This window comes from Actinoplanes sp. NPDC026670, assembly GCF_040638175.1.
Lineage (GTDB): Bacteria > Actinomycetota > Actinomycetes > Mycobacteriales > Micromonosporaceae > Actinoplanes.
On record NZ_JBEZXU010000027.1, the window covers coordinates 1 to 57,314 of the forward strand.

General features: G+C 69.9%; 49 protein-coding genes, 6 tRNA genes and 2 pseudogenes. 26 read left to right on the forward strand and 31 right to left on the reverse strand.

The annotated features are described in order from the left end of the window. Positions 1-91: 91 nt before the first annotated feature. Positions 92-1,444 carry an FAD-dependent oxidoreductase gene (locus AB0E94_RS25395; protein ID WP_360330283.1) on the reverse strand — a complete coding sequence of 451 codons (1,353 nt, stop codon included), beginning with the start codon at positions 1,442-1,444 and terminating at the stop codon, positions 92-94. A gap of 288 nt (positions 1,445-1,732) precedes the next feature. Between AB0E94_RS25395 and AB0E94_RS25400 the strand changes: the two genes are divergently transcribed. From AB0E94_RS25400 to AB0E94_RS25425, 6 genes are all read left to right on the forward strand, one after another. Next, a complete protein-coding gene (locus tag AB0E94_RS25400; protein ID WP_360330286.1) occupies positions 1,733-2,134 on the forward strand; it encodes a YbaB/EbfC family nucleoid-associated protein in 402 nt (133 codons plus the stop codon). Beyond that, the gene (locus AB0E94_RS25405; protein WP_360330289.1) at positions 2,127-2,438 is read left to right on the forward strand and encodes a hypothetical protein; all 312 of its coding nucleotides are present in this window, start codon (positions 2,127-2,129) and stop codon (positions 2,436-2,438) included. The genes AB0E94_RS25400 and AB0E94_RS25405 overlap by 8 nt, the downstream gene beginning before the upstream one ends. Before the next feature lie 52 nt (positions 2,439-2,490). Beyond that, positions 2,491-3,183: a hypothetical protein gene (locus tag AB0E94_RS25410; RefSeq protein WP_360330292.1), complete on the forward strand. Its 693-nt coding sequence runs from the start codon at positions 2,491-2,493 to the stop codon at positions 3,181-3,183. Between the two features lie 248 nt (positions 3,184-3,431). Further along, positions 3,432-3,875 carry a hypothetical protein gene (locus AB0E94_RS25415; RefSeq protein WP_360330638.1) on the forward strand — a complete coding sequence of 148 codons (444 nt, stop codon included), beginning with the start codon at positions 3,432-3,434 and terminating at the stop codon, positions 3,873-3,875. A gap of 11 nt (positions 3,876-3,886) precedes the next feature. Beyond that, the gene (locus tag AB0E94_RS25420; RefSeq protein ID WP_360330295.1) at positions 3,887-4,339 is read left to right on the forward strand and encodes a SitI3 family protein; all 453 of its coding nucleotides are present in this window, start codon (positions 3,887-3,889) and stop codon (positions 4,337-4,339) included. Between the two features lie 155 nt (positions 4,340-4,494). After that, positions 4,495-5,052: a phospholipase gene (locus AB0E94_RS25425; protein ID WP_360330298.1), complete on the forward strand. Its 558-nt coding sequence runs from the start codon at positions 4,495-4,497 to the stop codon at positions 5,050-5,052. 323 nt (positions 5,053-5,375) lie between these two features. Here the strand turns inward: AB0E94_RS25425 and ppk2 are convergent, their stop codons facing one another. After that, positions 5,376-6,203 carry a polyphosphate kinase 2 gene (ppk2, locus tag AB0E94_RS25430; RefSeq protein WP_360330301.1) on the reverse strand — a complete coding sequence of 276 codons (828 nt, stop codon included), beginning with the start codon at positions 6,201-6,203 and terminating at the stop codon, positions 5,376-5,378. A gap of 142 nt (positions 6,204-6,345) precedes the next feature. Here ppk2 and AB0E94_RS25435 point away from each other — a divergent pair, with 142 nt between their 5' ends. From AB0E94_RS25435 to AB0E94_RS25445, 3 genes are all read left to right on the forward strand, one after another. Further along, a complete protein-coding gene (locus tag AB0E94_RS25435; protein ID WP_360330304.1) occupies positions 6,346-7,209 on the forward strand; it encodes a hypothetical protein in 864 nt (287 codons plus the stop codon). A gap of 32 nt (positions 7,210-7,241) precedes the next feature. After that, the gene (locus AB0E94_RS25440; RefSeq protein WP_360330307.1) at positions 7,242-8,087 is read left to right on the forward strand and encodes an FkbM family methyltransferase; all 846 of its coding nucleotides are present in this window, start codon (positions 7,242-7,244) and stop codon (positions 8,085-8,087) included. 68 nt (positions 8,088-8,155) lie between these two features. After that, entirely contained in the window at positions 8,156-9,256 is a 1,101-nt protein-coding gene (locus tag AB0E94_RS25445; protein WP_360330310.1) for a cellulose binding domain-containing protein, read from the forward strand. 128 nt (positions 9,257-9,384) lie between these two features. Here the strand turns inward: AB0E94_RS25445 and AB0E94_RS25450 are convergent, their stop codons facing one another. After that, complete coding sequence (locus tag AB0E94_RS25450; RefSeq protein WP_360330313.1) at positions 9,385-9,720, reverse strand: XRE family transcriptional regulator; 336 nt, start codon at positions 9,718-9,720, stop codon at positions 9,385-9,387. 1 nt (position 9,721) lies between these two features. Continuing rightward, positions 9,722-10,153 (reverse strand): hypothetical protein, encoded by a 432-nt coding sequence (locus AB0E94_RS25455; protein WP_360330316.1) that lies wholly within the window; start codon positions 10,151-10,153, stop codon positions 9,722-9,724. 246 nt (positions 10,154-10,399) lie between these two features. On the opposite strand from AB0E94_RS25455, the gene AB0E94_RS25460 reads away from it, so the two are divergent. From AB0E94_RS25460 to AB0E94_RS25470, 3 genes and pseudogenes are all read left to right on the forward strand, one after another. Beyond that, positions 10,400-10,774, forward strand: coding sequence for a hypothetical protein (locus tag AB0E94_RS25460; RefSeq protein ID WP_360330319.1), 375 nt, complete (start codon positions 10,400-10,402; stop codon positions 10,772-10,774). Beyond that, a complete protein-coding gene (locus AB0E94_RS25465) occupies positions 10,774-14,328 on the forward strand; it encodes an AAA domain-containing protein (protein ID WP_360330322.1) in 3,555 nt (1,184 codons plus the stop codon). The genes AB0E94_RS25460 and AB0E94_RS25465 overlap by 1 nt, the downstream gene beginning before the upstream one ends. Before the next feature lie 581 nt (positions 14,329-14,909). Then, positions 14,910-15,356: pseudogene (locus AB0E94_RS25470) on the forward strand (tyrosine-type recombinase/integrase); the annotation flags it as partial. A gap of 77 nt (positions 15,357-15,433) precedes the next feature. On the opposite strand, the gene AB0E94_RS25475 reads toward AB0E94_RS25470, so the two are convergent. The 5 genes from AB0E94_RS25475 to AB0E94_RS25495 form a co-directional block, all read right to left on the reverse strand. Then, positions 15,434-15,508 (reverse strand) — tRNA-Val (locus tag AB0E94_RS25475). A 13-nt stretch (positions 15,509-15,521) separates the two neighbouring features. After that, a tRNA-Cys gene (locus AB0E94_RS25480) sits at positions 15,522-15,592 on the reverse strand. A gap of 38 nt (positions 15,593-15,630) precedes the next feature. Next, a tRNA-Gly gene (locus tag AB0E94_RS25485) sits at positions 15,631-15,702 on the reverse strand. A 94-nt stretch (positions 15,703-15,796) separates the two neighbouring features. Then, positions 15,797-15,991: a hypothetical protein gene (locus AB0E94_RS25490; RefSeq protein WP_360330325.1), complete on the reverse strand. Its 195-nt coding sequence runs from the start codon at positions 15,989-15,991 to the stop codon at positions 15,797-15,799. 100 nt (positions 15,992-16,091) lie between these two features. Further along, a complete protein-coding gene (locus AB0E94_RS25495) occupies positions 16,092-16,214 on the reverse strand; it encodes a hypothetical protein (RefSeq protein ID WP_360330328.1) in 123 nt (40 codons plus the stop codon). 59 nt (positions 16,215-16,273) lie between these two features. On the opposite strand from AB0E94_RS25495, the gene AB0E94_RS25500 reads away from it, so the two are divergent. The 4 genes and pseudogenes from AB0E94_RS25500 to AB0E94_RS25515 form a co-directional block, all read left to right on the forward strand. Beyond that, the gene (locus AB0E94_RS25500; protein ID WP_360330331.1) at positions 16,274-16,792 is read left to right on the forward strand and encodes a hypothetical protein; all 519 of its coding nucleotides are present in this window, start codon (positions 16,274-16,276) and stop codon (positions 16,790-16,792) included. A 78-nt stretch (positions 16,793-16,870) separates the two neighbouring features. After that, a complete protein-coding gene (locus tag AB0E94_RS25505; protein WP_360330334.1) occupies positions 16,871-19,162 on the forward strand; it encodes an EAL domain-containing protein in 2,292 nt (763 codons plus the stop codon). A gap of 67 nt (positions 19,163-19,229) precedes the next feature. Further along, positions 19,230-21,290, forward strand: a complete 2,061-nt coding sequence (locus tag AB0E94_RS25510) for a methyl-accepting chemotaxis protein (RefSeq protein ID WP_360330337.1) — start codon at positions 19,230-19,232, stop codon at positions 21,288-21,290. A 62-nt stretch (positions 21,291-21,352) separates the two neighbouring features. Next, positions 21,353-24,241 (forward strand): annotated as a pseudogene (locus AB0E94_RS25515) (BTAD domain-containing putative transcriptional regulator); the annotation flags it as partial. Positions 24,242-24,279: 38 nt separating this feature from the next. Here the strand turns inward: AB0E94_RS25515 and AB0E94_RS25520 are convergent. After that, complete coding sequence (locus tag AB0E94_RS25520; protein ID WP_360330340.1) at positions 24,280-25,428, reverse strand: dipeptidase; 1,149 nt, start codon at positions 25,426-25,428, stop codon at positions 24,280-24,282. A 199-nt stretch (positions 25,429-25,627) separates the two neighbouring features. After that, positions 25,628-26,779: an oxygenase MpaB family protein gene (locus AB0E94_RS25525; protein WP_360330343.1), complete on the reverse strand. Its 1,152-nt coding sequence runs from the start codon at positions 26,777-26,779 to the stop codon at positions 25,628-25,630. 80 nt (positions 26,780-26,859) lie between these two features. Here AB0E94_RS25525 and AB0E94_RS25530 point away from each other — a divergent pair, with 80 nt between their 5' ends. Beyond that, positions 26,860-27,534, forward strand: coding sequence for a TetR/AcrR family transcriptional regulator (locus AB0E94_RS25530; RefSeq protein ID WP_360330346.1), 675 nt, complete (start codon positions 26,860-26,862; stop codon positions 27,532-27,534). A gap of 28 nt (positions 27,535-27,562) precedes the next feature. Here the strand turns inward: AB0E94_RS25530 and AB0E94_RS25535 are convergent, their stop codons facing one another. The 5 genes from AB0E94_RS25535 to AB0E94_RS25555 form a co-directional block, all read right to left on the reverse strand. Further along, a complete protein-coding gene (locus AB0E94_RS25535) occupies positions 27,563-29,200 on the reverse strand; it encodes a carbohydrate-binding domain-containing protein (RefSeq protein WP_360330349.1) in 1,638 nt (545 codons plus the stop codon). A gap of 44 nt (positions 29,201-29,244) precedes the next feature. Next, positions 29,245-29,979, reverse strand: a complete 735-nt coding sequence (locus AB0E94_RS25540) for a polyphosphate polymerase domain-containing protein (protein WP_360330352.1) — start codon at positions 29,977-29,979, stop codon at positions 29,245-29,247. After that, positions 29,976-30,521: a DUF4956 domain-containing protein gene (locus tag AB0E94_RS25545; protein WP_360330355.1), complete on the reverse strand. Its 546-nt coding sequence runs from the start codon at positions 30,519-30,521 to the stop codon at positions 29,976-29,978. The genes AB0E94_RS25540 and AB0E94_RS25545 overlap by 4 nt, the downstream gene beginning before the upstream one ends. A gap of 231 nt (positions 30,522-30,752) precedes the next feature. Continuing rightward, on the reverse strand, positions 30,753-31,424 hold the full coding sequence (locus AB0E94_RS25550; RefSeq protein WP_360330358.1) for a response regulator transcription factor: 672 nt from the start codon (positions 31,422-31,424) through the stop codon (positions 30,753-30,755). Between the two features lie 24 nt (positions 31,425-31,448). Further along, positions 31,449-32,867 (reverse strand): histidine kinase, encoded by a 1,419-nt coding sequence (locus tag AB0E94_RS25555; RefSeq protein ID WP_360330361.1) that lies wholly within the window; start codon positions 32,865-32,867, stop codon positions 31,449-31,451. A 183-nt stretch (positions 32,868-33,050) separates the two neighbouring features. On the opposite strand from AB0E94_RS25555, the gene AB0E94_RS25560 reads away from it, so the two are divergent. The 3 genes from AB0E94_RS25560 to AB0E94_RS25570 are packed head-to-tail and all read left to right on the forward strand — an operon-like array spanning position 33,051 to position 36,036. Next, positions 33,051-34,994: a hypothetical protein gene (locus AB0E94_RS25560; protein WP_360330364.1), complete on the forward strand. Its 1,944-nt coding sequence runs from the start codon at positions 33,051-33,053 to the stop codon at positions 34,992-34,994. A 32-nt stretch (positions 34,995-35,026) separates the two neighbouring features. Continuing rightward, on the forward strand, positions 35,027-35,671 hold the full coding sequence (locus AB0E94_RS25565; RefSeq protein ID WP_360330367.1) for an ATP-binding cassette domain-containing protein: 645 nt from the start codon (positions 35,027-35,029) through the stop codon (positions 35,669-35,671). An 8-nt stretch (positions 35,672-35,679) separates the two neighbouring features. Further along, the gene (locus tag AB0E94_RS25570) at positions 35,680-36,036 is read left to right on the forward strand and encodes a hypothetical protein (protein WP_360330370.1); all 357 of its coding nucleotides are present in this window, start codon (positions 35,680-35,682) and stop codon (positions 36,034-36,036) included. Between the two features lie 1,540 nt (positions 36,037-37,576). Here the strand turns inward: AB0E94_RS25570 and AB0E94_RS25575 are convergent. The 8 genes from AB0E94_RS25575 to AB0E94_RS25610 form a co-directional block, all read right to left on the reverse strand. Next, positions 37,577-37,915: a lactococcin 972 family bacteriocin gene (locus AB0E94_RS25575; RefSeq protein WP_360330373.1), complete on the reverse strand. Its 339-nt coding sequence runs from the start codon at positions 37,913-37,915 to the stop codon at positions 37,577-37,579. A gap of 129 nt (positions 37,916-38,044) precedes the next feature. Further along, entirely contained in the window at positions 38,045-38,734 is a 690-nt protein-coding gene (locus AB0E94_RS25580) for a response regulator transcription factor (RefSeq protein WP_360330376.1), read from the reverse strand. A 966-nt stretch (positions 38,735-39,700) separates the two neighbouring features. Beyond that, a tRNA-Val gene (locus tag AB0E94_RS25585) sits at positions 39,701-39,775 on the reverse strand. Positions 39,776-39,786: 11 nt separating this feature from the next. Further along, positions 39,787-39,857, reverse strand: a tRNA-Cys gene (locus AB0E94_RS25590). Between the two features lie 26 nt (positions 39,858-39,883). Continuing rightward, positions 39,884-39,955 (reverse strand) — tRNA-Gly (locus AB0E94_RS25595). A 266-nt stretch (positions 39,956-40,221) separates the two neighbouring features. After that, positions 40,222-40,947 carry an FAD:protein FMN transferase gene (locus AB0E94_RS25600; protein WP_360330641.1) on the reverse strand — a complete coding sequence of 242 codons (726 nt, stop codon included), beginning with the start codon at positions 40,945-40,947 and terminating at the stop codon, positions 40,222-40,224. Positions 40,948-40,979: 32 nt separating this feature from the next. Next, positions 40,980-41,486: an FMN-binding protein gene (locus tag AB0E94_RS25605; protein WP_360330379.1), complete on the reverse strand. Its 507-nt coding sequence runs from the start codon at positions 41,484-41,486 to the stop codon at positions 40,980-40,982. Positions 41,487-41,512: 26 nt separating this feature from the next. After that, entirely contained in the window at positions 41,513-43,006 is a 1,494-nt protein-coding gene (locus AB0E94_RS25610; RefSeq protein WP_360330382.1) for a ferric reductase-like transmembrane domain-containing protein, read from the reverse strand. Positions 43,007-43,263: 257 nt separating this feature from the next. Here AB0E94_RS25610 and cbiE point away from each other — a divergent pair, with 257 nt between their 5' ends. The 6 genes from cbiE (at position 43,264) to AB0E94_RS25640 (ending at position 48,641) form a co-directional block, all read left to right on the forward strand. Further along, positions 43,264-44,469 carry a precorrin-6y C5,15-methyltransferase (decarboxylating) subunit CbiE gene (cbiE, locus tag AB0E94_RS25615; RefSeq protein WP_360330385.1) on the forward strand — a complete coding sequence of 402 codons (1,206 nt, stop codon included), beginning with the start codon at positions 43,264-43,266 and terminating at the stop codon, positions 44,467-44,469. Continuing rightward, positions 44,466-45,209: a precorrin-4 C(11)-methyltransferase gene (gene cobM / locus AB0E94_RS25620; protein ID WP_360330388.1), complete on the forward strand. Its 744-nt coding sequence runs from the start codon at positions 44,466-44,468 to the stop codon at positions 45,207-45,209. Before cbiE ends, cobM begins: the two co-directional genes overlap by 4 nt. Then, entirely contained in the window at positions 45,206-45,931 is a 726-nt protein-coding gene (locus AB0E94_RS25625) for a cobalt-precorrin-6A reductase (RefSeq protein ID WP_360330391.1), read from the forward strand. Before cobM ends, AB0E94_RS25625 begins: the two co-directional genes overlap by 4 nt. Before the next feature lie 53 nt (positions 45,932-45,984). Beyond that, a complete protein-coding gene (locus AB0E94_RS25630; RefSeq protein WP_360330394.1) occupies positions 45,985-46,692 on the forward strand; it encodes a hypothetical protein in 708 nt (235 codons plus the stop codon). Beyond that, positions 46,689-47,300 carry a hypothetical protein gene (locus AB0E94_RS25635; protein WP_360330397.1) on the forward strand — a complete coding sequence of 204 codons (612 nt, stop codon included), beginning with the start codon at positions 46,689-46,691 and terminating at the stop codon, positions 47,298-47,300. Before AB0E94_RS25630 ends, AB0E94_RS25635 begins: the two co-directional genes overlap by 4 nt. Before the next feature lie 186 nt (positions 47,301-47,486). Continuing rightward, positions 47,487-48,641 carry a hypothetical protein gene (locus AB0E94_RS25640; RefSeq protein ID WP_360330400.1) on the forward strand — a complete coding sequence of 385 codons (1,155 nt, stop codon included), beginning with the start codon at positions 47,487-47,489 and terminating at the stop codon, positions 48,639-48,641. Positions 48,642-48,646: 5 nt separating this feature from the next. On the opposite strand, the gene AB0E94_RS25645 is transcribed toward AB0E94_RS25640, so the two are convergent. From AB0E94_RS25645 to AB0E94_RS25675, 7 genes are all read right to left on the reverse strand, one after another. Then, on the reverse strand, positions 48,647-49,096 hold the full coding sequence (locus tag AB0E94_RS25645; RefSeq protein ID WP_360330402.1) for a YdeI/OmpD-associated family protein: 450 nt from the start codon (positions 49,094-49,096) through the stop codon (positions 48,647-48,649). Between the two features lie 32 nt (positions 49,097-49,128). Continuing rightward, the gene (locus AB0E94_RS25650) at positions 49,129-49,308 is read right to left on the reverse strand and encodes a hypothetical protein (RefSeq protein WP_360330405.1); all 180 of its coding nucleotides are present in this window, start codon (positions 49,306-49,308) and stop codon (positions 49,129-49,131) included. Positions 49,309-49,538: 230 nt separating this feature from the next. After that, the gene (locus tag AB0E94_RS25655) at positions 49,539-49,772 is read right to left on the reverse strand and encodes a hypothetical protein (RefSeq protein ID WP_360330408.1); all 234 of its coding nucleotides are present in this window, start codon (positions 49,770-49,772) and stop codon (positions 49,539-49,541) included. Positions 49,773-49,850: 78 nt separating this feature from the next. Continuing rightward, positions 49,851-52,250, reverse strand: a complete 2,400-nt coding sequence (locus AB0E94_RS25660; RefSeq protein ID WP_360330411.1) for a GNAT family N-acetyltransferase — start codon at positions 52,248-52,250, stop codon at positions 49,851-49,853. Beyond that, positions 52,247-54,445: a GNAT family N-acetyltransferase gene (locus tag AB0E94_RS25665; RefSeq protein ID WP_360330414.1), complete on the reverse strand. Its 2,199-nt coding sequence runs from the start codon at positions 54,443-54,445 to the stop codon at positions 52,247-52,249. Before AB0E94_RS25665 ends, AB0E94_RS25660 begins: the two co-directional genes overlap by 4 nt. Beyond that, a complete protein-coding gene (locus AB0E94_RS25670; RefSeq protein ID WP_360330417.1) occupies positions 54,442-55,722 on the reverse strand; it encodes a SidA/IucD/PvdA family monooxygenase in 1,281 nt (426 codons plus the stop codon). The genes AB0E94_RS25665 and AB0E94_RS25670 overlap by 4 nt, the downstream gene beginning before the upstream one ends. Next, positions 55,722-57,188, reverse strand: a complete 1,467-nt coding sequence (locus AB0E94_RS25675; RefSeq protein ID WP_360330420.1) for an aspartate aminotransferase family protein — start codon at positions 57,186-57,188, stop codon at positions 55,722-55,724. The genes AB0E94_RS25670 and AB0E94_RS25675 overlap by 1 nt, the downstream gene beginning before the upstream one ends. Positions 57,189-57,314 lie beyond the last annotated feature (126 nt).

The window sequence follows — 57,314 nt, forward strand, 5'->3', positions numbered from 1 at the left end:
GACGAGGCGACCTTCCCCACACAAATCCTCCCCGGCACCCTCACCGACCGTCAAGCAGACCCGCACTTGACAACAAATCCCCGATAGGGAATCAGCCGCGGGAGATGGCGGTCATCTCGTCGCGGTCGACGACCTTGATCCGCTTGCGGCCGTGCGGCTCGCCGAGCGCGATCTCGAAGGCGTCCAGCAGCTGCCAGCCGGCCCAGGTGGTGATCGGCAGGCCGCGCTGCTCCAGGTACGCGATCGGGGCGGCCGGGTCACCCTCGGGCGCCTCCGGCAGCCGGCCGGCCGCCTGGTCCTCCAGGAGGCTGGCGACCGTCTCGCCGGAGCAGCCCTTGGTGTGACCGATCAGGCCGACCGGGCCGCGCTTGATCCAGCCGGCCACGTAGGTGCCCGGGACGTGCTCGCCGTCCAGGTCGATGACCCGGCCCGCGGCGTGCGGGATGGTGCCGGTCTTGGTGTCGAACGGCAGGTCGGGCAGCGCGCTGCTGAGGTAGCCGACAGCCCGGTAGACGGCCTGCACGTCCCAGTCGGTGAACTCGCCGGTGCCGCGGACCCAGCCGTCGCCGGTGAGCTCCTGGGTCTCGGTGCGCAGGCCGACCACCTTGCCGTCCTCGCCGAGCACCTCGATCGGCGCCTGCAGGAAGTACAGGTGCAGGCGGCGCGGCCGGTCCCGCGGGTCACGGACCGCCCAGTTCTGCAGGATGTCGACACACATCTTGATGTGCCGGGTCTGGCGCATCGCCTCCAGGCTGGCCTCGTCGAACTCGATGCCCTCCGGGTGGACGATCACCTCGACGTTCGGCGAGTGGTCCAGCTCGCGCAGCTCCTGCGGGGTGAACTTGACCTGCCCCGGGCCACGCCGGGAGAACAGGTGCACGTCGGTCACCGGGCTCGACTTGAGCGCCTGGTACACGTTGTCCGGGATCTCGGTGACCAGCAGCTCGTCGGCGGTCTTGGCGAGGATCCGGGCCACGTCGATCGCGACGTTGCCGGCGCCGATCACGGCGACCTCGCGGGCCTCGAGGGGCCAGTCGCGCGGCACGTCCGGGTGGCCGTTGAACCAGGAGGCGAAGTCGGCGCCGCCGAAGCTGCCCTGCAGGTCGATGCCCGGGATGTCCAGCGAGCGGTCCTTCTCGGCGCCGGTGGAGATCACCGTGGCATCGTAGAAGCGGCTCAGCTCCTCCGGCTTCACGTCGACGCCGTAGGAGACGTTGCCGACGAACCGGATGCGCGGGTTGTCGAGGATCCGGAAGAGGGCGTTGACGATCTCCTTGATCCGCGGGTGGTCGGGCGCCACGCCGTACCGGATCAGGCCGTAGGGGGTGGGCAGCTTGTCGAAGATGTCGACGGTGACCGTCTCCGATGCCTTGATCAGATGGTCGGCGGCGTAGATGCCGGCCGGGCCGGCTCCGATGACGGCAACTCGCAGGGGGCGGTTCATGGTCGCTTCCTAACTCGCGCGCTTCGATTCCGTCAGCCAAGATCGACGGCAGGCTCTGGCGACTCTAAAACCTCAACCTAGGTTCAGATCAAAGCGACCCCGTTCCACAAAGCCACCAAAACGGACTTAGGGCACCCTTACGCAGGTCTCTGACCAGGGGAAACAGCAATTTCTGTGTAACCGGTCTCCCCCGGCGCCGCCGTCCCGACCAGCAGGAACGGGTCTTCGGCGTTGCTAGACTTGCCGCCGTTTCGGTGCATCCGCCGGAGATCTCACCACGGGGAGACGATGGACGAGCTGCTGGACCCCGACGCCTCACTGGCCTACCTGCGTGACTGGCAGCAACGCGTCGACCGCAACGCCGTGAACGCCCGCGACGCCGCCGACCGGATCGCCGCGGTCCGCGCCACCGCCCACGACGGCAACGACCTGACCGCGGTGACCGTCGACTCCACCGGCGCCCTCCTCGACATCCGGTTCACCGACCGCATCCACCGGGTCCCACCGGACGCCGTCGCCCGCGCCGTGCTCGCCGCGTCCGCCGCCGCCCGCCGGACCGCCGCCGAAGAGTCCCGCACGATCGTCACCGAGACGCTCGGCCCGGACTCGGCGGCCGCCCGCGCCATCACCGCCCAGATCGACGCCCGCGCCGCATCCGCAGACCCCTTCCAGGAGGGTGATCGTGGCTGACGGTTTCTCCGCAGATGTGGATCAGATCCGCGAGCATGCGGCGAAGATCGCGGCGGTCCGCGACCGGTTCGCCGCGATCTCGGCCGCGAGCGCGGCCATCACCCGGAACGACGCGGCCTACGGCCTGCTGTGCGGCTGGATGTCCGGAATCCTGCAAGAACGGCAAGAGGCACAAAAGACCATCTATTCGTACGTGGAGGAGAACCTCCGCCTGGCCGAGGAGGCACTGATCCGAACCGGTCAGGACTATGCCGCCACCGACGAGGCCGCCGCGGACCGCATCCGCCGAGCCGGAAACCTCTGAGGCGCACGATGACTCACCCCGCCGCCGCCGTCACCGACCGGGGGACACCGCGATGACCCTGATCGCCGCAACCACCTCCACCACCACCGGCACGACCGGGCTGTCGCTGGCGGAGAGTTTCCAAGGCGCGTTGCAGGCCGTCGACAGCGGCAGCTGGGCCGACCGGGTGCTGGCCGGCGGCGCGTTGGCGGCCGAGACGGTGGCCACGGTCATCGACCCGTTCAGCGCCCTGCTGGCCAACGGCCTCGGCTGGGCGATGGAACATTTCGACCCGTTACGCGAGATCCTCGACAAACTCGCCGGCCTGCCCGACCTGGTCGCCGCCCACGCCGCCACCTGGCAGAACATCGCCGGCGAACTGCACGTGATGGCCGCCGACCTGCAGGGCTGCCTGTCCACCGGCCTGCCCGGCTGGCAGGGTGAGGCGGCCGCCACCTACCAGAGCCTGATGGCCAACAACGTCAACGTCCTGGACGGGCTGGGGGTACTGGCCACCACCATGTCCTCGGCCACGCAGGCCGCCGGCAACCTGGTGACGTTCACCCGAGACCTGGTCCGCGACCTGATAGCCGACCTGGTGGCCCGGGTGATCGTCTGGGCCGGCGAGGCCTTGCTGATCGTCACCATCCCGGTGGTGGCCGCCCAAATCGCCTCCGCGGTCGCGAAGTGGGCCGGCCGGATCGCCTCGTACACGAGCGCCCTGATCACCAGCCTGACCAACCTGACCCGTCTCCTCAACGGCTGACCATGCCCCCGAAACCAAGAGGCAACAGCGGCGACGACACCCCGGACGGCACTCCCCGCCCGCACGGCGGCACTTCCTCCGGAGGCGGCGGAGTCCGCTCCAACGAGGCCGCCGCCATGTCCACCGCCCAACAGGGCCGAGCAGCTCCCGCCAGCACACCGTCGGATACCGCCCGCGGCCAGCCCGATCACCTGTTCACCCGAGCAACCGGTACCCCCGGCAGCAAGCCGACCGGCCACCCCGTCAGGATCAGCCGGAAGCTCAAGCCTGACGACAAAACGGACAACCGGCGTTCGGTCGAACGCGAGAACGCAACCGCGGTCCACCTAGCCGACAAGGGTTTTCACCTGCATCAGCGGCCCACGAAACCTCAGGTTGCCGAGGCCCGCACGGACACCGGAGATGTGGGCAACCCCTTGTCTGACCCGGACTACCTGCTCGAAGGCCGCGTGTTCGACTGCTACTCACCTACTCCCGACAAGCCGATACGCGGAGTCTGGTGGCAAACCCAGGACAAGGCTGTCAAGGAGCAGACCCAACGCGTGGTACTGGATCTGATGTTCTGGCGCGGAGATTTCGGGGCCCTTCAGAAACAGTTCGACGATTGGCCGATCAAGGACCTGAAAGAGGTCAAGGCGATCCTGCCCAGTGGTGAAGTTGTTCAGATCCGCCTACCCCGGCCGAGCGATTGAGAGCATGACACGTGGCACTTGTTTACGACCTGATCCTCATCGGCGACAACAGCGTCGAGCAGGTTGCGGAACGGGCACTACCGAATCCGGATGAGCGGCCGACCGGAACTCCTCCCCTCCTGCGCTCAGCTGACCTCCACGAACGCTATGGATTCAACGTTTCGGTCCTGAGCAGGGACATCGGTTACGTCGCCGCCGAATCAGACAACGGGATGTGGGAGTTCGAGCCCGACGCCCATATCGCTGTCACCTTTTATCTGGACAAATCAGCCGAATTGGACTGGAGCATAACCAACATGCTGACGGTCATACGGCGTCTGCTGGACAGCGGTGATGAGGATGCGCTGCTCATCCTTGACGGCGACTTCCTGCTCCTCACCCGGTTCGGCGGCACGCTCACCAAGCATCGGCGCGCCACATGGTGGGACCACTTTCCGACGGCGGACGAGACGATCACCGGGTAGCGCCTGTTTGCGCGGGGGACGGGAAACGGCAATCTTCTGCTGGGCTTGTGCCCGGCTTCTGGCTCCAGACTTAGTGATCGTTCGGGTTACCGATCGGTAGCCCGGGCGCCCACCGGCAGCCCGCCTCTCGGGGCGGGCCGTTCGAAGGAGCCCCGATGTCCGCGACAACACCGGTTGCGACTACCGCCGCTCACCACTCCCCCGTCCGCGTACGACCGATCCGGATCATTCTGGCCGCCGCCCTCTCGCTCGCTGTGGTCCTCGGCCTGGCCGGCCCCGCCCACGCTGCCACCGCCGCCGAGAAGATGGCGGTGCTCACCTCGTTCACCCAGACGTCCGCCTCGTCCTACAACTCCTGGAACAACGCCCGCACGCATCAGGGCGACTGGGCCGCCTACGGGTTCGACTGGAGCACCGACTTCTGTTCGGCCAGCCCGGACCGTCCGCTCGGCTTCGATTTCACACTGTCCTGTCACCGGCATGACTTCGGCTACCGCAACTACAAGGCGGCGGGCGCGTTCACCGACGCGAACAAGAATCTCGTCGACTCGGCCTTCTACGCCGACCTGAAACGTAAGTGCGCCGGCTACTCGGCGGTGGTCCGCCCGGCCTGTCTCAGCCTGGCCTGGACCTACTATCAGGCGGTCTCGATCTTCGGCTCGCTCGCCTCGGTGGACGAGTCCGACGTGGACGCCGCCGCCGAACTGATCTGACCGCAAACCGGCGGCTCGCGGTCCGCAGAGACCGCGAGCCGTCGCTCAGCCCGGTAAAGACCGACCCAAAACCACCGTGAGCGACGGCTGGCGGTCTGGACCCGGCGACGAAACGGCGGCGGCGGCAACGGAACAGCGGCGGCGGAACGGCGGCGGAACGGCGGCGGAACGGCGGCGGAACGGCGGCGGAACGGCGGCGGCGGAACGGCGGCGGCGCACCGGCGGCGGCGGCAAAGCAGGCGGCGGCGATCCATGGCGAGGGCGCCCTGCGGACGCCGCGACCACGTCCGGTCCGGCCCGGGTGGGACCAGGTGGGCGTACCGTCAGAGCTCTCCGAAGGGTGTGGGGATGCGGCGCAGAGGCAGGCCCGGATCGCGGTAGCCCTTCGGTCCCTGCCGTTTCGGCAGGTTGATGGTCCGCGGTTTGAGCGGCTCGTACGGAACCTGGCTCAACAGATGCGTGATGATGTTGAGCCGGGCGCGTTTCTTGTCGTCCGCGCCGGCGATGAACCACGGCGCCCACGCGGTGTCGGTGGCGGCGAGCATCGCGTCCCGTGCCCGCGAGTAGTCGTACCAGTGGCTGTACGACTTGAGGTCCATGTCGGTGAGTTTCCAGACCTTGCGCGGATCGTCGATGCGGCTCTGGAGCCGCCGGGTCTGCTCGTCGGGGCTGACCTCGAGCCAGTATTTGAGCAGCAGGATCCCGGAGTCGGTCATCGCCTTCTCCCAGGCGGGAACCGTTTCGAGGAACCGTTCGGTCTCCTCCGGCTTGCAGAAGCCCATCACGTGTTCGACGCCGGCGCGGTTGTACCAGGACCGGTCGAAGATCACCACCTCGCCGGCGGCCGGGTAGTGCGCCATGTACCGCTGGGCGTACATCTGGCTCTTCTCCCGCTCGGTGGGCGTGGGCAGCGCGACCACCCGGAAGACGCGCGGGCTGACCCGCTCGGTGATCCGCTTGATGGTGCCGCCCTTGCCGGCGGTGTCCCGGCCCTCGAAGACGACGCAGATCTTGGCGCCGGTGGTCTTCACCCACTCCTGCATCGCCACCAGCTCGCCGTGCAGACGCCGCATCTCGTCCTCGTACACCTGCCGCTTCATCCGGGTCTTCGGCCCGTCGTCGCCGGCGTGGTGCTTCGCTTTCTTCGACATCTCCGCAGTGTGATCCGGCCCGGCCCGGCGCACCTCACCCGCACATGATGAGCCCGCCCATGTTGGACCCTCCGCTGACCTGGTCCGATATCGATCATCCAGCGTAAGATCCACCGTGTGGGTAGACGAGGTTTTCCCCGGAATGATCTCCGCCTGGCTCGTATCGATACTGACGATCGTCTCCTGGTATGTGTGGTACACACCGGACCGCCGCCGTCGTGACCGTTTCTTCGGGATCACCCGCCGGCAGCGCAATCTCCACATTCTCTGCTCGTTCCTCCGGATCGGCTCCGGCGGCGCCAGCGGCACCGAACGGCTCCGTGTCGGGTTCACCGGCCCGGCCATCATCCGCAGCGAGTACCTGGGCGCCCATCTCCTCCGGGTGACTCTGGAGAACGCACCGCGCCGCAGCCGCGTCGCGAACGTGCTGAACCGTTTCCGCCCGCTCACCATCGACATCGACGCCGCCTCGCAGGCGCTGGAGGCGACACGCGGCGGCGAGGGCACGCTCGTCCTGATGGGCAGCCGGGTCTACAACAGCCTGACCCGCAAGTACTTCGACGACAACGACCGCTCCTTCTTCCAGTGGGTGCGAAGCGCCAACGGGGAGCGCACTCTTCAGCCGCGTCGCGGCCAGGACCAGAATCTTCCGGTACGCCGTGCGCCGCTCGCCGACGAGGATCCGAGCAGCGTCCGGTCGACCCAGCTGGCCGTGCTGGAACGGCTCTGGGACAGCGAGCACGAGCGGTACGTGTTTCTGCTGGTCGGGGTGGGCGCGCTCGCGACGACCGGCGCCGCGAAGTACCTGGCCGAGAACTGGCGCATGCTGGACCGGAAGATCCGCAAGGGCCGGCTGGGCCGTGAGTTCGCGATCCTCCTGAACTTCGCCGAGTGCCTGGCCGACCTGACTCTCGAGGAGGACATCAGCGACATCCCGAAACCGACGGTGCTGTGCATCACCGATCGCACGACCTACACCGTGCCGGTCGGCGGCATACTCACGTGAAAGGCACCGGCGCGCAAGGAGATGATCCCTCGATGTTGCTCGCGGCCCTCCGCCTCATCCTGTCCTGGGTTCTGCGCCTGACCGCGGAGACCAGCGACGACATGCAGAGCCACGCCGCGCGGCGGGCCCGGCGGCTGCCGAAGGCGGTGTGGGCGACCGATCCGGTGGTGCAGGCCCAGCGGCACGGCAACCGGTACACACTGGATCTTCGGGACAACGTCCAGCGTGCCTTCTACTTCACCGGATGGTACGAGAAGCGGTACACCCGGACGCTCATCCGCGCCCTGCGTGCGGGTGACGTCTTCCTGGACGTGGGCGCCCACGTGGGCACCATCTCGCTGCCGGTGGCCCGTCACCTGACCGCGATCGGCGGGGGCCGGGTGATCGCCGTCGAACCGGCCGCCGACACCGCGAAGGCCCTCCAGGGCAACGTGGACCTGAGCGGCGTCCACAACATCGACGTGGTCCAGGTGGCGCTCGGCGCCCGGCCCGGCAGCGCCGCCCTGCACAGCGATCCGGTCCGGTTCGACGCGGCCGACGTGGCGGTGCGCTCGTTCTACGGTCCGGGTGGCAGCGATCAGCAGGTCGACGTGATCACCTTCGACTCGTGGGCCGAGGCCAGCAACCTGAAACGCCTGGACGTCATCAAGATCGACGTGGAGGGCGCGGAACTGGCGGTGCTGGAGGGCATGGCCGAGAGCATCCGCCGGCACCGGCCCCGCCTGATCGGCGTGGAGATCCGCGACTATCTGCTGCGCCAGGCCGAGGTCTCCGAGCAGGCGCTCCGCGAGTGGCTGGACCGGGCCGGTTACCGCCCGGTCGAGGCCGGCAACCTGGAGGGGAACTTTCTTTTTGAATTGATGCATGTTGATATGTGAGTCCCCGCTGCCATCCCCCATGGCATCCCCACGGCGATCCCCGAAATCGCCGGCGAAAGAGGTCTCACATGCACATGCCCCGACACGGATTCTGGGCGGCACTGCTCGCCGCCCTGCTCGCGGCCGCCGCCGTCGTCATCGTGGCGCCCGTGGCGCACGCCGCCGCCACTGTCCGGATCATGGCGCTCGGCGACTCGATCACCGCCGGGCCCGGCTGCTGGCGGGCCAAACTCTGGAACAGCCTCCAGAACGGCGGCCACACCGGCGTCGACTTCGTCGGCACCCAGTCCGACGGCGGAGGCTGCAACCCCGGGTACTCGTACGACTTCGACCACGAGGGCCACGGCGGTTTCTCGGCCACCGGGATAGCGGCCAACAATCAACTCCCGCCGTGGCTGGCCGCCGCCCGCCCGGACCTCGTCCTGATGCACCTGGGCACCAACGACATGTGGGGTGGATACATCCCGCTGGCCGACAAACTGAACGCCTTCACCAAACTGGTCGGCCAGATGCGCGCCCAGAACCCGGCCATGAAGATCATCGTCGCGCAGATCATCCCGATGAGCGCGGCCGCCTGCGCCACCTGCCCGGCCGACGTGGCAGCGCTCAACCGGGCACTGCCGTCCTGGGCGTCCGGCCTGAGCACGGCCCAGTCACCGATCGTCCTGGCCGACCTGTGGACCGGATACGACGCGGTCGCCGACAACGTCGACGGCGTCCACCCGAACGACAACGGCTTCCGGAAGATGGCCGCCGCCTGGTATCCGGTGCTGGCGGGCGTGCTCGGCGGCACCACGACACCACCGACCACTCCGCCGACCTCTCCGCCAACCTCGGACCCCACGACACCGCCGCCGGCCGGCGTCTGCACGGCGACGTACCGGGTGACCTCGCAGTGGTCGGGCGGATTCCAGGGTGAGGTGACGGTCAGCAACGGCTCCTCGTCGGCATCCACCGGCTGGACCGCGACGTTCACCTACACCAATGGCCAGACCGTCAGCCAGGCGTGGAACGCCACGGTCACCCAGTCCGGCGCCACGGTCACCGCCCGCAACGTCGACTGGAACGGCCGCCTCACCGCCGGCGGCACCGCGTCCTTCGGCTTCCTCGCCACATCGACAGGCGTAAACACAAACCCGACAGTGTCCTGCACCCTGACGACAAGCTGACCGAAGCGCCAACACCGCGCAGGGCATCCCATCCGGTACGGACGCCCTGCGCGGCGGCGTGGTCGGAGGATACGCAGGCACCCGCTCGCCACGGCCGCCCGCAAGATTGCCGGCCCCAGGGTGCGTCTCTAGGTGAGCCGGTATTCCTGGTCGCCGAAGTCAGCGACGACCCGCAGCTTGCCGCCGAGCGCCTGGACGTAGGCACGCAGGGTCGAAAGCGTGACGGTGTCCAGTTCGCCGCGTTCGATCGCCGACACACGTGGTTGGGTGACGCCCATTGCCTGCGCTACATCGTCCTGAGTGCGGTCCTGTTCAGTACGGACCATGGCGAGATGCCAGGCGCGGATATGGTCATCGGTGGCCTCCTTCGCCCGGGCCATGTCCTCGCCGGTGAGATCGAGTTCAGTGAGCAGCTCGCCCACCTCGGAATACGCATGCCAGCCAGCGGGTACCTTCTCGGTCATCTCAATCACTCTCATCACTTAGCGCCGCCAGATACTCGGCGTAGCGTGCCTCAGCGAGCGGTATCGCCGCATCGTCAACCGCGGCACGGGCCCGAGACGACAGTTGGACAGGAACCGTCTGCACGCTTCGCGTTTCCGCGGTCAGGCAGAGGATGCGCTCACCCAGACCCCGCACGAAGCTGTTGTGCCCGAACGCGTTGCAGTAGCGAAGCAGCGCCCATAGGCGCTGATAGTCATGAAGTTCCACGCGATTCTCGAAGACCGTAGCTCTACCGACCTCGTGCAGTAGCTCGAACGGGGTCACGTCAACGGTTTGCCCATGCATCTCGGGGATTTCGATGATGGGCTTGCTCGTCCCGTACTTCGGGTGCTCGTCAGCGAGCTCCTTGGCTTTGATCCGTACTCGCTCAGCGAGCTGCGCGTCGGATTTCACCACGACCTTGCCGGGTTTCGACCAGCAGCGCGAGCGCCGGACTCACATCCATAACAACATCACGATGAGTTGCTTATAGCCACTTGCGGTTACACACAACATAGAGACTTGTCACTGCATGACCTCACATGACCCAAAGAGCCGACGATCATCACGCCTGTCGGGAACCCGACATATTTACCTCCGCCGCTCTAACAATCCGTAGCGTTTCGGATGCTTTCGGGTTGGGGTCTGCGGGAGGCATGGGTGTCCGAGGTCGTCATCAAGGTCAGTTTTACGCCGCTGCCGGAGGACGATGACTTCGTTCTCGACCAACTGACCGAGGAACTCGAAGAGGATCTCCGCGACATAGGCGAGGCGAGCCGGCTCGAAGCTCCCACCGGCCCCGACGACAAGGGGGTCGGCGAAGTCGTGCTTGCCGCCGTCGCCGTGGTCGCCGGCACTGACCCCGGCTACGTACAGGCGCTCGTCGACCTGGTGGTGGGCTTCCTCAACCGCAATCAGGGTCGCAGGGCTCAACTGAAGATCGGGGACGTCGAACTCACGATCGATCAGGCCACCAAGGCGGAGACCGCCAAGATGATCGACCTGGTTCGTGCTGCGATCGAACGTTCCCGCTGATGGGTCGGCACGCCCTGATCCTGGGAACTGCGACCTACAACGCTGATCGGAAGCTCACCGCACTGCCCGGTGTCCGGCAAGATGTCGAACAGCTGCGAACAGTGCTGGAAACCGATGGCGACTTCGACAACGTCACGGCCCGTACCGACCTTCCCTCGGTGCAGATGAAGCAGCTCGTGGAGGAGTTCTACGGATCACGGAGCACCGGGGACCTTGCCCTGTTTTACTACTCCGGCCATGGCGTCCCGCACGACGACCGGCAATCCCTGTTCCTAGGGACGATCGACACCGACACGGCGATTCCCCACACGACCGCGTTCGATGTCGAAGGCGTCCTGCGGCACATGTTGAACCACACCAAGGCCAGCCAGAAGGTGGTCCTGCTGGACTGCTGCTTCTCCGGCTCGTTCACGGCGCGGCATCGGTTCAACGGCGGCGTACGACAGGAGCCTCGCCGTCTCAAGCGGGAACGTGGCACATTCATGCTGCAGTCGAGCGGCCATCTGAAGGCATCGAAGGCCCAGGGCCCGGACCGGCCGTCACTTTTCACCGAAGTGCTGCTTGCGGGGCTCCGCGGTGCGGCCCAAGGCACCGCCGAGGATGGCTGGATCACGGCGAGCGACATCTCCCGGTACGCGATGACAGAGATGTCACGCCGCCGGGAGGAGAAACCGGTCGAGTCGAGTGAGGGCGTCACCGAACCGATCCCTCTGGTCAGCGGACCCGTCGAGCGCCGACAACACGTACCTGGCAAACCTGCTGAGGAGCCGGACGAAGCACCGTTCGACACCGAGCGCTGGCGGCGCCTACTCGGCTACTACGTCAACTGCCTGCAACGTTCCGCCATCCTGCAGTTCTTCGTGAATCCGGCAGTCGGGGACTCGTACGTTCACGCCCCCGCGGGACGTGAGGTCGTGTTCTCGGCCAGCGAGCCGGTCCGCTTCGGAGAACGAGGACAGCAGCTCGCCAAGTCGGCGGAGACCGGTGGCCGATCCCTGCAGTACGGCTACCCGGTGGTGACGCTGCCCCAGAAGGGACGACAGCAGATCAGTTGGGTGCCGCTGCTCGTCTGTGATCTGACCGTAGGCGCCGACGGGTTGGCTCATCCCGCACCGCCGCAGCCCAGTCCCGCCCTCATCGATCACTTCCAGTTGTCCGTGGTCGAGGCCGACGAGTTGCGCGAGGCCGTAGCGGAACGCCTCGTTCCCGGCGATCACCGATCCCTCGCCGACGCCGTGAACCTGGTCGCGAACGCGTTCGGCCTCAAACCGACCTCCCCACTCGATCCGCAGAACCTGGCCGGGAAGGTCGAACGAGGACCGCTCAACCGTGTTCAGAACGCCGGGATGCTGTTCGCCGCCGGAAGCACGGAGTCGCCCGATCGACAGCTGATCGAGGACCTGCAGGAGATCATCAAGAACGCCGGAAAAATCGCGTCGACCGCTCTCGGCTCGCTGTCGAGTGCGAACGACGATGAGGAAACTGCACCGGACACCAGAGTCCTGACAGTGGCGCCGAGTTCGGTGAACGAGACTCAGGAAGAGATCATCCGAGCCGCGATGAGCCGGCCACTGACGGTTGCTCAGGGACCGCCCGGTACCGGTAAGAGCCAGCTGGTCACCGCACTGCTGGCCACCGCCACCGCGCATGGGCAAAGCGTGCTGATCGGCTCGACGAACAACCGGGCCGTCGACGAGGTGGTCGAGCGAGTCACCGCCATGGTCGGCCCCGGCCTGATCTTGCGCACCGGGAACAAGGATTACCGGCAGCAGGAACCGCAGTACCTCGCCGAAGTGATGCAGGCTTGGCCGCCACCAGCCGCGGACACGCGCGGCCCATTCCACGAGGTTCGCCTCGTGGCACACGAGATCGACCATCTGCTGGAAGAACTCGATCAGCATCGCCGGCTCGAACGAGATCTCGTCGACCTTGCCTTCGAACGCGACGCGACACTCACCGACACGGACGAGCGCACGCTGTCCAGGTTGGTCGACCTCACCGAACGGGCACTACGGAGTCGCTGGTTCGGATGGTGGTACCGCAGACGGCTACGGTCATACGGGGCCTTTGACCGCGAGGCGATCACCGTCCTCGGCGAGAGTGCGGTCATCGAGCAATGCTGGCGTGAACGACAGCGGCAACTGGCGGCGCTGCCACACACCGTTGAGGACGCATGGCAGCGCCTACGGACCCTGCAACAAGACACCAGAGCCCGGCACAGCAATGAGCTTCTGCGCGCCCAGATCGCCACACGGGTCACCGGAAATACGACCCTGCTCCGCAATCGCGCTGACGAGATGGCCAAGCCGAACGGGAGCAGCTGGACCTACATGTCGGCCCTCGTCAAGGTGCTCCCCGGGTGGGCGGTCACCGCGAAGTCGGCCCGCCGGCTGCAACCTCGGCCCGGCCTGTTCGACCTGGTGATCATCGACGAGGCCGCCCAGTGCACCGTCGCGGACATCCTGCCGATGCTCTACAGAGCAAAACGTGCCCTGATCATCGGCGACCCACGGCAGCTGACCCCGGTTGTCGAACTCTCCGCCGACGACGACCGCAAGGAGCAGGCTCGTGCGGGACTCGGGCACGGCTGGCTGACGAGTCGGCGACTCACCTACCGCGATCATTCAGCTTACGAGGCATTCGCAGCCGCGGCGGGAAGCACCATCCTGCTCGACGAGCACTACCGCTGCCACCCGGAGATCATCGACGCTCCGAACCGGGTCGTCTACCAGAACCGGCTGACCGTGCTGACCGACCCGGCCCGGCTCGCCGCACCGGCCGAACCCGCCACCCGCTGGGTCGACGTGCCCGGCCACTTCACCAAAGGCGCCACCGGATCCGGCCGGAACGCCGACGAGGTCCAGGCCGTGGTCACCGAGGTGCAGCGGGTGCGCAAGGAGTACCCGGAAGCCTCGATCGGCGTCGTGACCCCGCTGGCCGAACAGCAGCGCCATCTCCATCGTGCCCTCCAGGACCAGGGTCTCGCCGACAACCTGCTGTGCGCGACCATCCACAAGTTCCAGGGCAGCGAGAAGGACATCATGGTCGTCTCGCCGGTCGGCGCCCAGGGCATCAGCGAAAACACCCGCGGCTGGCTCGTCAACCAGACCAACCTGTGGAACGTGGCGATCACCCGCGCCCGCTCCCAACTGATCGTCGTCGGCGACCGATCATGGTGGTCCGGGCAACGCGGCCTGCTGGCCGATCTCGCCAGTCCTACCCCCACGACAGCAGCAAGCACCGATGCCGGCCCGCGACCGGCCGACCGGCTGATCGCCGACCTTCGCGAGAGCGGCCTGACAGTAGGTTGGGAAACGCCGCTGCCGGGTTACCCAGTCGACTTCACGATCAGCCTCGGCGACAAGCGGCTGGCCCTGCTGGTCGACGACCCCGAAGGTGATCCGGACGGCCACTCGCTACGAAGAGTGCTGAGCCGCCTGGACATAATCGCCTCCGTCGCGACAGTCAAGCGGGTTCCGGCATGGCGCTGCCTCGCCGAGCCAGAACAGGTTATGGCCGAGCTACGCAACGCGATCGAGATAGAGCTCAACTGACCGGGCTGTCGAGGTCGTAACTTCAGCCGGACCAGCGGCTGTCTGGTCGAGCTGATGCCGTTCCCGTCAATCTGACGGCGTTCCCTCAGAAGCCGACAATACGGATTACGAGGCAGCGAACGGCCGCGGTGGCGTGGGGATCTTCGACGTGCTTGCCGTTCCGGCTTGTTGGCCAGGCAGGCTCAGCCAGCCTGCGCAACCTGTGAGCCACGGCCGTTCTGCCTCAAGGTCACCGATTTGGATAGCCGAGTACGTCGGCACCGGGATTCACGCTAATGGTGGCCGAGCCGACGGAACGGGGCCGGCGGCGCGGATCCGAGGCTGTCCGAATGATGGCAACTAACAGGATCGCCGCATAGCCGCAGGAGCTCATTGACAGCATCCGCGGCCGCTGGACGGTCCGCCGGGTGCCTGATTTTCAGCCCTCCGGGCCCCCGCGATGACCGCGGCACCGGCCCGACGCTCCGTCGTCTCCAGCCTGTTGACACCAGTGACCCATGGTGGACGGCGTGGTGTGATCCTATGCCACAGCGCTCGATCCGCGTCGACCGGCAGCGCGATCATTCCTACGACTCCGCAAGAAGCTCGAGATGACCCACAAGAGCTGTAGCGTCGACTACACCGTCCACGAGCTCCGGCACATCGCCGCGTCGATTCTGATCTCATCCGGAGCCAGCGGCTATCAAATTCAGCAGCAGATGGGGCACGCCTCCGTGGAAGTGACCAGAAAGATCTCCGGACACTTCTTCAAGATCGACCGCTCCGAACTGGCCCGGCGAGTCTCGGAGAGGATCGACATATTGACCGAGGCAAAGCTGGCTGAAGCCGAGAAGGCCGGCAACGGCGAGGCCGACGAGGCCCGCGACAAATGGCGCTTACTTGAGCCCACCCAACAGCAGCGACGGCGAGATGGCGGTCACCCCGGTGGTCGCCATCTCGCGTATCCGGGAGTCGGCACGTGGGCACCACTATCAACTTCCGTCACGTTAGGGACGGATCCACCGAAGCGGATACGACCGCATCACTGAGGGAATCTTGAGGCAACGAAAGCGCGCTTATCTTCCTAGCGAGATACCAAGAAGGGCATCCCATCAGGGGAAATACATGGTGGGCGATACTGGGATCGAACCAGTGACCTCTTCCGTGTCAAGGAAGCGCGCTCCCGCTGCGCCAATCGCCCGCACACCAAAGCGAGGTGGAGACGGGATTTGAACCCGTGTACACGGCTTTGCAGGCCGTTGCCTCGCCTCTCGGCCACTCCACCGAGGCGGCCGATGCAAGGATCAGCAACAGCCCTCTCCGAGCGGAAGACGGGATTCGAACCCGCGACCCTCACCTTGGCAAGGTGATGCGCTACCACTGCGCCACTTCCGCTTGACCCCCAGGTTTCCCTGGCGACGGAAGAAACCTTAGCCGAGCCCGGTACCGGATGCCAAAGCGCCCCCCGCTTTATCCGTCGCGCCGCAGGTCAAACCCCCTCTGGTGAGTCCAGCAGCCGGCGGACCTCGGCGACCAGCTCGGCCTGGAACGCCGCGACGCTGCCGTCGACGACCCCGATCCGGTAGTCGGTGCCGGTCTCCGGATGGTTCGCCTGCATCCCGTCGCGGACGCCGGCACTGCCGTCGTTGTGGCCGGCGGTGTACGCCGCGAATGCTTCTTCCATGGGGGCCTCCTCCAACACGCGCGACAATCTCGCACGTCAGCCGGTTTCCGCAATACCGGCCACCGGTCGGACGAGATCCACCCGATCCGGCAGCGGCGCGTCAGCCGGTCGCCGCCGGCCGGCAGCGGCACGTCAGCCAGTCGCCGACGGCCCGGATCGGGGTGACCACGATCAGCAGCGCCCCGGCCACTCCGGGTTGACAGAGGTTTCCTGCTCGGCGCACAGAGTCCCCACAAACCGGCTCTGCACGATGGTCTTCGCCGACCTCCCGAGGAGCAACCGATGACAGTGAACGACCAGCTGGCCCCCACCGCCCCGCGCGACCCGTGGGCCGCCGGCGCCGACGAGCCCACCACCGCCACCGAGATGATCACCGTCCCGGAGAAGGCCGAAGCCGTGACCCCGGCCGGGCCGCCCCCGCCGGCCGGCCCGCCGACCGCCTCGTGGGAGGCCCCGCCGCCCGCGCCGAGCCGCCCGAAGCGCAGCCCGAAGACGGTCCTGATCGCCGCCGTCCTGGTGACCGCGATCGCCAGCTCCGGGATCACCGCCGGCATCATGACGGCGATCGGCGGCGGCACTCCGGCGGTCGCCACCCAGGACGGCTCCACCGGCCAGCAGGGTGGCCCGGGCGGCTTCGGCGGCGGTGGCGGCCCGGGCGGCGGGATGCCGGGCGGCGGCATGCCCGGCCAGCAGGACTCCGGTACCCAACAGGACTCCGGCACCCAGCAGCAGGGCACCACCCAGCAGGATCCGGGGACCACCCAGCAGGGCGCCACCACCCAGGAGGGCACCGGCACCTGATCCGTGGGATGACCCGGCTCACCGAGGTGAGCCGGGTCGGATCGATAAGGCGTGTCCCGGCCCGGCCGATAGAGGGGCATGACCCACGTCCAGGCCACCGGCCAAGCGCCCGCCACTCGGGCCGTTCTCGAGTTCCGGCTGCACCTGGCGGTCGGGCTGGTGTTGCTCGCCGTCCTGCTGGCCGGCCCGGAGCAGTTGTCGTCACCGGTCATGGCCCTGCTGCTGGCCCAGGGCATGTTCGCTCTCTACCGCGGGCCACGCCTGAACCGGCCGGACGACGAGACACCCTGGCGGCACGTCCGCAACGCGTCGTGGTTCTTCCTGGCCAGCAGTGTGATGCGGGTGGTCCGTGAGGCGGGTGGGCTGCCGGACTCGCTGGTGCTGCTGCCGGACCTGCTGACGATTCCGGCGTACCTGCTGGTCGGGCTCTGTTTCATGGTCATGCTGCGGCAGCGGCGGGCGGACGACGACGATTCGGCGCGGATCGACGCGCTGATGATGGGCCTCAGCATCGCCTTCCTCATCTGGATCTTCCTGATCGCCCCGAACCTGGCCTCCGGGCTGAGCGGCCCACGCCTGGTCAATGCGATGTTCCCGGTGTTCGACGTGACGATCCTGGTGCTGGCGGCCCGGTTGATGCTGTCCCGGGGCGTACGGCAGCCGGCGCTGTGGATGATGGTGCTGGCGTGCGGCGCGCTGTTCACCGGCGACATGCTCTACTGCATGCGGGAGGCGCTGGGGGTCAGCGGGATCCCGCAGCAGCTGGTCGACACGTCCCTGCTGCTGATGTTCGTCCTGCTGACCGGGGCGGCGCTGCATCCGTCGATGCGCACGCTCACCGAGCCCCAGCAGGGTGTGACGAGCGCCCTGAGCCGGGGCCGGACGGTGCTGATCGGCGCGATGGTGATCTTCCCGGTCGGGCTGACCGCGCTGATGCCGCCGGTCAGCACGGTGGGCAACGTGGTCCGGGCCGTGCTGTGCCTGTCGGTGGTGCTGACCGTGCTGTACCGGGTGATCCGCTCGAACGACTCGCGGGCCCGGGCCGAGCGGATCAGCCGGCGGCGGATCACCCATGACACGCTTACCGACCTGCCGAACCGGGAACTGCTCATCGAGACGGTGACGAAGTGGGCGGAGCGTTCCGCCGCGGAGCGCCTGGAGATCAGCCTGCTCTTCCTGGACCTCGACCGGTTCAAGATGATCAACGACAACTGGGGTCACCGGGTCGGCGACGAGTTGCTCCAGGCGGTGGCCGCCCGGCTCACCCAGCAGGTCCGCGCCGAGGACGTGGTCAGCCGGATCGGCGGGGACGAGTTCGTGGTCGCGCTGGCCGGACCGCCGAGCGAGCGGCTCGGCGAGCAGCTGGCCGAGCGGCTGATCGCCGAGTTCAACAGGCCGTTCTCGCTCTCCATCGGTGACGTGGTGACGTCGGTGTCGATCGGGGTGGCGAAGAGCTCCGGCGACGTGCGCGCGCACGATCTGATCCGGGACGCGGACACCTCCATGTACAAGGCCAAGAGCAACGGCCGCAACATGTACGCGCTGTTCGACGCCTCGATGCGCGACCAGGTGCAGGACCGGGTCAAGCTGGAGCAGGCGCTGCGGGGCGCGGTCGGGCGTGGCGAGCTGGCCGCGCACTTCCAGCCGATCATCGACCTGGCCTCCGGCGAGCTGGACGGTTTCGAGGCGCTGATGCGGTGGCACTCGCCGGAGCTGGGTTTCGTGTCGCCGGTGCAGTTCATCCCGATCGCCGAGGAGACCGGCATGATCGAGGAGATGGGCTCGTGGCTGCTGCGCGAGTCGGTCCGGCAGCTGGCCGAGTGGACCGCCCGGCGTGGGCCGGACGCCCGTCCGCTGCACGTGTCGGTGAACGTCGCGGTGCGCCAGCTGCGCGACGGCTCGCTGGTCCGGCTGGTCGACGAGGCGTTGCGGGAGAACGGGCTGGCCCCGTCCGCCCTGTGGCTGGAGATCACCGAGTCGGGTGTGATGGAGGACCTGGAGACGGCCATGCTGACTCTGGACGCGCTGCGGGCGATGGGTGTCACCCTGTGCGTCGACGACTTCGGCACCGGCTACTCGTCGCTGAGCTACCTGGACCGGCTCCCGGTCGGCATCGTCAAGATCGACAGGTCGTTCATCTCGGGTGTCGGCGACAACGGTGTCAAGGAGCCGATCGTGCGCGCGGTCCTGGCGATGACCCGGGCCATGGGGCACCGGGTGGTGGCCGAGGGCGTGGAGACCGAGGCGCAGCGCGACTGGCTGCGGGAACAGGGCTGCGACCTGGTGCAGGGGTGGCTCTACAGCAAGGCCGACCTGCCGGCCAACCTGACCGCGTGGATCGACCGGGCGCCGGCCCTGTCGGAGGCCTGAGCGAACCCGGGACAGGCCCCTGCTTCTGCCGTATAAAAACCCTTAAAGGGTCATACGGAGGTGGGGGATGACACCGAGCACCTCGCCGCCGCTGCTGCGCCCGGTCCTGAGGATCACCGACCGGATCCGCACGGCGACCCGCCTCGGTGTGGTGGTGCTGGCGCTGCTCGTCCCGGGCGCGCTGGCCACCGGCATGTACACGTCGGTGACCACGACGAACATCGCCTTCAGCAGCCGTGAGCAGGAGGGCGCCGACGTCCTGCGCACGGTGCTGGCGGCGCTCACCGAGACGGCCGCCGGCCGTACCCCCGATCTCGCCGCCGTCCGCGCCGCGGCGGAGGACACCGACCTGGCGATCGCCGACGCCGTGGCGGCCGTCCCGGAGGGCGGCGACGGGTCGGTGGCGGCCCGGATCGCCACCGCTGAGGCGCTGGCCGCCCTGGTGGCCGTGCTCGGCAACGACTCCAACCTGATCCTCGACCCGGATCTGGACTCGTTCTACGTGATGGACGCCCAGGTGGTGCAGCTGCCGCAGGCCATGCTGACGGCGCTCCAGGCGGCCCTGCCGGTGCCAGCGGGCACCGCGACCCGGGCCGCGGTGGCCGCCCAGGCGGTGCTGGCCGGGCGGCTGTCCGGCGCGGCCGCGGCACTGCGCAACGACGCCGCCACCGCGATCGCGAACACCGACGACCCCGAACTGACCGGCAAGATCGATGCTCCGGTACGGGCCCTCGCCGACCGCATCGACGAACTCGGCCGCCAGCTCACCGAGACCCTCAGCACCCCGGGCCCGGCCGACCCGTCCGCGGTGGCCGAGGCCGCGGCCGCCGTGGTGCAGCCACTGCACGACGCGCTGACCGCGCTGCTGGCGGACCGGATCGGCACCCTGTCGGTGGAGCGGGCCGTGGTGCTGACCGTGTCGATCGGCGGTTTCCTGCTCGCGTTGTGGTTCGCGCTGGCGGTGCTCTGGCGGACCAACCACGACGTACGGCAGACGGTCGCCGCGGTGACCGCCATCGCCGCGTCCGATCTGGAGCCCCGGCCGGTGCCGGCGGGCCGGGACGAGATGGGCGACATCGGCCGGGCGCTGACCGTGGCCCGGACCCGGCTGGTCGAGCAGGAGGCCGCGCTGGCCAGCGCCGACGTCGCCCGGGAACAGCAGCTGCGGGCCGGGTTCATGCATCAGCGGCAGGCCGAGACCCAGTTCCGCCGCCGGACGCAGGAGATCATCGACGAGTCGACCGGGGTGATCGCCGAGGAGCTGCGCCAGGTGACCGAGAAGGTCGGCGAGGTCCGCGGCTCGTCCGAGGTGATCGACGAGCGGATCACCGTGGCCGACGTCGCGGCCAACGCGATCGTCAGCCAGGCCCACGAGGCCGAGCAGGTGATCACCTCGCTGGAGTCGAGCCTGCGCCGGGTGGCGACGGGCGCGGCGCTGGTCACCGACATCGCCCGGCAGACCCGGTTGCTCGCGCTGAACGCGACGATCGAGGCGGCCCGGGCCGGTGACCTGGGGTACGGCTTCACGGTCGTCGCCGACGAGGTCAAACAGCTGGCCACCCACACCACCGAGTCGACCGACCAGATCATCGAGACGATCCACGACCTGGAGCGGGACACCACCGCGATGGCCCGCACGATCACCACGATGACCGAGGGCATCTCGGCCGTGAGCGACGCCGCCGTCTCGCTGCGGGCGGTGGCGGCCGACCAGTCCACCCTGATGGGCCGGCTGACCGACCAGATGACGAACACCCTGGGCCGGGTCGAGGAGATGAGCGACCTGGCCGCCCGTCTGGAGCGCCGCGAGCACGACCGGATCAGCACGGCCGGGAAGGTGGGGCTGCGCCAGGCCGGAAAGCCGGATCTGGAGGCCCCGCTGGTCAACATCAGCGCCGGTGGGCTGCGCTGCCTGGTGCCCGACACCGAGCGCTTGGCCGAGGGCACCAACCTCGACGTCGACCTGCACAGCGGCGACGACGCGATGACCGTGCACGCCCGGGTGGTGAACTCGGCCGAGTCGCGCGGCGGCCTGGAGATCGGCCTCCAGTTCCTGATCACCGACGACGTTCAGGCGAGCCGGCTGGCCGACATGGCGGACCGCCTGATCAACGCCGCTGTGGACTGACTCCCCGCTGATGGGATCGACATAGACGGTGACTGCTCTCACCCCTAGGCTGGGCCGGCGCGATGTCGTGTCCGAAGGGGAGAGTGGTGCGGTTCCGGCTTCTGGGTCCGGTCGAGGCGGCCGAGGAGGAGCGGGTCGTCGCGCTGGGCGCTCTCAAACAGCGGCATCTGCTGGCCGCCCTGCTGTTCGACGGCGGGCATCCGGTCACCTTCGAGACCCTGATCGACCGGCTCTGGGGCGATGAGCCGCCGCACGACGCGCGCGGCGCCCTCTACGGCTACGTGGCCCGCCTGCGCCGGGTGGTCAAGGACAGCACCGGGGTCACCCTGGTCCGCTGGTCGGGCGGCTACACGTTGCAGGTCCCGGACGGCTCGGTCGATCTGTTCCGGTTCCGGCACCTGCTGGAGGCGGCCCGGACGGCCGGCCCGGAGGAGCGGCTGGGCGTGCTGGAGGAGGCGCTCGGGCTGTGGCGGGGCGACGCGCTGGCCGGCCTGCCCGGCGAGTGGGCGCAACGCACCCGGGAGAGCCTGGACCAGCACCGGCTCGGGGCGCTGGCCGACTGGGCGCTGACCGCGGTGGCCCGGGGGCGGCACGCCGAGGCGGCCGACCGGCTGGCCGTGGCGCTGGCCCGGGACCCGCTCTGTGAGCCGCTGATCGCGGCGATGATGCGGGCGCTGCACGCCTCCGGCCGTACCGTAGAAGCTCTTGATCTCTTCGCCCGGTCCCGCAACCGGATCGTCGATGATCTCGGCGCCGAGCCGGGTCCGTTGTTGCGCGAAGCGCACACGAGCGTGCTGCGCGCGCCGGCCGAGATGACGCGCGCGGCGCGGCCGTTCCTGCTGCCCCCAGACCTGCCCGACTACACGGGTTTCGAACACCCGATGGCCGGCGCCGTGGCGGCTCTGGAGACCGCCGCGGCGAGCCCGGTGGTGGTCGTCTCCGGGCAGGGCGGCGCCGGGAAGACGGCGTTCGCGGTGCACGTGGCGCACGCCGTCCGGGAGTACTACCCGGACGGGCTGCTCTTCCTCAACGTGGGCGGCGCCGACCCGCTGGAGCCGGCCGAGGCGCTGAGCCGGCTGCTGCGCATGCTCGGCGTCACCGACGCGGACGCGCAAGGCAACTCCGACCTGCGGGAACGCGAGGCCCGCTACCGTGCCGAGCTGGCCGGGCGCCGGGTGCTGGTGGTCATCGACGACGCCGTCTCGGCCCGGCAGGTTCACCCGTTCATTCCCGGCGACGCCGGTTCGGCGCTGCTCGTGACCAGCCGGAACCGGCTGGTCACGGTGGCCGCGACCCGCCGGGTGGAGCTGAACACGATGACCGTCGACGAGGCGCGGGCCCTGCTGACCAGGGTGATCGGCGCGGACCGGGCGGACGCCGATCCACAGCAGACGGACCGGCTGATCGGCCTGTGCGCGCGGCTGCCGCTCGCGGTGCGGGTGGCCGCGGCCCGGCTCGCGGCCCGCCCGCACTGGTCGGTGAGCCAGCTGGCCGACCGCCTCGACGACGAGCGGCGCCGGCTCGACGAGCTCGCCGTCGACGACCTGGAGGTCCGGGCCGGCCTGGCCGTCGGCTATCGCGGGCTGAGCCTCCGGGCGCAGCTGGCGTTCCGCGCGCTGGGCTGCCTCGATCCGCCGGTGCTGACCGCGATCACGGTGGCCGCGCTGCTGGACTGCGGCCTGGACGAGGCGGACGACCTGGTCGAGGAGATCACCGACGCCCGGCTGCTGGACGTGGTCGGGCCGGACGGGCCGTTCACCAGGTACCGGATGCACGACCTGGTCCGGCTCTACGCCGGGGAGCTGGCCCGGGCCGACGCCGTCCGGGAGACCGTCACCGGGGCGGTGGCGGCGCTGCTCCAGCTGGTCGAGCACCTGGCGCAGCAGCTGCCGGTGGCCACCCCGCGGCTCTACCATCCGGTGCTGCCGGAACCGTCCGCGCACTGGGCGGCCACCATCGAACGGGTCGACCTGCGGCGGTGGTTCGACGACGAGGAGCCGACCCTGATCGCGGCGGTCGAGCGGGCCGCCTCCCTGGACCTGGTGGCGCCAGCCTGCGGCCTGGCCGACGCGCTGGTCTTCGCGTCGTTCGCGGCCCGCAACAACTTCGACGGCTGGGAACGCACGCACACCGCGGCCGGCGGCGCCGCCCACCGGGCCGGTGACCGGCTGGCCGAGGCGGCGATGGAGTGCGGCATCGGCCAGCTGCGGTACGCCCAGGATCGGTTCCCCGAGTCGCGGGCGCACTTCTCCCGTGCCGCCGACCTGTTCGGGGCGGCCGGCCACGACCGCGGGCAGGCGGTCGCCCTGAACGGGCTCGGCACGGTCAGCCGTGAACTCGGCGAACACGCGACCGCCCTGCCGCAGATCAACCAGGCGCTGGCGGTGCTGGACCGGCTCGGCGACGACGCCGGGGTGGCGCACGCCTACTACAGCCTCGGCTTCGCGCACCGGGAGCTCGGCGAGGACGAGGTCGCGCTGGAGCATCTGGCGTCCGCGCTGACCCGTTACCGCAAGCTCGGCCACCGGCGCGGCGAGCTGATCGCGATCCGCGGCATGGGCCTCGTGCACCGGGCGCGCGGTGAGCTCGACAAGGCCGGGGAGCTGTGCTCGGCCGCGCACACCATCGCGACCGGCATCGGCGACACGCACCTGGCCGCGTACACCGCGCAGGCGCTGGCCAAGGTGTGGATCCGGCAGGGTGACCCGGACCGGGGGCTGGAGCCGCTGCGGGTCGCGCTGGCCGCCACCACCGTGCGCCGCGACGGCCACGGGACCGCCCTGGTCACCCGGACCCTCGGGGAGCTGCATCTGGCCGCCGGCCGGCTGTCCGAGGCGGCCGAGCTGCTGGAGTCGGCGTCCGATCAGTGGCAGGACATCGGGATGGACCTCAGCCGGGCCCGCACGCTGCGTGATCTGGGCGCCGCCCGCTGCGCGGCCGGCGATCACGAGGCCGCGCATTCGCTCTGGTCCGCGGCGGGAGACGTCTTTCAGGCATTGGGGGTACGGGAGAAGGACGAGCTGACCGCCTGGCGCGCCCGGTTCGGCTGCACCTGCCCGTCCTCGGCGCTGCGCAGCGCCCGCAGCACGTTGCCCCCGGCCAGCGCCGCCAGCTCGGCGTCCGACCAGCGCCGGGCGGCCAGCTCACCGAACAGCCTGGGATAGCCGGACACGTCGTCGAGCCCGGCCGGGGTGTCGTCGCAGCCGTCGAAGTCGCCGCCGATCCCCACGTGCTCGATCCCGGCCACCGCACGGACGTGCTCGATGTGGTCGGCGACGTGCTCGACGGTCACCGGCGGCGGCGGTCCGTGCGGGTCCCGGGTCCAGGCCCAGCGCTCCGCCGACAGGAACGACGGCACGAACGTCACCATGCACACCCCGCCGTTGTCGCGCAGCTGGGTGAGCACGTCGTCGGGCACGTTGCGCGGGTGCCCGCAGAGCGCCCGCGCCGACGAGTGACTGAAGATCACCGGCCGGGTGGTGACGGCCAGGGCGTCGCGCATCGTGGTGTCGGCGACGTGCGACAGGTCGACGAGCATGCCGATCCGGTTCATCTCGGCGATCACCGCCCGGCCGAAGTCGTTGAGCCCACCGACGCGGGGCGTGTCGGTGGCGCTGTCGGCCCACGAGACGTTCTGGTTGTGGGTCAGGGTCAGATACCGTACGCCCAGCTCACCCAGCATCCGCAGGACCGCCAGCGAGTCACAGATGCTGTGCCCGCCCTCGGCGCCGAGCAGCCCGGCGACCCGCCCCGCCCGGAACGCCGTCTCCACCCCGTCGGCGGTGGTCACCAGCTCCAGCCGGCCGGCGAAACGGTGGTGCAGCGCCCGTACCAGATCGATCTGCTGAAGGGTCCGGACCACCGCCGCCGCCGGCGGCAGATCACCCGGCACGTAAACGGACCAGAACTGCGCGCCCACCCGCCCGGCCCGCAGCCGCGGCAGGTCGGTACGGGTCAGCGGCTGCCGCTGGTCGAGCGCGAACTTCTCCAGATCGTCCGGCGACACCGCCCCGCCGTGCAGGGTACGCAGCGCGTCGGCGAGGTCGTTGTGCCCGTCGATCAGCGGGTGCTGGGCCAGCAGCCGGGCGATCCGGTCTCCGGCGGTCTCGTCACGCGCGGACTCGTCGATCGGCCACATCTGTCACCCTGCTCCGTGAAAATGCAGAACGCGGAAGGTGCGAGATCCCCCCTTGGATGCTGATCCCGCACCGTCCGCGCTCTCAGGCGAGGAACGTCGAACTGGGCGCCCGCCAGCGCGTCTCGTCGTCCCGTCCGGCGCCGGGATCAGCCTCCCAGCCGCACCTGCCGAACTTCTGCCACGTTTCTGTCAGCGGAGATCACAACTCGGCTCCCCAGCGCCTGAATTGGGCCTGAGCCTGGCGCTCGGACCGGGCCAGCAGCCGTCTGCGGCCGCCGGGCAGACGGCCGAGGACGTGGCTGACCAGCAGGTTCGCGCCGACCCGGGCCAGGCCGTACCACGGCAGGCGGTAGGGCAGGCCGAGGTCGCGCATGGCGGCCGGCCCGAGCAGCCAGCAGCTCACCGACAGGGCCCGCTCCCGCTCGTAGAACCGTCGCCAGCCGCTCGTCACGGCGTCGGTCATGGTGATCAGGGCCTTGGCCAGGGCGGTGCTGTTGGCGTCCGGCGGCGGGTCGTTGGCCAGGAAGTGGTAGAGCAGCCGGCGGCCGCGGCGCTCGGTGTGCGGCAGCCACTCCTCGTCGACACCCATCAGCCATCCGACGTAGCTCCACAGATGCATGACGGCGCGGGCGTCGGCCCCGGACACCCGGACCCCGAGCAGGCGCAGGTGCAACAGGAAGCTGGTGCTGAACACCCCGAGGGTGCTGGCCTGGTCGTACTGGTTGATCGGCACGCCGCGCAGCTCCCGGTCCCAGTCCGGGTCGGCCTCCAGGCGGGCGTTGACCAGGGCGTGCATGACCCGGACATGCACCGTGATCCGGAACCCCTCGCCGCCGGGCGCCATCCCGCCGGGCGCGGTCACCGCACGCCACCACAGCGAGGTCTCCTGGATGCGCCGCAACGTCTCACCGCCGGCCAGGCGGCCGGTCCGGACCAGCGGTTCGAGGGCGGCCGCGGTGCGATAACCACCGAGCAGGGAGCCGTACGCGAGAACGAGCCCCGCATCCATCCCGAAGGCCCGGCACGCCTCGGCGCCGCGGGCCAGCAGCTCGTCGTCGACCCAGTCCGGCCGCTGCGAGAGCGTGTCGAGGAAGGCCCGCACCGGCTCGGGCGTGTCGTCGGACGGCCCGGTGGCGAGGGCCTTGTGCAGCTCGTTGGGGCGGACCGCGCGGATCAGTCCGGCGGCGAGCTCGTCCCGGCGGAGCAGGCCGGCGGCCAGGGCGGCGAGCTCCTCCCCGGTCGGGTCGGCGCCGGGACCGGCGACCAGTCGCAGTGGCCGGGCGGCCCGCTCGGCCCAGGGCCGGTCCATCCCGAACCGGCGCGGCGCCCGCAGATCGGCGTGCGTAGTCATGTCCTGACGATAAAGTGAGCGAAAGCTCGGGTACCACTCGTCTTTCGAAGGTTCCGATGTCGTCAAATATCCGCAGGTCAGTGCCACAGCAGCAGCGGGCCCAGGAGATGATCGACCGGATTCTGAGCGCTGCTGCTCAGGTTCTGTCGGAGAGTGGCTACGCCGGGTTGAGCACCAACCGGGTGGCCGCGGCCGCCGGGGTCAGCATCGGTTCGCTCTACCGCTACTTCGCCGGGAAGAACGAGCTGATCGAGGAGTTGCGGGCACGCAGCTCGGCCGACGTGCTGGCCGACCTGACCGGCGCGCTGACCGCGGCAGTCGGGATGTCCGCCCGCGACGGGGTCCACCACATCCTGTCGGTGCTGGTCGGGGCGGTGAAACGGCACCGGGCGGTGACCACCGCGATGATCGCCGAGGCGCCGCTCGGGGCGCACGGCAACATCCTGCCCGAGGTGGAACGGCAGCTCACCCAGGTGACCCGGATCTTCGTGGCGGTGCACGCGCCGGAGCTCGACCCGGCCGAAGCCGACGCCCGCATCCACCTGGCCATGGGTGTCACGCTCAACGCCTGCCTGCGGATCGCTCTGGAACCGCCGGCCGGCGTCACCGAGGACCGGCTGATCAGCCTGACCGCGGATCTGCTGGTCCTCGGCCTGGTCCCGGATCCGGTCCGGACGCACCCGGATCCGGCCCAGTCACGCCCGGATCCGGTTCGGACACGCCCGGATCCGGTCCGGGCGCGCCCGGGGAGGTGAGCGCGCCCGGATTCCCCCGGAGCCGGAGTCAGCGGGTGCCGGCGACCACGGTGCTCACCTGGGTGCCGGAGAGGGTGCCGCCGATGTAGAGGCCGCCGCCCACCGCGGTTCCGGAGACGGTCCCGCCGGTGCGGACCGCGTACGTCGTACCCCTGGTGATCGAACTTGAACTGAAGACCACGCCCCGGAACGCCTTGGTGGGCTGGTAGGACGCGATCTGCGTGCCCGAGGTGGTGGCCAGGTGGACCACGGTGCCGGCCGCCTGGTTGGCGCTGAAGGTGATCGACACCCAGCCCTGGCCGGAGGTCGGGAGGGTGCTGGTGGTGGCGCTGATGCCGGAGGAGATGATCGTGCCGCCGGTGATGGTGAGCGCGCCGTTGGAGTCGAGGCCGCCCTCGCCGCCGCCACGGGTCGCCGAACCGGTCACCACCACCGTGCCGCCGCCGATGGTGAGCGCCCCGTTGGAGTCGAGGCCGTCCGTGCCGCCGCTCGCCACCACGGTGCCGCCGGTGACGCTGATCAGGGCGTTCGGCGAGTTCTGCATCTCACCGTAGGCCGGGTCGGAGGCGTTGAACGCGTCGTCGGTGGCGGTCGCCGAGACACTGCCGCCGGTCACGTAGACCTTGAGGCCCTCGACACCCTCGTACGACTTGGTGACGTTCACGGTGCCGCCGGCCACCCGGACGTCGGTCTCGGCGTGCACACCGTCGTCACCGGAGGAGACGGTGGTGGTGCCACCGTCGACGGTGAGGTTGGCGTCCGAGTGCAGCCCGTCGTCGGTGGCGGTGACGTTCACCGTGCCGTCGCTGATCACGGTGAGCACGCCCGCCTTGATGCCCTTGCCGGTCGTGGTCGCGGTGATCGATCCGCCGGTGACGATCGCGTCGGTCTGCCCGGTGATGCCGTCGTCGGTGGCCTTGACATTCACGGTGCCACCGGTGACCGCCACGTACCCGCGGGTGGTGTCCTCCTCGTTGTCGGATTTGAGGCCGTCACCGCCGGCGGTCGCGGTGATCGAGCCGCCGCTGACGATCACGTAGTCCTGGCCGCGGACGGCGTCGTCGGGCGCCGTGACGGTGATCGTCCCACCGGCGATGACCAGGCCGTCCTTGACGTTGATGCCGTCGTTGGCGTTGCCGGTGACGACGAGCGAACCGGTGCCGGCGATGCTCAGGTCGGCGGCCGAGGCGATCGGACCGTCCACCGAGGCGGTGCCGTCGGTGAGCCGGTTGGTGGTGCCGGCCTGCAGATAGATCAGCGCCTCGTCGGCGGCGACCACGTTGATCGCGCCGGTGCCGCCGGTGATCGTCACGCCGTTGAGGATCAGCCGGACGATGCCGGTCCCGGTGCTGTTGACCACGATCTGACCGGAGGTGAGCGTGCCGCTGAACCGGTAGGTGCCGGCCGCGTTGACGGTCACCGTGCTGCCCGAGACGGTCACGTTCGAGCTGGTGGTGGTGGCGCTCGTGCCGGTCAGGGTGACCGCCGCGACGTCCGACTCGTTCCAGGTCAGGTCGGCCGTGCTGAGGTGGCTGGCCTGGTTGGCGGCGAGCGCGGCGGCGCCGGCCGGACCGGCGGCCAGAGCGGGGGATGCCGGTGCCACCCAGACGGCGAGAGCGGTGGCGGTCAGCGCCGCGGGGACGGCGAGACGGGGGATTCTGGGCATGGAAGGTCCTTATGTTGGGGTTTCGATGACTGCCTTCAGCAGGTTCAGCAGGGCAGGTGCCGGCGCAGCAGACGGCGCCAGGGCACGTCCGGCAGACCCGGGCGCAGAGCGGCGAGCCCGGTGGCGTATTTCGAGATGCTGACCGGCCGGTGCCCGCAAGCCCAGAGCAGCCGGTCGTTGGGTGAGGCGGACGACGCGGTCTTGGTCTCCACGATCGCGACGTCCGGCAGGACGAGCTCCCGACCGTCCACATCGGTCCAGGTCAGGCCGATGTCGACGGTCATCCGGGAGTCGTCGGCCGGCTGGAAGAAGGTGGTACGCCGGTAGTTCGTGACGAGTGTCGGCCGCAGCACGAACCTGTCGTCGCCGAGGATGTCGTCGACGAACCAGCGCCCCGGCTCGACGTCGTCGTGGTGACTCGCGTCGTAGGGCAGACGGTCCTTGACCGTCCCACCGCGGTAGCCCTCGGTCTTCACCTCCAGCCAGCACAGCGCCGAGTCCAGGTAGGTGCGGGTGCGCACCTTGAACCGCCGTCGCCGCCGATATGCGGTGAGCCGGAAACTGACCAGGTCCGGTGTGTCGAAGTAGACCGACCGGTAGCGGAAGGTCCGCTCCCCCTCGATCTCCAGGACCCGGGTGGCCGGGTCGAGGCGGGACATCAGGTCACCGGCCGCGGCCAGCGGCAGGACATATTTGCGGTCGGTCCGGGTCTGCAACTCCGCCCGCTCGGTCAGTTCGGCCAGCGAGACCGGATCGAGGTGGGCGGTGGTCACCGTCATCGGCTCGCTTCCGCGAGCGCGGCGCTCCTGCGACTTCCGGCGGCGTACGAGTACCGCACCTCCACCACGGTGGTCTCATTGACGAGATCCACCCGTTCGACGGTGGCCGCGTGCACCCGGGCGCCGAGGATCCGCTCCAGTTGGGCGACCAGGGCGACGTGGTCGATGACCGCGTTGTCCAGCACCATCACCTGCCGCCGGTAGGACCGGAACAGGCGTGGGTGGTCGCCGAGATACATGACCAGGAGGATCAGCGCCATCAGCGCCGGGCTGAGCCAGATCGGGCCGCCGCTGAGCGGGCCGAGGATGCCGAGGGCGAGCGCCGAGAAGTAGTAGGCGACCTCGTGCTGGTCCAGTTCGGTGGACCGGAGCCGGATGATCGACAGCACGCCGAACAGGCCGAGCCCGAGGCCGGCGCCGACCGAACTGGAGCTGAGTGATCCGGCGACCGCGAGCACTCCGACGTTGACCCCGAGGAACGCCACGACCAGATCCCGGCGCCGATGCCGTGGAAAATACAGTCCGAAGACAAGGACACTCACAGCGGCAAGATCTAGCGCGAAGAGCGCAAGCCGGGGCATAGTGGCACGACCTCTCAGTGCGCCCGGCCTGGGCGCCAGCCCCCTGAACGCTGTCCGGCCGGCAGGTTACGTATCGATGAACTTCGATAGACCCTAACCTGCGAATCGGGCGAACCTCATCGAACACCACCTCGGAATAACCTCAAAGGGTGCTGTGCCTCGCCTGTGCCTCAGCGGCGTCTCATCCGCGTCTCATCCGCGTCGCGGGGCGGGTTTCACCAGGCCGGAGTCGTAGGCGGCGATCACCAGCTGGGCCCGGTCGCGGGCCGGAAGTTTACTGAGCAGGTGGGAGACGTGGGATTTGACGGTCTTCACCGCGATCAGCAGACGGCCGGCGATCTCGTCGTTGGACAGCCCCTGACCGATCAGGGTGAGAACCTCGGCCTCACGGGCGGTCAGCCGGTCGACCCTGGGCGCCTCGGCGGCCGGCTCGCCACCGACGTAGCGCTCGACCAGGCGAGCCAGAATCGACGGCGCGAAGAGTGATTCACCCGCATACGTACGCCGGATCGCATCCAGCAGCTCGTCGGGCCGACTGTCCTTGAGCAGGAATCCGCTGGCCCCCGCCCGCAGGGCATGAAAGATGTACTCGTCGAGGTCGAACATGCTCAGCACCAGCACCCGGGTGTGGGCCAGCTCGGGCAGTCGGCAGATGCCCCGGGTCGCCTCGATGCCGTCGAGCCGCGGCATCCGAACATCCATCAACACGACATCGGGCGCCGTCTCCCGCGCGACGTCGATCGCCTCCACCCCGTCGCAGGCTTCCCCAGCCACCGCAAGCCCAGGCTCAGCACCAATGATCATCGCAAGGCTCTGCCTCAGAAGCGGCTCGTCATCGACGAGAACCACCCGCACATCACTCACAACGAGCCCTCGACACCAACAGCCTCAACGCCCGCCACCCGCCACTCCACCCGAACCGGCCCTCCCGGAGCCCGCCTCAACGCCCGCCACCTCACCCGAGTCGGCCCTCCCGGCGACCGCATCAACGTCCTCCACCCGCGCCACGCCACCACCCTCGGAGGCAACCGCCCCAGCGCCCTTCCTCCAAGCCGCGCTGTCACCCTCAGAACCGATCGACTCATAGCCCCTCGCCCCGGCCGCGCTGGCCCCCTCGTCCCCGAGAGAGCCAGCGAACTTGGCCCGCGCCGTGCCACCCCTCTCGGAGACGACCGCCTCAAGGGCCTTCATCCGTGCCGCGCCAGCGCCCTCGGGGACTACCTCAACGCTCTTCGTCTGTGCCGCGCCGCCGCCCTCCGCGACGCCCTTTGTCTGGCCCGCGCCGCCCTCCGCGACACTTTTCGTCAGGCCCGCGCCACCGCGCTCCGCCACGCCTTTCGTCAGACCCGCGCCGCCAACCTCCGCCACGCCATTCGTCAGACCCGCGCCGCCAACCTCCGCCACGCCATTAGTCAGACCCGCGCCGCCAACCTCCGCCACGCCATTCGTCAGACCCGCGCCGGCGCTTTCGGGGATGATCGCCTCCAGGCAGAAACCTGGGTCGCCGCCTCGTGGGCCGGCCGTCAGCGTTCCGCCGAGGCTGCCGACCCGCTCCCGTAGGCCGAGCAAGCCGTGGCCGGCGCCGGGACGCACCGCCCAGCCCCGGTGCGGGCCGTCGTCCCGGACGGTCACACTGACCGCGGCCGAGGTCCGGGCCAGCCACACGTCCACACTGGTCGACCCGGCATAGCGCGCGCTGTTGGCCAGCCCTTCGCGGACGATGCGGCAGATCGCCAGCTGGGCGCCCGGGGAGACCGCGCCCAACTCCTCCTCGTGCAACGCGACCCGCAAGCCGGCGCGGCGGGCCCCCTCGATGATCTCCGGCAGCGACGCCAGAGTCTCGCTGGGATGGCGGGCCGGCTGGTCACCGGCCTCCCGCAGCGCCTCCAGCATGCGGCGCAACTCGAGGGTCGCCCGGCGGCTGATCGCCTCGACATCCGCGATCGCGGACAGCAGCACCGCCTCGTCCGGCTTGCGGGCGTGCAGATGCGCGGCGGCAGCGGCCCGGACGGTGATCATGCCGAGCCCGTGCGAGACGAGGTCGTGCAGGTCGCGGGCCAGGCGCAGGCGCTCGGCGAGCACCGCCTCCGCAGCATCCCGCCGGGTCATCGCCGCCTCGTGCTCGGCCCGCTCAGCCTGGAGCCGGACGATCGCCCAGACCGACACGACGGCGAAGCCGGCCAGCAGGGCGGAGACGAACGGCCAGGTGAGCCCGAGCCCGAGAACGGCGGCCGCCACGACGAGCAGCGCACCGGCCGGGAGCAGCCACAACCAGGCCCGACGGGAGCCGTGATAGCTCTCAGTCATGGGCTGAAGCCTACCGCTCCAGCGGGTGTCCGCATCGGACCACGGTCTGACGGCCCGAGGTCCTACGGCGCCCACGGATCGCCGCCCACGGCCCGATGCACGGCCCCGCGCCACATGGTTGTTTGGAAGACGCAAAGTGTCGCCGGGAAGAGTCCGGGAGGGGCGTTGTACAGGCGCGTGGTAATGGTGGTCGCTGGTGCGTTGTTCGCCCTGCTGGCCCTGGTGGCGGCGATCGTCACCGATCTGCACGACCGGGATTTCCCACAGGCGCTCGGCGCGCAGACCCGGGTGGGCCTCGACTTCGCCGAGTCCAGGTTCAGCGACCGGGAGGCGTTCGACACGCTGACCCGGTTGGACGCGGCGGACGGGCTCGGCCTCGTCCGGATCGCGCCGGACCTGGCCGGCGGCAGCGACGAGCGGGTGTTCGTCTCCCTCAACGACAGCGACCTGCCAGCTTCGTTCTCCTGGTTCAGCGGCTCCGGCGAGGGCCGGGTCGTCGGCCGGGACCGCCTGGCCAACTCCTCCCCCGACGGCTCTTACCTGGTGACCGGCGACAGCACACGGCTGGGCGCCCTGACGGACGAGCTGGCCGCCGGTGGCGTGCGGGTCACCCGGATCGACGCGTCGGTCGTCGGCAGCCTGAAGTTCACCATGCGCGAGGGCGGTTTCGGCGCGGCGATCCTGGCGGCGTTCGCCCTGATCGCGGCACTGGCGCTGTTCTGGCTGTCGATGAAGGCGCGCAGCCGGGCGCTGCGAGTGCTCGGCGGTTGCCCGACCCCACGGATCCACGCGCAAGACCTGGGTGGTTTCGCCGGGGCGCTGCTGCTTTCGGCAGCCGTCGTCACGGTCGCGGCCACGCTCTGGGTCGGCGCCGCCAACGGCTGGCTCTACGTCGGCGTGTTCGCCCGGGCACTGGCCGGCCTGGAACTCGGGGTCATCTCGGTGTCGCTGCTGGTGGCCCTGATCATGTCGGCGTCGGCCTGGCCGAGCGCCACCATGCTGGCCACCCGGCAGCCCGCGGTGAAGAGCCTGCGCAAGGCGGCCGTGGTCATCCAGGCGGTGACGTTCCTGCTGGTGGTGGGAGCGGCCGCGCCAGCCTGGTCGGCGTACCGGAACTCGGCCGCCACCGCCGCCGAGACGGCACAGTGGAAGAACCTCGCCGATCAGGTCGCCCTCCAGTTCGGGATGAGCGACGACGACATGACCGCGCTGGAGCCCCAGGTCGGCAACCTGATCAAGGATGCCGAGTCGTCGGGCGAGGCGGCGTTCTCCTACGCCTTCTCGAAAGAGACGTGGTCGGGTGACCTCGGCGACTACTCGGCCGTGGCGTTCGTCAACCAGAAGTGGCTCGAGCTGATGGCTGCCACGTCGCTCGACCCGGTGCCGTTCGACCGGGTTCAGGGCATGGTGACCCGCGAGTTCGGGGAGACATTCCAGCTGCTCTCCCGTGATCAGCGGGCGGGCGCCGCGACGCTGGCCGGGTTCTCCTACCGCGAGCCGGCCGACGGCCTCCGGGTCCCGATCGGCGTCGGTGGCGGCGGCGGGAGCCTGGAGTTCCTCGACGACGTCCTGGTGGCGGTGGTCCCCTCGGTGCGGGACACGTTCAACGACCGCAACCTGACCTCGATGGCCTCGACCAGGAACGTCCTGTTCACCGGGGTCGCCGGGACGCAGGCGCTGCTCGACCGCAACGGGCTGTCGGCCGAGGCTCTGGCCGGGCGTGGCATCAAGGGCGACCTGAGTGTCGTCTATGTGGCGGAGGAGGGCATCCTGCGGGCGCAGTTCATGGCGTACCTGGTCTGGCTGATGAACCTGGCGCTTGCCGCGCTGGTCGTCGCCTTCGGGGTCGCGGCCGCGATCAGCGCACTGATCACCGCCCTGCTGCACGCGAAACGTGATTTCCCGCTCCGGCTGGCCGGCCACTCGTGGTCGCGGATCCTGCAGAGCCGGGTGGCCCGGGAGTTGGTGGCCGGCGCGCTGATCGTGGCGCTCGTCGCGGCCTTCCAGCGGCCCGAGGCGTTCGGGGCGCTGCTGACGGCCGCGCTGTTCGGGGTGTTCGTTGTTCCGCTGAGCCACCTGGCCGCAGCGAGATGGTGTTTCGGCGGCGTCAGCAGGCGCCGGATCTGATGGGAGTTCCCATGTTGGTGCAAGCTGAAGGCGTGTCCGTGGCGATCGGCGGGCGGCCGGTGCTCGACGGCGAGTCGGTCCGGTGCGAGCCGGGCACGATGACCGCTCTGGTCGGGCCGAGCGGGTCCGGCAAGACGACCCTGCTGCACTGTCTCGGGCTGCTGCTCCCGGTGGACCGGGGCCGCATCCTGATCGACGGCGCGGACGTCACGAAGTACAACTCGGGAGCCCGGCGCCGGTTCTGGCGTGATCACGCGGCTTTCGTGCTCCAGGACTACGGGATCATGGACGAGGAGTCGGTGGCCTTCAACGTCACGATGCAGTCCAGCGTCCTGGGCAACCGGGTCAACGGCGACCGGGACCGGCTGACCGAGGTGCTCGAGCGCACCGGGCTGGCCGGCCGGCAGGACGAGGCGGCCAGTCACCTCAGCGGCGGTGAGAAGCAGCGGCTCGCCCTGGCCCGGGCCATCTACAAGCGGGCCGCGGTCGTCTTCGTGGACGAGCCCACCGCGTCACTCGACGCCGCCAACCGCCGCAAGGTCATCGACCTGTTCACCGGTTTCGCCGCGAGCGGCTGCACGGTCGTCATCTCCACACACGACGCCGAGATGATCGAAGCATGCGGGTCACGGCACGAGATCGGCAGTTCACAGTCCGTCCGCCAGCAGACCCGCTAGGAGAATCCATGTCATCGATCACCAAGATCGCGGTCGGCGTCGCGGCAGTGGCAGTCCTCGGCGCCGGCGCGGCCGCCGTCTTCGGGGGCGTGTTCCCAACCTCGTCGGACACCCACCCGCCCTGCGAGGAACTGCCGACCCGAGCCGAGGCGGCCACGGCACTCGACCGCAACCAGGCCCTGGCCACCGAGATCACCGGCCTGGGTAAGGGCATCTCGGTGACAGTCGGCACACCCTGCCCCGAGGGCCAGGACCGGGCGCTGATCCAGGTGACCTACCGGACAGACGCCGAACACGAGGCCGTCGGCGACTTGCTCGGCCGCCGCGACGGCTTCGGCGTCCCGGTCTACCTGGTCGAGGATTAGCCCACCGACGCCGCCCGGGCCCGGCAGCAGAGGAAACACCCGAGGACATACCGAGCCCACAGCTGACGCCGCCTGGGCCCGACAGCCGGCGAAGCACCCGAAGACACGACCCAACCCACAACTGACGCCGCCCCGGCCCAACAGCCGGCGAAGCACTCGAGGACACGTCCCGGCCTACAACTGACGGCGCCCCGGCCCGACAGCCGACGAAGCACCCGAGGACACGTCCCGGCCCACAGCCGAGGAATCACCCCTGCGGGCACCTCCCGGCCCGGCAGCCGGCGAAGCAGCCCACGGGCACCTCACTGCCCAGCAGCCAAGAAGGCAGCCCGCGGACACCACCCGGTCCAACGACCGAAAAAGGAGCCCCGCGGGCACCACTCGGTCCAGCAGCCCCGCGGACACCACCCTGTCCAACAGCCCCGCGGACACCTCCCGGTTTGGGGGCTTCGCAGTCAAGGTCTGTGGGCGCGGTCGGGGCCCGTCGAGATCACCGTCCGGTGGATGGCCTGCTCTGGCCGGATCGACGCCATGCCAAGGTCGTGGCGTCGATCCGGCGGTGCGGGTCGGAGGTCTGCGCCGGCCGTAAGAACGTGACATTCCGCATGCCTGTATCGTGATGAAAGAGACAAAGCGCATCCGATTTCGCGATCTTGTGGACTTCCGGCACGCCAGGAAGCCTCTTCAAGACTTTCGCCATGTCCGCGGTCAGCCCCTCTGCCGTGCGATGATTTCGCGCCTGACCTTCGGACTGTCGCACCAGTCACGTAGGCGACCGGGACACCGGGCCGAGACGGGAATGCCGTGCTCACAGAGGATCCGACCCCGGCCAGCCTCGTAGATCTTGCACGGTTCTCCACCTTCGCAGCAATCTTGCACGGTTCTTCACCTCTGGGCATGGTTTGTCATGCAAGGTCCACTAAGCCGGGGAGACCTTGCAGCTTTCTTCCCGTCGGGACATGGAAAGGGCTGCAAGATCGGCGCGAGGGTGAAGATTCGTGCAAGATCCGCGAGCGGCAAGCCACGGACAACGAGCCGGGGCGGGAAGCCAGGGCCGGGAGCCGGGGCCGGAGCCAGAGCCGGGCCGGAGCCGGGCCGGAGCCGGAGCCGGGGCCGACGCCGGGCCGGAGCCGGGCCGGAGCCAGAGCCGGGGCCGAAGCCGGGCCGGAGCCGGGCCGGAGCCAGAGCCGGGGCCGAAGCCGGAGCCGGGCCGGAGCCGGAGCGGGAAGCCGGAGCCGGGAGCCGGGGCGGGAACCCGGAGCCGGGAAGCCGGGGCCGGGGCGGGAAGCCGGGGGCGGGGCGGGAAGCCGGGGGCGGGGCGGGAAGCCGGGGCGGGGCGGGAAGCCGGGGCCGGGAGCCTGAGTTGTAGGCGCACCTGGCGCTGTGGGGGCACCTGGCCGGGATCGGCTCTGAGGGATCTCCAACAGTTTAAGGAGTGGGCGCGGGCCGTCCCGGTTCGTCTGCTGGGGAAGCGGGCCTCAAGGGCACTTCGGCCCGGCGACTTTGTGGTCGCCGGGCCGAAGTTGGTTCAGAACGTTGTTCAGCAGGTGCGGTAGTAGTAGCTGGCCTCGAGACCGGACGAGTTGATGGTCGTGATCTCAGCGGTCGACCGGGCGCCCGAGGCGGTGTCGATGCTGCGCGAGCGGCTGGTCTCCCGGCCGTCGATGTAGCGGATCACGGTCGAGCCGTGGCACTTGTTGACGGTGTAGTACGAGCGGATCTTGACGTCCCAGAAGCCGTAGTTCCAGGTGCCGCCGGACGACGGGTACTGCGTCTTCTGGCCGACGCTCACCCACGCCTGGGCGGGGCCCGCGACAGCGCCGAGCACGGAGGCGGAAAGCGCCGCACCAGCGAACGCGACCTTGATCGAAGTCCTCACCGAATCCCCCATTCGCGAAACAGCCCGGAGACGATCTCCAGTGGCTGCACCAAGTGGCAGCAGTCAGAGAACCGCATTGACGCTGATCTGTCCCGAGCCATTCAGACCGTTACCCGACTGGCCATTCCGTCAACCGACCGAAAGCTCACCTGCCCGAATGGCCAGGTACACCAGATGGGCACGATTGCTCGCCTGATATCGCGCACTCATGTTGGACAGGTGGTATTTCACGGCACTCTCGCTCCGGTGCAGCCGCCGGGCGATCTGACTGACCGTCAGACCGTCGGCGACCAGCGCCAGGACGTGGCGCTCGCGCTGGGTCAGGCCGGTCTCGGCGCCCCCAGGTTCGGGAGTGGCGAACCCTGCGCCGGGCCGGGCGAGAGCCTCCAGGAGATGGCCGCCGATCGCCGGGCTGAGCCAGCGGCGCCCACGGCACACCGAATGCATCGCGCCGCTCAGCTGGTTGGCCTGATCGTTTGCGGTCACGATGCCGTCGATGCCACGCCGCACGAGTCCGCGGAGCACCTCCATGTCCGGCGGATCGTCGGTGACCAGGGCGACGATGGCGGTCTCGGCGACCGCGCCGCGTTCCCGGGCCTCCAGGACGTCCCGCAGGTCGGTCACCATCCCGACGTCCACCAGGAGGACGTCGGGCCGCCGGGAACGAGCTTCGTCGACCAGGGTGGCCGGCCCCAGCGGAACCTCGACGACCGCGAACCCGGGACGCAGCCTGATCAGTGTGGCGACACCGGCACGCAGGACCTCACTGCCGGCCGCGATGAGGACACTGGTGGGCATCGCGTCAGCAGTGATCACCACGGGCGCCCCCGTCCCCCGGCGCACATTGACGGCGGCCGGAACCCGGCGCCCCTAGGCAACTGCCGGAACCCGGCGCCCCTAGGCAACTGCCGGAACCCGGCGCCCCTAGGCAACTGCCGGAACCCGGCGCCCCTAGGCAACTGCCGGAATCTGGCACCTCCTGGCGGTTGCGGGGATCTGGCGCCTCCTGGCGGTTGCGGGGATCTGGCGCCTCCTGGCGGTTGCGGGAATCCAGCGCCCCTCAGGAGCCGGAATCCGGTGCCTATCAGCGGCGACCGGAGTCCTGCACCCCCTAGCGGCAGCCGGCATACGGCACCTCTTGGCGGCCGCCGGAATCTGGCACCCCTTGGCGGCCGGAATCCGGCGACACCCAGCGGCAGCCGGAAACAAGCACTCCCTGGCAGCCGGAATCCGGCGACACCCAGCGGCAGCCGGAAACCAGTGCTCCATGGAAGCCGGAATCTGGCACCCCTTGGCGGCTGGAATCCGGTGACGCCTGGCGGCAGCCGGAAACCAGCGCTCCCTGGCGGCCGGAATCTGGTGACTCCTGGCGGCTGCCGGAATCCGGTGTCAGGGTGGGCCTCCGCTCCCACCCTGCCGACCGGCAACTCCGGCTTCCCAGGATCTCGGGACATGCGTGGGACCCTGGACAAGGGGTCCCACCATGATCTTTCTTTGCTCATTGACGCCCCCCAATGCGCTATCAACACCAGGAAACTACAGAAAACGACGCCCAACCCCCGGCCTGATCGCACAGCAACAAAAATCGACACGGGCGATTGCGATGCTACCGCAGGACTGCTAGGCCGATATATCAGCAGTTCACCGGCGTCAGTGGCCTCGCACCCGTGGAAATACCGCTGGGTGGGCACCTGTCAGAAGATTGATTCGTTGTTAATCAGTAAAGAATACAAAGAACAGGAAAAGATCAAGGGCCGATGTCCGTGGACATCGGCCCTTGCTGTCTGGTGGGCGATACTGGGATCGAACCAGTGACCTCTTCCGTGTCAAGGAAGCGCGCTCCCGCTGCGCCAATCGCCCGCATCACCGCGAGGTGGAGACGGGATTTGAACCCGTGTACACGGCTTTGCAGGCCGTTGCCTCGCCTCTCGGCCACTCCACCGAGCTGGCCTCGTGGAGGCCTCTCCGAGCGGAAGACGGGATTCGAACCCGCGACCCTCACCTTGGCAAGGTGATGCGCTACCACTGCGCCACTTCCGCTTGTCTCCTCCGGGTTTCCCCGGCGACGACAGAACTTTATCTGGTCCCCCGACCAGACTCCAAACCGGGGTACCCCGCGTGTCGCGTCGTCAACGCTCAAACCACCGTCGCAGCAGCGGCGAGACGGCCGCGGTGAGGGTGTCGGCGGGGACCACGCAACAGCCCGGCGGGCGCGCTGGCCGGCGGGAGCGGGCAGCCACCTCGCGGGGTAGGCCCGGAACCGCGGCTGTTGCGGTTGTGGGAGGTGTGGCCGTACCGCTGAAGGGTTATGCGACCGGAAGGCCGGACGAGGTGAAAGCCCGGCCGTCATCGGTGACGGCGGCCGATTCGTAGCCTTTGTCGGTGAGTTTCGCGAGCCAGGCCAGGCCCGCCTCGCCCATCGCGAGGGCGGCGGTGGCCCAGGCGTCAGCGACCGCGAGGTCGGGGCCGACGACGGTGACGGATCGCAGACCCGTCGCGGGGACGCCGGAGACCGGGTTCCAGACGTGGGCGCCGCGCTCATACGTCCCGGAGGTCGCCACCGCGCCGTCGGTGACGTTGAGCACCCAGGCCAGTTTGTCGGCCTCCCAGGGGTGGCGCACGCCGACCCGCCAGGGCCGGCCGCCGGGGCCGCTGCCGCGCATCCGGATGTCGCCGCCGGCGCCGATGTAGTGCCGCACCGAACCGGCTGCGGCGAGGCGTTCCGAGGCGACCTCGACGGACCAGCCCTTGACGTATCCGGACGGGTCGAGCTCGCCGCCCGCGTAGGCGTCGAAGTAGCCGCCGGTGTCTCGCCACAGGTCGGCGCAGCGGTCCAGGACCAGGCGCAGGTCGTCGGAGCAGTCCGCCAGCGGCAGCTCGCCGCGGCGGAAGCGGCACACCTCGCTGTCCGCCTTGTAGGTGCTGAACCGGGCGTCGACCTCGTGCAGCCAGGCGCACGTCTCGCCGACCAGCTCCCGCAGACGGGAGTCGGGCAGGTCGTCCGCCAACTCGATGCTGACGACCGTACCCATGACCTCTTCGACGTGCCGCACGAACAGGGACCCTACGCGCCGGCCTTGTCCAGCGCCGCCTGGAGGGAGGCCTTGTAGGCGCCGGTGGTGAGCGTGGCGCCGGAGACCGCGTCGACGTCGGCGCTCTGCGCCTTGAGGGCGGAGGCGTTGAGGCTCTTCACGGCGTTCGGGTTGATCGTGCCGCTGAAGCCCTCGGTCGGGTAGGTCGCGTTCGCGCTGGTGATCTTGCCGCCGGCGACCTTGATGGTGACCTGGACCGTGCCGTACGCGTGCTGCGCGGCCTTGCCCTTGTAGGTGCCCGCCTTCAGACCGGTCTCCTCGGTCTCTTCCTCGGTCTTCTTGTCGCCGGACGGCTTCTTGGACGTCTCCGGGGCGGCGGTCGATTCCGCGCCGGCCGCGTCGATCTCCGGCTCCTCGTTGACGGCCCCGTCCTGGGAGGCGGCCACCGGTACGGCCGGGGGCTGCACGCTCAGGCGGACCCCGAGGATCAGGGCCGCGCCGGTGAGGGTGCCTACGGCTGCTGCGGTACTGCGTCGCATCGCGGGAACTCCTGGTGGGGTAGGGGTCAGAACTCGAAGGGGTCGAGGTGGAGCTGGCTGTCCGGCACGTCGAGCATCTTGAGCGTGTCGACGGCGGCGTTAACCAGTCCGGGCGGGCCGCACAGGTAGACGTCGCGGCGGTTCACGTCGGGGACGAGGCCGCGCAGCCCGTCCGGGGTGAACAGCCGGCGCGGGCCGGGGTCGTTGCGGCCGCCGACGATGTAGCGCACCCAGGCGTCCCGTTCCTCGGCCAGCTCCTCCAGCTCGGCCCGGAACACGAGCTCGTCGGGGCGGCTGGCCCGGTAGATCACGATGGTGTCCGGCGGCATGTCCTCGAGCAGGGCCCGGATCGGCGCGATGCCGCTGCCGCCGGCGATCAGAAGAGCACGGCGGCGGGTACGGCGTTCCGCGGTGAACGTGCCGAACGGGCCCTCCGCCCAGATCGGCGTGCCGGGACGCATCGTGGCCAGCTTGCGGGTGTGGCCGCCGGCGATGGTGACGGTGAGCCGCAGCCACTTCGGGTTCGGGGCCGCCGACAGCGAGAACGGGTGCGACTGCCACCAGCCGTTCGCGGTCAGGAACCGCCACCGCATGAACTGGCCGGCCTGCACCGGGAGCTTCTCGAGCCGCTTGCCCTCGATGTAGATCGAGAACGTGTTGGCGCCCTCGCCGACCACCTCGGCCACATTGAACCGGTGCCGGGCGTTGAGCCACAGGGGTTCGACGATCCGGCCCCAGAAGAGCGCGGCGATGGTGATGCAGCCGAGCGCCGGCCAGAACACCGAGGCGAACTTGCCGCTCATGTCGGCGCCGGCGGCGATCTGGTGGCCGTAGCCGAGCAGCAGCACGCCGTAGCTGGTCAGGTGGATCAGGTGCCAGAGTTCGTAGTTGAGCACGTTGCGGACGGCCCGGATCGAGATCAGGGCGATGAACGCCAGCAGGCCGGTGGCGATGGTCGCGCTGATCATCTCCGGGAACGTGGTGATCACGGTCCAGCCCTGGTCGACCACGCCGGTGCCGGCGGTGAGGGCGTAGCCGTACACGATGAAGACGATGTGCGCGACCACGAAGGTCAGCAGCGAGGCGCCCAGTCCGCGGTGCCAGCGCAGCAGGTCGCGGGAGCCGACCCACTCCTCCAGCCAGGAGACCCGGCTCATCATCAGCAGCTGGATGAAGAGCAGGTAGCCACCGATCAGGCCGGTCACGCGCCCGGCGGCGATCATCAGGGTGGCGTCGTTGCTGATCGCGCCGGCCTGGGTGTTGAACAGCCACAGCGCGACGCTGGTGGCCAGGCCGGAGAAGAACAGCAGGACGGTCAGGAGCCGGTTGCCGCTGGTCGACTCGCCGGGCGGGCGCTCGTCGACGACCGGGACGCCGGTGCCGGCCTTCCAGCCGGTCGGGTCGGTGAGCGACGGCTCGGTGATGTCACCACGACGGAAGTTGTCCGGCTGGGCGTAGGGCTGGCCGTACTGGGGCTGGGGCTGTGCGTACTGGCCCTGCTGTTCCGGCCAGGGCGGCATGGACGGGTTGTCCCAGCTCGGTCGGTTATCGGTCCGGAGGCTGGAGAAGTACCCATCGTCGTCTGGAAGCTCGCGTTGATCCCGGAACGCCGGAATTGTCAACGTCCTCACCTGCTCAGCAGTCGTCTCACGGCGCCTGCCACCCCATGCGGCCGACGTGACGACCCGTGCGCGGAAGGGCCGTCATGTTTGGGTACGCGCGTCACGCCGAGTTGGCTCAACGCAATCGAAAAAATCCCAGAGGTTAGGTTCTCCGCATGAGTTCCGCACAACCGGTCACCGTGGTCGGCATCGGCGCCGGCGGCTGGCCGGGCCTCGCCGGTACGGCACAGGACGCGCTGGCCGCCGCCGAGGTGGTGTTCGGCAGCTCCCGGCAGCTCGATCTGCTGCCGTCCACGGTCGGGGCGCGCCGTGTCCCGTGGCCGTCTCCGCTGGTCCCCGCCCTGCCCGGCCTGTTCGAGGCGGAGCGCGGCCGCCGGGTGTGCGTGCTGGCCAGCGGCGATCCGATGTTCCACGGGATCGGCGCCACGCTGGCCCGGGTGCTGGGCCCGTCGGCGATCACCGTGGTGCCGCATCCGTCGTCGGTGTCGCTGGCCGCCGCCCGCCTGGGCTGGGATCTCTCGGCCACCGACGTGGTGAGCCTGGTCACGGCCCCGGTCGAGACCCTGAACCGGGTGATCAATCCCGGCCGCCGGATTCTGGTGCTGTCGGCCGGGGCGCACACCCCGGCGGCGGTGGCGGCTCTGCTCGCCGCCCGGGGCCACGGGTCAGCGGTCCTGACCGTTCTGGAGCAGCTCGGCGGCCCGGGTGAACGGATGGTCGTCGGCACGGCCGGGTCGTGGTCACTTGCGGACGGCGACCCGCTCAACATCGTCGCGATCGAGTGCGGCGAAGGGCCCGGGTCGCCCGTCACCTCCGGCATTCCGGACAGCTGCTTCAAAACCGACGGGCAACTGACCAAACGGGAGGTACGGGCGGTCACCCTGGCCATGCTCGCCCCCGCCCCCGGCGAGCTGCTGTGGGACGTCGGAGCCGGATCCGGCAGCATCGGCATCGAGTGGATGCGCGCCCACCCGTCCACCCGGGCGATCGCGATCGAGTCGTCGGCCGATCGGGTCGAAACGATCACCGCCAACGCGGCCGCCCTCGGTGTTCCCGGCCTGCGTGTGGTGCACGGCCGGGCGCCGGACGCCCTCGACGGCCTGCCCCGGCCGGACACGATCTTCATTGGAGGCGGATTGACCCGCGACGGCGTCCTGGACCGCTGTCTCACCGCGCTGCGCCCCGGCGGGCGGCTCGTGGCGAACGCGGTCACGGTCGAATCGGAGGCGGTCGTCGCGGCCGCCTACGCGAAACTCGGCGGCGAACTGACCCGGATCACCGTGCAACGCGGCTCCCCGGTCGGCGGATTCACCGGGTGGCGCTCGTTCATGCCGGTCACGATCTGGGCGGTAAAACCGTGACGGTCCACTTCATCGGCGCCGGACCGGGCGCCGCCGACCTGATCACGCTGCGCGGGCACCGGCTGATCGCGGCCGCGCCGGTCTGCCTCTACGCCGGCAGCCTCGTCCCGGCCGAACTGCTGGACGCCTGCCCACCAGGCGCCCGCAAGATCGACACGGCGAACCTCACGCTCGACGAGATCATCGCCGAGATGGTCGCCGCCCACCGGGCCGGTGCGGACGTGGCCCGGCTGCACTCCGGCGACCCGTCGGTGTTCAGCGCCGTCGCCGAGCAGATGCGGCGGCTCGACGCGGCCGGGGTCCCCTACGACGTGACACCGGGGGTGCCCGCGTTCGCCGCGGCGGCGGCCTCGCTCGCCCGCGAGCTCACCGTTCCCGAAGTGGCGCAGACCGTCATCCTCACCCGCACCGCGGAACGGGCCACCGCCATGCCGGCCGGCGAGGACCTCGCCACCCTCGGCGCCAGCCGGGCCACCATGGTGCTGCACCTCGCCGTCCAGCGGATCGACGCGGTCGTCGCCGAACTCACCGGCAACTACGGCGCCGACTGCCCGGTCGCGGTGGTGGCGCGGGCCTCCCGGCCCGACGAGGTCATCCTGCGCGGCACGCTCTCCGACATCACCGACAAGGTCAAAGCCGCGGGTGTACGCCGTACCGCGGTGATCGTGGTCGGCGCGGCCCTGACGGCCGGCCAGTTCCCGGACAGTCACCTGTACTCGTCCGGCCGCTGCCGCCCGTGAGGGTGCTGCTGCTCGGCGGGACCACCGAGGCTCGGCGGCTGGCCGGGACGGTCGCCGGTGAGTTCGAGGTCGTCACGTCTCTGGCCGGGCGGACCACGGATCCGCTGCGGCCGGCCGGCGACCTGCGGATCGGCGGGTTCGGCGGGGTGGACGGGCTGGCCCGGTATCTGCGGGACGAGACGATCGACGCCGTCGTCGACGCCACCCATCCGTTCGCGGCGGCGATCAGTGGGAACGCGGCCGCGGCGTGCGGGGCTTCCGGCGTACCGCTGCTGATCCTGAAACGGCCCGGCTGGACGGCCGGACCGGGCGACGAGTGGCATCGTGTCGCGTCGCTGCCGGAGGCAGCCGGAATGCTGCCGGCGCTCGGCCGCCGGGTGTTCCTGACCACCGGGCGGCAGGGGCTCGCGCATTTCGCCGGGCTCGACGGCTGCTGGTTCCTGGCCCGCTCGGTGGAGCCACCCGCCGGAACCGTGCCGGTTCACCTGGAGGTGCTGCTCGATCGGGGGCCGTTCACCGTCCGGGCCGAACGCGAGCTGATCCTCGGGCACCGGATCGACGTGCTCGTCACCAAGGACAGCGGTGGCGCCGACGCCAAACTCGTCGCAGCGCGTGAGCTGGGCGTTCCGGTCCTCATGGTGAACCGGCCGCCGGCGCCCGACGTCCCCGCGGTGTCCACAGCGGACGCCGCCGCGTCGTGGTTGCGAACCCTGAGCCGCTGAAATACGACAGTTCGGGTGCTGCGTGACGAGCGTCGCAGTGCGACGCTCGACTCATGTCGGTACGCGCCCTGTCCACCGAACTAGCCGCGGTGCGCGCGATGGTCGCCGACGGGCTGGCCGAGATCGGCGACGCGGGTGACGCCGGCCAGGTCTGGCTCCGTTCGGCGACGGCCCGCCTGACCGCCTTCGACGGTGTGCTCACCGAGGCCGCCGGGGTGCTGGCCGCTCCGGCCCGGGTGCTCGTCCTGAGTGTCGTGACGTTTCTGCTGGTGGCGGGGTCGGCGGCGATCGCCGGGACGCTGGGGCTCGGCGCGGGTGGAGTCCTCGCCGGGTCCGGGGCCACGCTGCTGATCGCGGCCGCGGCCGCTCCCTGGGCCGGCCGGCACGTCCACTTCCTGATCGGCCGCCGGCGTCTGACGCACGCCGCGCCGGCTCGTCCCCTGGCTGCGCCGGGTCTTGGCCCGGCTGCGCCGGGTCTTGGCCCGGCTGGGCCGGGTCTTGGCGCGGCTGGGCCGCCTTCGCGGGGGCGGGGTGCGGCCGGGCTGGCCGGGGTGCCGGATCGGCTTTTGCGGGCCCGGGTGCGGCTCGTCTCGGCGGCGCTGCGGGAGGCCGGTGTGGGCAACTGGAGCGCGCCGGAGCTACGCCGGGCCATCCGCACCGATCCGGTGGTCCGCCGTCTCGCCCATGCCGACCAGTTGCTGTGCCAGGCCGTCGACTGTGTCGAACGGCACCTCGGCGACCTCCGGAAGGACCCCCTGTGACGCGTTCGCTGGTGCGCGAGGACCCGTTCTCCGGTGAGGCCCGGCCCCGGCCCACGGCGATCGCCCGTGACCTGGACGCGCTGATCACCGACGCGCAGAGCCGGGACTGGTCCGCGGACCGGCCGGACCGGGTGGTCTTCGCACGCCTGGGCCAGGCCCGCCGCCGGGTCCGGGCCGCAACCGGCCGGCACGGCCACCATCCGAACCACCTCACGGACCCGGCCGGCGTCCTGCTCGGCATCACGACCGGCCTGCTGACCGCTGCGACGCTGCTGGTCACCGGCCTCCCGGCAGTCCTCCTGACCGCCGTCGGCGTCCCGGCGGTTGCCCCGCTGTCCCTGGCGCTGACCGCGGTCGTCGCGCTGTGGGTGGCGCTGCCGGCCGTCGCCGGATTGCGGCGCCTGCGCCGTCGCTGGGACCGGACGAAGCCCGACAGCCCGGCGCCGATCGACGACAACTACCGATATGTCGCTTTCCGCCGTCGGATCGAGGCGTGTGCCGCCACGGCCCGCGATCACCGTTCCCACCGCCGCCGGGCCGCCGCAGTCGACCTGGAATACGCCCTCGACTGGCTGGCCGCCGCCCAGAGCGAACTCCCCCGCCACTGACCCGGCCGAACCTCGGAGACCTGGCCGGCCGAGCGCGGCCGCCGAGTGGAACCGCAGCCGGACCGCCCACGATCATCGGCCCGGCTGCGGAGTCTCCACGCCACGGGAACCACGAGTCGCATGGTAGGAAACCGGGGCCATCCCCAGGGGTGACAACGCCCCGGCTCCATTTGGCACAGTGGACAGATGCTGACCGACGTGGACCTGCCCGCCCCCGGGCTGCTCTGGACCCGCTGGGCCACGTTGAGCGCCACCCATGTCGCGATCGGCCGCACCGGTGTCTGGTCGATCGACGAGCGCGGGGCCGGCCGGGACCTGCCGGACGGGAGCTGGGCCAGGTTCGCGCTGCTCGACGGGCGTCGCGCGGTTCTCTACGGGGATCATCACGAGCACAGCGCCGCCGGGCGTGACGATCCACCGGCCGATCCGCTCACCGGCGCCCCCGACTGGCTCCCATGGGCGACGCTGGCCCCGCTGGCCGAGCGGGACCGGCTCGGTTTCGTCATCTGGCACGAGAGCGGCCGCTGGTCCCGGGTCCGCTATCGGGACGGCTGGTCGGACGGCATGACCGACCTGGCCGGGCCGGCCCTGACCGGGGAGGGCACGCTGATCGCGCTGAGCCGGTTCGGTCCCCGGCCGGCGGCCGAGCGGCTGCTCGCGGCCGCGGTGCGGTCCGAGGTGTCACCCGCGCACTTCTCCGACCTCCTGATCGATCCGGCGCCGGATCTGGCCGCCGCGATGGCCACCGCGGCCCGGGGCGGTCTGGTGCCGGGCAGTGCCGCGCCCCGGATCCAGCCGGGCCGGCGGCCGCCGATGCGCCGGGTCCGCCGGCTCAGTCAGGGCGAGCACGACCGGCTGGTGTGGGCGGCCATGCAGGATTCGCCGGAGTTGTCCCGGCCCGCGCCGCCGGTCACCGCCGAGCTGGACACGCTTGTCGGCTGGCTCCAGGACCGGGCGCCGCATTCCGACGGGCGGTGCTCGCTGCTGGCGTACTCGGACGCCACCAGTTTCAGCTCGCAGCCCGGCGACCGTCCGCCCGCCGATCGGCCGGAGGAGGAGCGTTACACCGCCTTCCGGCGGCTCACCGAGCTGGTCCGGGCGCTGCGGCGGGCCGAGTCCGATCCGCGGTATGGCCGCTGGCTGTTCCTGCGGGTGGAGACGAGCGCCGCCGGTGTCCGGGTGGAGCGGCGGTACGACTCGTGGCCGCCCTGGTGGCACGACGACGGGGTGTCCGGCCCGTGGCGGACCAACCTCCAGGAGGAGATGGACGCCCGCCTGCCCCGATATCGCCCGTCCTGGGTGGGGCTGCTCGACCCGGAGACCGCCTACCGTCCACTGTGATGCGGTCAGCGGGCCTTTCCGGCGCGCAGCAGGTCGAGCGACTTGGCCAGCCGCCGGGCGCGTGTCTCGGCTGTCTTCGCCGAGGTCAGCTGCTCGGCATGCCACCGCTGGTTGCTGAACGAGATGGATTCCCAGAAGGCTCTGGTCTCCGGTTCGGCGGCCAGGGCCGCCACAAGATCCTCAGGCACCTCGACGGTACGGGGAGCGTCATCCAACTCGATCACGAGGTTGTAGACCTGTCCCCCGTCGAGCCCACCGGCGGCCCGCCGTTCGGCGCTGACTCCGAGCCAGTACTCCCCACCCATCCGGGCGATGGACGACCGGAACTCGAACTCACCGGCCCGCACGACCACCTTGGGCCGCCCGCCACCGCCGAGCCCGGCCACGAACTCGTCCGGAATCCGAAACCCGGTGGTGTTCCCCCCGGTCCGTTCCAACTCACCCCGGTACTCCATGCCCGGAACGATAACCAACCAGGGGGAACGAGTCAGGCCGTCACGATCGAAAGCCCGTAGTGGATTCGGAAGTAGTCGAAATCCTTGACGTTGAGGGTGGCGAGCGGAAGATCGTGCGTCAGACAGCACGCCGCGACCCACATGTCATTCTTCGGCTTCCCGCGACCGCGGCGCATGGCATCCGCGGCTAGCTCGCCGCAGAGTTGTGCCACCTATGTCTCCCCGGGGAGCATCGCGAAGCCGGACATCCATTGGGCAAGAGCAGCCCGGTTCGATGCGCCCCAGTCACGGACACGCGGCCAGGTCGTGAGCTCTGCCCAGTTGATGAATGTCAGAACCTGCGTGCTGCCCGCGAGCTTGGGAGCAAGCGTCGCGGGCACACGGCCTTTGAAGATCGATGAAGCAACATCGGTGTCGAGCACAATGCGAGACATCTGGATTTTCAGCCGACCTGCCGTTGCCGCTCGGCCCGATACCACTTCAAGAACTCTTCGTACTCCTCGTCCGACTCGAACACGTCGGGGGCGGTTGCCACCGCCTCCTCGTAGGTCATCGGCGGCTTCTTCATCCGCCGGATGATCTCCTCGATCGGGGTGAACCCGGCATATGGAGCGGGCGACGCCGGATCGGGATTGCTTGCACTCATGGGAACCTCCCGCAGGAGCTCGCTAGTCATGCGAACATGTTATGGGGCCTACTAGGCCGTAGACAAGCCCCCTTCACAACTAGGCCTGCGTCAAGGAGGCCCCTCGAACTACCCCTCGGCACCCTCGAAGCGATCCCTCTCCAAGAACGTGAGCTGCGCTTTCTTGTGACCGAGGTCGATCTCCGCCCCCAGCGTGAACCCCTCCCGCTGAAGCCGGGAAATCATCCGATCGTTGCGGATGTCCGGTTCGGCGACGATCCGCCGGCGGCCGGGTTCGGCGAACAGGTGCCGCAGCAGAGCCGGAAAGACCGCGCTGGTCAGATGCGGAAGCTCCCGGCCGGACGCGTCGAGCAACAGGTGCAACCCGAAGTCGCCGGGCCGCACGTCGTAACACTCCCCGACCGGGTCCTGCGACGGCTCGTAGGTCTGGAACACCCCGATCGGCTCGCCGTCGAGCAGCAGCAGGTAGGCGTGGTGGCTGTCCAGCCCGTCGACGAACCGGTAGATCTCCTCGACGTCGGCGACCGAGTGCTCCGCCATCCCCCAGAACCGGTTGCGCTCCTTGATCACCCACGAGTGCACGACGGGCGCGTGCGTGGCCGGGGCGAGCCGGATCATGGTCAGTTCCCCGAGCCCGGGGAGCTTCTCCGCGAAGACGGTCACGGGTTCCTCCGTCAGTAGTTCCCAGTCGGTGACGAGCGGGACGAGCTCACCGGACGCCCAGAGCGGCAGCTGGTCGAGGAAGTGCGGTGACGACGGGTCGTCCGAGGCCCCGAACGGGACCACCCACCGGCTGCGGCTGCGGTCGGTGAGGTCCCACACGTACCGGGCGACCGGCCCGCGCCAGCACAGGTCGCTGACCCCGGGCACGCTGGACGTGTTGAGCACGCATCCGGCCGAACCGCCGAGCTCGATCTGCGGCACGACGGCGTCGAGGCCGGGCAGTCGAAGCGGATACAGCAGGTGCCGCGCACCCCAGGGCACATCCGAGGCCGGGCCGGTCGAGGCAGGCCCCGGCGGGGAGGAGGGGGAAGAAGCAGGGGCCGGAGAAGGGACGAGGGCGGCCGGATCGAGGCCGAGCCCGGCGAGCACCCCGTCGAGGGCGATGCCGATCCGGGCCCGCGGGTCGGTCCAGGGGGCGAACAGCGGGTCGTACCCGGACGGCTCGAAGAGCGGCTGCAACTCGGGCCGGTCGCAGACGGCGCGGGCGAGGGCCGCCTGCCGGGCCATCCGTCGCCCGGCGTCGGCCGAATCGGCCGGCAGCGAGGTGTCCATGTGGATCTTCTCGGGCGGCACCCCGAGGTCGAGCAGCTCACGGATCCGGCGGGCGCGGGCCGGAGGCGCGAAGTCCACCCCGTGGGGCGCGGTGTCCGGCCGCCTGTCGTTGGCGTTGACCGCCGTGGTGACCTCGGAGCTGAACATCGGCGCCCACTCCGGCTGCCACGCGTGGCGGGCCTCCCAGGCGGGCACCGGCACGAGCCGGTTGCGGTCGTCGCGCTGCGGCACCCGGCCGACGGTCAGTTGCCGGGCCCGGCCGGTGGAGTCGGCGGTGAGGACGCTGTTGACCGGTTCGACCCAGCGGGACAGGGCGTCGGCGACATCGTCCACGGTGGACGCGTGCAACAGCGGCAACAGGGCGTCGAAACCCAGATCGAATTCGGACCTCGCGGGGGTACGAAGACTCAGGTTCCCATCGATGACGGGTCCACGGGCCGTCTCGATGATGTCGACCACGACCGGGTCCTCGTCGCGTACGAGAATCGTCTCCTGATGGGTGACCACCGGCTCCCAGCCGGTCGCGCCGCGGGCCTGGAGCCGGCCGTCGACCTCGCGCAGCTCTTCGAGGTAGAGGTCCTGGTAGTCGGCCATCGCGTTGGTGATGGCCCAGGCCACCGACCCGGCGTGCCCGAAGTGCTGCACGCCGGGGACGCCCGGGAAGGTGAGCCCGGCCACGTCGAAGGCCGGGCAGGCGAGGCGGATCTGCTGGTAGATGCCGGGGAGTTCGAGGAGCCGGTGCGGGTCGCCGGCGATCTGGCCGGGAACGGTCCAGGCGTTGCTGCCGGAGCCGCCCGGACCCTCGTTCGCGAACCAGGACAGCGCGGCCGGCCCGAGGGTCCGCTCGACGTGCGCTCGCCACAGCTTGTTGCCGAACGTGCCGAACAGAATGTGCTGCACCTGAAAGACGCCGAGCGACGACCAGGGGTGCCACTCGATGCCACCGGCGCGAACACCCTCGGCATACGCCTCCAGCCACCGCTGAGTTGAATTGTCCAGATTGGCGAACGACCGCCGGGCGGTGTCGTCGAGCCGGACCCGGCGGGCGAACCGGTCCCAGCCCAGCTCGGCGGCCCCGGCGACGGAGGCGAGGCGCCCCTCCGACCGGAGTCGCTCCACCTGGAGCTGCCGGCCCCGATCAGTAGCGGTCACCCGCCCCTGGAGCCGGGCGAGGTCGAGGACCGAGCCGGCTCGCAGGTGCGGGATGCCGTGGGCGTCGCGGTGGATCCTCATGCGGAGATCGGGTTCGCCAGCTCGCCCGCGAAGATCAGCGAGCCGGCCTGGTCGGTGAGGTCCACCATCTGCAGCGTGTTGCGCAGCTGGAGCCGGTTCAGGCAGGAGTGCGCGAAGGTCGGCCGCAGCAGGTCGAGCCGCCCGGCCAGGTGCGGGTGGTCCTCGGCGTGCTCGCGGACGCAGTCGCCTACGAGCGCCCAGAACTCGCCGGCGCCGAGGACCCCGTCGGAGTCGAGGATCCCGGCGAGATGCCGCAGGAAGCCGTCGAACACGTCGGTGAAGATCGCCAGTTCCTTGATCTCGTCGGTGACGTCGATCCGGATCCGCTCGACCTCGGCCGGCAGCGGCTGGTCGTTCATGACCGCCACCTCCTCGCCGATGTCCTTCATGAACACCCGGGTCGGCACGTGGTCCGCCAGCACGAGGATCAGGTTCTCGCCGTGCGGCATGAACGCCAGATCGTGCTGGAGCAGGCAGTGCACGATCGGCCGCAGGTAGGCGCGCAGGTAGCTCGCCACCCACTCGGCGGGCGTCCGGCCGGATGCCCGGATCAGGGCGGCGACCAGCGAGTTCCCGTCGCGGTCGCGGTGCAGGAGGCTGGCCATCGTGGCCAGCCGCTCGTCCGGCGAGATGCGCGGGACAGGGCTTTCGCGCCAGAGGGCGGCGAGCATCTTGGTGTACGCGCTGGGCGTCCCGGTCCGGTGGTAGGCGTCCCCGGTGTACCCGATCGACGCGAGTTCCCGGAGCACCTGGAACCGGCAGGCCCGCAGTTCCTCGTCACCCGCCACGACCGACGCGACCCACTCGTTGATCGGCGGCGTGGCCTGCATGTACTTCGGCGACAGCCCGCGCAGGAAGCCCATGTTCTGGACGGCGATCGCGGTCTTCACGTAGTGGCGTTCCGGCCGGTCGCTGTTGAAGAACGTCCGGATCGACTGCTGTGCCCGATAACGATCAGTGCCGGCGTCGAGCGGGACGATCGCCCGGCGGGCCACGTCGGGCGCGAACGTGACGGTGACCTTGTGCTCCCACTGCCACGGGTGCACGGGCAGGTAGCGGTAGTCGGCCGGGTCCAGTCCCTGCCCCCGGAGCTGCTGCTCGAAGCGTCCCAGTAGCTCGCCGAGCTCGGCCCGGTAATGCGCGGGCTCGTCTCCCCCGTACACGAAGACGCTCTCGCTCTTGAGAATCGCCACCCACCGCAACCGGACCGCCTGCCCGGCTTCCGGCGCATAGGCCTGGTGGTCGGTGAGACCGTAACCGATCCGCCCGTTGTTGGCGACGAATCCGGGGTGACCCTCGGTCATCGCGGCCTCGATCGTCTGGAAGCTCGCGTGCACGAGGTCCTCGGCGGTCTCCCGGCGGTGCGCGTACTTCCAGGCGGTCCCGGCCAGCGTCGCCGAGATCTCCTCCAGGTAGGTGCCGAGCAGCTTCTCCGGGATGCCGAGCGTCTCGCGCAGGCCGGCGATGAAGTCGAGCGCGTCGAGCGGCCCGTCCAGCGACTCCGGGTCGATCACCCAGTGTTCGAGCGGGTAGCGCTTGGCGTTGAAGGTGTTCGCGCCGAACTCGAAACGGCCGTCGCCGATCTCGGCCGGCGCGATCAGGCGCTCGTGGCTGAACTCGGCGATCGCCTTCGCGATCAGCCGGCGGTGGGCGAACTCCATCGCCTCCGGCCGCAGGTGCGGGACGCTCATCGCGTACGCCGCGCGGGTGCAGAAGCTGAGCCGGCCGGTCTTGCCGTGCAGTGGCACGTCACGTTCCGCGACGAAACCGACCTCGGCGTTCTTGCGCTGGATGGCGTCGTTGCCGACGTCCGGCTCGACGACGACACGCTCGACGCGGGAGTCGGCGAAGCAGAAGTCCATCACGGCCCGCATCACCGCGGAGGTGACCCCGGAGCGTTTCCGGGTCGGCGGCGCGACCAGCAGATGCATGCCGATGTCACCGGGCCGCACGTCGTAGTGCGGGGCGAGCTCGCTGTGCGCCGGCTCGTAGGTCTCGGCGAGGAACAGCGGCTTGTCGTCGTCGTCCAGGCCGAGCCACACGTCGTAGTGCGGGTTGTCGAGAAAGCCCTGGTACTCCTTGCGGACCCGGTCGACGTCGGCCCCCTGGAGCCCCCAGTAGCGCGCCCGCGGATGGGTCACCCAGGTGTGCAGAAGATCAAGATCACGATCAAGGTCGAGCGGTACGAGTCTCACCTGTTCACCAACTGTCGGGGGATGTCGGCCTTGGGCGCGCCGAACTGCTGGAACGTGATCGACTCCTCGATCGGGTAGATCTCCCGGCCGGTGATGGCCTTGAGGATCACGCTGTTGCGGTACGGGCCCATGCCCAGGTCGGGGTCGGTGACGCTGTGCGTGTGCTCGGCGGCGTTCTGCACGAAGATCTCGTCGCCGGCGACGTCCACGGCGTAGTCGACAGCCACGTCGAACCGGCCACGGGCGTCCCAGTTGATCCGGTCCCGGACCGGGTCCAGGAAGGACGGCACCCGCGGGGCGTAACCGGTGGCCAGGACGAGCCCTTGGGTGCTCGCGGTGAACGAGCGGCCCTCCTCCTGGTGTTCCAGCGCGAGGGTCCAGCGTTCGCCGTCCCAGATCACGCCCTCCAGCGCGGTGCCGGTGAGCAGCGTGGTCGGCACCGGGCCGGTCAGGCTCTTCGCGTACAGCGTCTCGTAGATCGCGTCGACCAGGTCGCCGCTGATGCCCTTGTAGAGGTTGCGCTGCTCACGGCCGAGCCGGTCACGCACGTCCATCGGCAGCGCCCGGTGGTAGCGGATGTAGTCCGGGGAGGTCATCTCCAGGGTCAGCTTCGTGTACTCCATCGGGAAGTACCGCGGCGACCTGGTGATCCAGCTCAGGTGGTAGCCGTACGTCTCGATGTCGTCGAGCAGGTCGAGGTAGATCTCGGCCGCGCTCTGCCCGCTGCCGATGATCGTGATCGAGTCGAGGCCCTGGAGCTGCGCCTTGCTGGGCAGGTAGTCGGCGCTGTGCACGTACGGCCCCTGGTCGACGACGGCCGGGACACGCGGCGCGGTGCCGATGCCGAGGACCAGCTTGCGGGCCCGGACGGTCTCGCCGTTCGTGTGCACGAGGTACGCCCCGCCGTCGTGGGTGACCGTCTCGACCCGGGTGTTCCACCTGATCGAGGTCAGCTGGCGGGCCGCCCACTTGCAGTACTCGTTGTACTCGGCACGCAGCGGGAAGAAGCTCTCCCGGATGTAGAACGGGTAGAGCCGCCCCACCTGCTTGAGGTAGTTGAGGAACGAGAACCGGCTGGCCGGGTCGGCCATGGTGACCAGGTCGGCGAGGAACGGCACCTGGATCGTGACGCCGTCCAGCATCAGGCCCGGGTGCCAGTCGAACTCGGCCCGCTGCTCCAGGAAGACGCCGTCCACGTCGGACAGGTCCTCGGTCAGCGCGGCCAGCCCCAGGTTGAACGGGCCGACCCCGATCGCCGCGAAATCGTAGGTGCGCATCAGGCCATCACCGCCGTGGCCTCGTCGCGTTCGCCGGTCATCTCCCGGCCGATCCCGCGGATCAGATCCAGCACGTCGCGCAGGTTGCCCGTCGTCGTGTTCGGGTTGAGCAGGGTGAACTTGAGCCAGTAGTGGCCGCCGACGGTGGTGCCGGCGACGATCGCCCGGCCGCCGTGGAACAGCCGCTGCCGCAGCCTCGGCATCAGCTCGTCGCACTCGGCGATCTCCATGCCGGCCGGGCGGTAGCGGAACAGCACCGTGCTGAGCGTCGGCGCGGCCAGCGCCTCGAAGTCCGGGTCGTCGCTGATCAGCAGGTGGGCGTCGGACGCCCGGTCGACGACGGCGTCGAACATGTCGCCGATCTGCTCGGCGCCCATGGTCCGCAGGGTCATCCACAGCTTCAGCGCGTCGAACCGGCGGGTGGTCTGGAGGCTCTTGTTCACCTGGTTCGGCACGGCGGCGGCCCGCGGGTTCAGGTAGTCGGCGTGCACCGCGATCCGGCGCATGGTCTCGCCCCGGCGTACCACGATGGCGCTGGAGCTGACCGGCTGGAAGTAGCTCTTGTGGAAGTCGACGGTGACCGAGTCGGCGCGCTCGATGCCGTCCAGCAGGTGCCGGCGGCGGGTGGAGACGAGCAGGCCACAGCCGTACGCGGCGTCGACGTGGAACCAGATGCCCTGGCTCTCGCAGATCGCGGCGATGTCGGCGACCGGGTCGATGCGGCCCAGGTCGGTGGTGCCGGCGGTGGCGACCACGGCCATCGGGATGCCGCCGTCCCGGCGCACGTCCTCGATCGCGGCGGCCAGCGCGGCGGTGTCCATCCTCCCGGCGCCGTCGGTGGCGACGCCGACCACCGCGCCGGCGGCCATGCCGAGGATCCCGGCCGACTTGCTGACACTGAAGTGGCTCTCGGTGGTCGCGAAGATCCGCAGCCGCGGGATCGCGCTCCGGCCCTCCAGAGCGGAGAGCGTCTCCTCCCGGGCCAGCAGCAGAGCCTGCAGGTTGGACTGGGTGCCGCCGCTGGTGAAGATGCCGTCGGCGCCCGGCCCGAAGCCGATCCGGCCGGCCGTCCAGTCGACCAGGCGGCGTTCGATGAGGGTGCCCGCGGTGCTCTGGTCCCAGGTGTCGACCGACGAGTTGACCGCCGAGATCAGCACCTCGGCGGTGAGCGCGGGGATGGCGACCGGGCAGTTCAGGTGAGCGACGTAGGTGGGCTCGTGGAACCAGACGGCGTTGTCCAGGTAGAGCTGGGCCACCTCGTGCAGTGCCGCGCCGGTGTCACCGAGCGGACGGTCCAGATCGACGGCGTCGACCTGGACCTGCAACTCGCCGACGGCTGCGCCGGAGTACGGCTGCCGCACCGCCTTCATCCGGTCGGCGAGCAGCGCCGATGCGTGCCACACGCCGGACGTGTAGCTGTCCAGCGTGGACCCGGACAGCAGGTGCGGGGAATCGGACCGCTCCAACGGAGGCCTCCAAATAAGGTAAACCTTACCTAACTAAGGGGAGGCTAACTTGCCGGTAGCACGAGCGAAACCTGGGTTGGAAGCTACGTGACAAGTGCCACATGACGGACGAAGCCCACCCTAATC

Bases quoted from the DNA above. Each gene is read 5' to 3' on its own strand.
- AB0E94_RS25555 (WP_360330361.1), bottom strand. From the start codon at position 32,867: ATGACTGAGAGCTATCACGGCTCCCGTCGGGCCTGGTTGTGGCTGCTC.
- AB0E94_RS25570 (WP_360330370.1), top strand. From the start codon at position 35,680: ATGTCATCGATCACCAAGATCGCGGTCGGCGTCGCGGCAGTGGCAGTC.
- AB0E94_RS25465 (WP_360330322.1), top strand. From the start codon at position 10,774: ATGGGTCGGCACGCCCTGATCCTGGGAACTGCGACCTACAACGCTGAT.
- AB0E94_RS25410 (WP_360330292.1), top strand. From the start codon at position 2,491: ATGACCCTGATCGCCGCAACCACCTCCACCACCACCGGCACGACCGGG.
- AB0E94_RS25535 (WP_360330349.1), bottom strand. From the start codon at position 29,200: ATGCCCAGAATCCCCCGTCTCGCCGTCCCCGCGGCGCTGACCGCCACC.
- AB0E94_RS25655 (WP_360330408.1), bottom strand. From the start codon at position 49,772: ATGACTAGCGAGCTCCTGCGGGAGGTTCCCATGAGTGCAAGCAATCCC.
- AB0E94_RS25520 (WP_360330340.1), bottom strand. From the start codon at position 25,428: ATGTGGCCGATCGACGAGTCCGCGCGTGACGAGACCGCCGGAGACCGG.
- AB0E94_RS25500 (WP_360330331.1), top strand. From the start codon at position 16,274: ATGACAGTGAACGACCAGCTGGCCCCCACCGCCCCGCGCGACCCGTGG.
- AB0E94_RS25510 (WP_360330337.1), top strand. From the start codon at position 19,230: ATGACACCGAGCACCTCGCCGCCGCTGCTGCGCCCGGTCCTGAGGATC.
- AB0E94_RS25645 (WP_360330402.1), bottom strand. From the start codon at position 49,096: ATGGAGTACCGGGGTGAGTTGGAACGGACCGGGGGGAACACCACCGGG.
- AB0E94_RS25490 (WP_360330325.1), bottom strand. From the start codon at position 15,991: ATGGAAGAAGCATTCGCGGCGTACACCGCCGGCCACAACGACGGCAGT.
- cbiE (WP_360330385.1), top strand. From the start codon at position 43,264: ATGAGTTCCGCACAACCGGTCACCGTGGTCGGCATCGGCGCCGGCGGC.
- AB0E94_RS25435 (WP_360330304.1), top strand. From the start codon at position 6,346: ATGATCTCCGCCTGGCTCGTATCGATACTGACGATCGTCTCCTGGTAT.
- AB0E94_RS25610 (WP_360330382.1), bottom strand. From the start codon at position 43,006: ATGCCGCCCTGGCCGGAACAGCAGGGCCAGTACGCACAGCCCCAGCCC.
- AB0E94_RS25600 (WP_360330641.1), bottom strand. From the start codon at position 40,947: ATGGGTACGGTCGTCAGCATCGAGTTGGCGGACGACCTGCCCGACTCC.
- AB0E94_RS25660 (WP_360330411.1), bottom strand. From the start codon at position 52,250: ATGAGGATCCACCGCGACGCCCACGGCATCCCGCACCTGCGAGCCGGC.
- AB0E94_RS25425 (WP_360330298.1), top strand. From the start codon at position 4,495: ATGTCCGCGACAACACCGGTTGCGACTACCGCCGCTCACCACTCCCCC.
- AB0E94_RS25445 (WP_360330310.1), top strand. From the start codon at position 8,156: ATGCACATGCCCCGACACGGATTCTGGGCGGCACTGCTCGCCGCCCTG.
- AB0E94_RS25640 (WP_360330400.1), top strand. From the start codon at position 47,487: ATGCTGACCGACGTGGACCTGCCCGCCCCCGGGCTGCTCTGGACCCGC.
- AB0E94_RS25440 (WP_360330307.1), top strand. From the start codon at position 7,242: ATGTTGCTCGCGGCCCTCCGCCTCATCCTGTCCTGGGTTCTGCGCCTG.
- AB0E94_RS25540 (WP_360330352.1), bottom strand. From the start codon at position 29,979: ATGACGGTGACCACCGCCCACCTCGATCCGGTCTCGCTGGCCGAACTG.
- AB0E94_RS25505 (WP_360330334.1), top strand. From the start codon at position 16,871: ATGACCCACGTCCAGGCCACCGGCCAAGCGCCCGCCACTCGGGCCGTT.
- AB0E94_RS25630 (WP_360330394.1), top strand. From the start codon at position 45,985: ATGTCGGTACGCGCCCTGTCCACCGAACTAGCCGCGGTGCGCGCGATG.
- AB0E94_RS25525 (WP_360330343.1), bottom strand. From the start codon at position 26,779: ATGACTACGCACGCCGATCTGCGGGCGCCGCGCCGGTTCGGGATGGAC.
- AB0E94_RS25560 (WP_360330364.1), top strand. From the start codon at position 33,051: ATGGTGGTCGCTGGTGCGTTGTTCGCCCTGCTGGCCCTGGTGGCGGCG.
- AB0E94_RS25400 (WP_360330286.1), top strand. From the start codon at position 1,733: ATGGACGAGCTGCTGGACCCCGACGCCTCACTGGCCTACCTGCGTGAC.
- AB0E94_RS25605 (WP_360330379.1), bottom strand. From the start codon at position 41,486: ATGCGACGCAGTACCGCAGCAGCCGTAGGCACCCTCACCGGCGCGGCC.
- AB0E94_RS25670 (WP_360330417.1), bottom strand. From the start codon at position 55,722: ATGCGCACCTACGATTTCGCGGCGATCGGGGTCGGCCCGTTCAACCTG.
- AB0E94_RS25450 (WP_360330313.1), bottom strand. From the start codon at position 9,720: ATGACCGAGAAGGTACCCGCTGGCTGGCATGCGTATTCCGAGGTGGGC.
- AB0E94_RS25395 (WP_360330283.1), bottom strand. From the start codon at position 1,444: ATGAACCGCCCCCTGCGAGTTGCCGTCATCGGAGCCGGCCCGGCCGGC.
- ppk2 (WP_360330301.1), bottom strand. From the start codon at position 6,203: ATGTCGAAGAAAGCGAAGCACCACGCCGGCGACGACGGGCCGAAGACC.